The organism is Streptomyces sp. NPDC020731 (assembly GCF_044334705.1).
Taxonomy (GTDB): domain Bacteria; phylum Actinomycetota; class Actinomycetes; order Streptomycetales; family Streptomycetaceae; genus Streptomyces.
This window is the reverse complement of sequence record NZ_JBIRTN010000023.1, coordinates 57,672-114,335: the sequence shown is the minus strand read 5'-3', so window position 1 is coordinate 114,335 and position 56,664 is coordinate 57,672. Positions and strand designations below refer to the sequence as shown.

The window sequence follows — 56,664 nt, the reverse complement described above, 5'->3', positions numbered from 1 at the left end:
CACCGGCCGGGCGCGGCACCTCCGACGACCGGCCGCCCGCGGGTCCCGGCGACCGGCTCGCCCCCTCCCGCAACCGCGACGGCAAGGCGGGGCACCCGGTGCGCGAACAGCCCGCCAAGGTGGGCGACACCGCCACCGCCTCGGCCCTGAAACAGGTCGCCGGTGCCACCCGGCACCACGGCGCGCACCTCGACCCCCGCCCGGACCCGGACGCCGCACCCGGCCGGCCGCGCGACGCCCGGCACACCGGCTGAACCACGATCAACGGGACCCCGCAGATGCTCACACGCTTCGACATCGCCCCTCTCGCCGGGGCCGTGGCGGGAGCCGCCGCCGGCGCCGCCCGCGGCACCGCACAGGGCATGACGTCCGTCCACGACACGACGCGCCGCCTCGGCCACGTCGCCCGCAACGCCCTCGGCGGAGGCCGGCACTGGCGGGCCGGACACCGCGTCCACCTGGCCCTGCGGCATCCGGACGGCGCCGCCGCCCCGCTCGCCCGCAAGGTCGCCGCCGAACTGCTCGACCACCCCGACGTGCTGACGGCGTACTGGGACGAAGGACTGTCCCGGCTCGTGGTGACCGCCGTGACGGACGCGGCCGGCGACCGGGTGACCGAGCGTGCCGTCGTGCTCGCCGCCCGCCTCGGACTGACCGAGGACGCCGGCCCCGAGGACGAGGACGACACGGCCCACCCCGGCGACCCCCGCGAGGTGCGGGTCGCCGCCACCGCGCTGCTGCTGGACGCCGCCGGCGCGGCCGGCGCCCTGGTGGGCCGGTCGCTGCGCCTGCCGCCGAGCCCCAAGGCGGTCACCGCCGCCGTCACCCTGCTGCGCGAGAACCCCCGCTTCCGCGCCCTGCTCCGGCAGCGGTTCGGCCGCGGAGGCATGGAACTCCTCCTCGCCGCCGCCAACGCCGCCGCGCACGGCGCCGGACAGTCCCCCGTGGCCCTGGTGCTCGACGGACTGCTGCGCACCGGCCAGCTGACCGAGGCGACCGCCCGGGCCGCCGCCTTCGAGGCCCTGCACGACGACGTCTGCCTCGAACGGCGCACCAGCATCCCCTGTCCCCCCGGCACCCGCCCGCCCCTGCGGGTGACGCCCGCCCAGGCGTACGCGGCCCACGCCGGCACCGGCAGCGTCGCGGGCGCCGCCGCCACCCTCCTCGTCACCCACGACCTCGGGGAGGCGGCCGAAGCCGTCCTCGCCGGGTCCCCCAAGGCGGCGCGCTACGGCCCCGCCGCCTTCGACGCGGTCCTCGGCGTCCATCTCGCCCGGTCCGGCGTCCTGGTCCGCAGCGGGGGCCGGCTGCGGCAGCTGGAGATCGCCGACTCCCTGGTCCTGCACGCCGACGCCCTGCGCGGCCGGGCGCGGCCCGCCGACGGCGCGCCCGCGGTGTTCGAGGACCCCGTCGACCCCTGCGCCGAAGCGGTCCTCGACGCGGCCCGCCGGGCCGGGCTGCACGTCGTGGTCACCGGCGGTTCCGACCTGAAGGACATCACCCGCCTCGCCGACGAGGTCGCCCCCGCCGACCTGCCGTTCGGCGACGTCGTACGGGCGCTGCAGAACGACGGGCACATCGTGGTGAGCGTCGCCCGCGTGGCCGCGCACGGCGGCGGCGACGTGGCGGACGGACTGCCCGCCGGCGATGTGGCGATCGCCCTCACGGACGCGCGCTCGGCGCTCGCCTGGGGCGCCGACGCGCTCGCCCCGAACGGACTGGCCGACGTCTGGCGCCTGCTGACGGCCGTCCCGGCGGCCCGCCGGGTCGGCCGCCGCTCGCAGACGCTGGCCCGGGCCGGTGCCGCCCTGTCCGGGCTCATGGTGGCCCGCGGCGGCACACCCGGCGGCCGGCTGTGGCAGCGGCTCACCCGGCACGCCCCGGTGAACGTCGCGGCGGCGGGCGCCCTGCTCACCGGCTGGACGGAAGGCCTGCGCGTGGCCCGCGCCACGCCGCCCGAGCCCCGGCTGCACGTGCCCTGGCACGCCCTGGAACCGCACGAGGCACGCGGGCTGCTGCGCGACACCCGCACCGACGCCGAACCCGGCGGACTCGCCCTGCTCGCCGAACGCTCCCGGCGGCGGGCCGCGCGGCTCACCCGCACGCCCGCGGCCGCCCCCGCCCGCTGGACCTGGCAGGCGGCCGGCGCCGTCCGCCGCGAGCTCGACGACCCGCTCACCCCCGTCCTGGCCACCGGGGCGGTCGCCTCGGCGCTGCTCGGCTCGCTCGTCGACGCGCTGCTCGTCGTCGGGGCCATGGACATCAACGCGGTCGCGGGCGGCCTCCAGCGGCTGCGCGCCGAACGGGCGCTGGCCCGGCTCGCCGCCCACCAGCGGCCCAGGGCCCGCCGGCAGGTCACCCACGGCGGCACGGTCACCGTCGACGCCGCCCGGCTGCGGCCGGGGGACCGGATCAGCCTCGGCGCCGGCGACGTCGTACCGGCGGACGCACGGCTGCTGGAGGCGGACGGGCTGGAGGTCGACGAGTCGTCGCTCACCGGCGAGTCGCTGCCCGTGGCCAAGGCCCTGGACCCGACCCCGGGCGCGCCGGTCGCACAGCGGACCTGCATGGTCTTCGAGGGCACCACCGTCGTGGCCGGCCGCGCCGACGCGCTCGTCGTGGACACCGGCGAGCGCACCGAGGCGGGCCGCGCCGTCGCCCTGGCCGCCCGCACCCCGCCACCCGCCGGCGTCCAGGCGCGGCTGCAGGAACTGACCCGCAAGGCCCTCCCGGTGACCCTCACCGGCGGTGCGCTGGTGACCGGCCTGTCCCTGCTGCGCGGCAGCCCGCTGCGGCGTGCCGTCAGCGGCGGTGTCGCCGTGGCCGTCGCCGCCGTCCCCGAAGGGCTGCCGCTGGTCGCGACCGTCGCCCAGATGGCCGCCGCCCGCCGGCTCTCCCGGCGGGGCGTGCTGGTCCGCACCCCGCGCACCCTGGAGGCGCTCGGCCGGGTCGACACCGTCTGCTTCGACAAGACCGGAACCCTCACCGAGAACCGGCTCCGCCTGGTCCGGGTGGCCACCGCCGACGGCACCGTCCTCGCCCCGGACACCGCCGACGCCGTACCGGTCGTACGGCTCGCCGCGCGGGCCTGCCCGCAGGAGGAGACCGGCGAGGGGCGCCGGGTCACCCACGCCACCGACGAGGCCGTCCTGGACGTCGCCCCGCCCGACGCCGGCTGGACCGTCGACGGCGAGCTGGCCTTCGAGGCCAGTCGCGGCTACGCGGCGGCCGTCGGCCGGGACGGCGATACGGCACTCCTCGTCGTCAAGGGCGCCCCCGAGACGGTGTTCCCCGCCTGCCGGGACCTCCCCGAGGAGGCGGCCGGCACCGCCCACACCCTGGCGGGCCAGGGGCTGCGCGTCCTCGCCGTCGCCCGGCGCCCGTGCCGGGGGAGCGACGCGGACACCGAGCTCGACGCCGACCTCGCGGACCTGGAGTTCGCCGGACTGATCGCCCTCGCCGACGTGCCGCGCGACACCTCGCGGGAGCTGCTCACCGCGCTGCGCCGGACCGGCATCCTGCCCGTCATGCTCACCGGCGACCACCCGGAGACCGCCCGCGCCATCGCCCTGCAACTGGGCTGGCCCGAGGGGACGGAGGTGGTCACCGGGGACGACCTGGTCGCCATGGGCCGCTCGGACCGGGTGCGCGCGCTGCACGGCGCCGGAGTCGTCGCCCGGGTCGCCCCCGAACAGAAACTGCACGTCGTGGAGGCCCTGCAGCAGGCCGGCCGGGTGGTGGCGATGGCGGGCGACGGTGCCAACGACGCCGCCGCCATCCGCGCCGCCGACGTGGGCGTCGGCATCGAGGCCCGCGGCTCCGCCGCCGCCCGCAACGCCGCCGACCTGGTGCTCACCACCGGTGACCTGTCCGTCCTGGTGGACGCCGTCGGCGAGGGCCGCGCGCTGTGGCGCAGCGTCGCCGACGCGGTCAGCATCCTCATCGGCGGCAACGCGGGCGAGGTCGGCTTCAGCGTGCTGGGCACCCTGCTCGCCGGGTCCTCACCGCTGTCGACCCGTCAGCTGCTCCTGGTCAACCTGCTCACCGACATGTTCCCCGCCATGGCGGTGGCGGTGACACCGAGCGACGACCCGTCGACGGCGGCGCATGCCGCGAGCGGCCCGATGGGCCTCGACGTCCTGGGCGCCCCCCTGCTGCGCTCCATCCGGCGCCGGGGCGTCACCACCTGTCTCGGCGCGGTCACCGCCTATCTGATCGGCCGCCTCACCCCCGGCACCGAACGCCGCTCCACCACGATGGCCCTGTGCGGGGTGGTCGGCGCCCAGCTGGCGCAGACCCTCTCCGGGCGCCGCCACAGCCCCCTGGTGTGGGCGACGGCCCTGGGCTCCGCGGCCGTGCTCGCCGGTCTCGTCCAGACCCCGGGCGTCAGCCACTTCTTCGGCTGCGCCCCGCTCGGCCCCGTCGCCTGGGCGGGCGTCGCCCTGGCCATCACCCTGTCGGCCCTCGCCCCGCGCCTGGAACGCCTCCGAGCGGTACGCCACCTCTACGACCTCGCCTCCCGCCTGGCCCTGCGCCTCGGCGACTCCACGACCCGGACCCGCCACCTACTGGGCAGCGGCATCGCCCGACCGGTGGCCTGACCGGACAGGGGCGCGGGGAACCGTGCACGGGGACCCGGGGGCAGAGCCCTCAGGGGCGGGACGGGAAGGGGCGGCGGGGAACCGTGCACGGGGACCCGGGGGCAGAGCCCTCAGGGGCGGGACGGGAAGGGGCGGCGGGGGGGCGAGAGAAGACTCGGGCCCCCGCGCAACGCGGGGGCGCGGAAGCACGGGGGCGCCCCGCCGATGTGACAGGGGACCGTCCGGCCCGAGCGGATCCGGCGTCCTGCGCCCAGACTGGAAGTGCAGGGCGGTCCCGGAACCCACCCGGGGCCCCGCCGACGCGGGCGGGCGCGGGCGCGCCCGGCGCCGAAGCCCGCCGCAGAGCGAGAAGGGTGAGGATCGGCATGAAGGGCTACGTCTTCCACGGCCCCGGGCAGTCCGCCTGGGAGGAGGTCCCCGACCCGGCCGTCGAGGAACCCGGCGACGCCATCGTGCGCGTCGACGCCGTCACCATCTGCGGCACGGACCTGCACATCCTCAAGGGCGACGTGCCCGAGGTCCGTCCGGGCACCGTCCTGGGCCACGAGGCGGTCGGCGAGATCGTCGAGACCGGCGGCGACGTCCGCACCGTGCGCCCCGGGGACCGCGTCCTGGTCTCCTGCATCTCCGCCTGCGGGCGCTGCGGCTACTGCCGCGAGGGCGTGTACGGCCAGTGCCGGGGCGGCGGGGGATGGATCCTCGGCCACCTCGTCGACGGCACCCAGGCCGAATACGTCCGCGTCCCGTACGCCGACCTGTCGGTGCACCCACTGCCCGGCGCGGTCGCGAGCGAGGACGCCGTGCTGCTGGCCGACGTCTTCCCCACCGCCTACGAGGTGGGCGCGCTCAACGGGCGGGTGTGTCCCGGTGACACGGTCGTCGTGGTCGGCGCCGGGCCGGTCGGGCTCGCCGCGATCGCCACCGCCCGGCTGTTCGGTCCCGAGCGCGTCGTCGCCGTGGACGTGGCCGCCTCCCGGCTGCAGGCGGCGAAGGAGTTCGGTGCGGAGGCCGTCGCCGACGCGGGCGAGGGCCCCGAGCAGCTGATCGCGGACCTCACCGGCGGGCTCGGCGCGGACGTGGTCATCGAGGCGGTGGGTCTTCCCGGGACCTTCGAGCTGTGCGCCCGCGTGGTGCGGCCCGGCGGGCACCTGGCCAACGTCGGCGTGCACGGCGCGCCCGCCACGCTGCACCTCGAGGACCTGTGGGCCAAGAACGTCACCATCACCACCGGACTGGTCGACACCCGCTCCACCCCCACCCTGCTGCGGATGGCGGCCGCCGGCCGGCTGCCCACCCGCCGGCTGGTCACCCACACGTTCCCGCTCGACCACATGCAGGAGGCCTACGACGTCTTCGGCAACGCCGCCGAGACCGGGGCGCTCAAGGTCGTCCTCGGTGTTCCGCAGCACGAGGTGGTGCCCGCGCACCCGACGGTCTGACGGGCGCACCGGCGGATCGGGCCGTTCGGCCCATGCGGGAGCGGGGCGGCCGGGTCCACCCTGGAGTGAGGCGCCGTTCGTCACCCACGCGAGGAGGTGACCTCCGATGGCGAGGACGCAGGGTGCGAGGCCCCGAAGGGTGCGGCTGTGGCGGTGGCGGAGCAACCCGCTGCGCCGCCGCAGTGATCTGGCCGAGGCCTGGCTGGTGCTCGCCACACTCCTCCTCGCCCTGCTGCTCGGGGTGTTCTCCGGTCTGACGGCGGCCGCAGCCGTGGACGGGTCGCTCGCCGAGCGCCGGGAGCGGGCCACCCCCGTCCCGGCCGTACTGGCCGAGGACGCCGCCGGGCTGTCCGCGTCGGTGACGCAGGACGGGGACGGCGGCGTCTGGGCCAAGGTGCGGTGGACCGCCGCCGACGGCACCGGCCGCACGGGCCGGGCGGAGGTCGACCCGGGGAGCCCGGCGGGCACCGGGGTCACCGTGTGGACGGATCCCGCGGGCCGGCTGGTCCCCGCACCGCCCGACGGCGCGGAAGCCCGGTTCCAGAGCGTCATGGCCGGTGTCACGGTCGCGGTCGCCGCCGGGGGACTGGTCCTGCTCGGCGGATGGCTCGTCCGCGCCCGGCTGCAACTGCGGCGCATGGCCGAGTGGGAGGCCGAGTGGCGCCGGGTCGAGCCGTCGTGGCGCAAGCGGATGACGGGCTGAGACGGGGCGGCACGGCAAGCAGACACCTGTTGATCTGCTGAATTGCAAAATTTAGCAATTGGCTACATGCTGTTCTCGTCATGCAGTCACGCCGAAGTCGGGGAGCCGTGTCCGTACCGCTGCCGCAGGCCGGAGTCCGGTCCCGGATCACCTCGCTGCTGCCCACCCGCGCCGATGTGGACCAGGCGCGGCGCCATCCCCGCCGGGACCTGCTCGCCGGCCTGACCGTCGCGGTCGTCGCGCTGCCGCTCGCGCTCGGTTTCGGTGTCTCCTCCGGGCTCGGCGCCGAGGCGGGGCTGGCCACCGCCGTGGTCGGCGGGACCCTGGCGGCCGTGTTCGGCGGCTCCAGCCTCCAGGTGTCCGGGCCCACCGGGGCGATGACCGTGGTCCTGGTGCCCATCGTCGCCGACCACGGACCCGCGGGCGTGCTCACCGTCGGTCTGATGGCGGGCGTCGTCCTGGTCGCGCTGGCGCTGCTGCGAGCCGGGGGAAGCATGCGGTACGTGCCCGCGCCGGTGGTGGAGGGCTTCACCCTCGGCATCGCGTGCGTGATAGGGCTGCAGCAGATCCCGAACGCCCTCGGCGTACCCGTGCCCGAAGGGGAGCGGGTCCTGGTGGTGGCCTGGCGGGCGGGCCGGGAATTCGCCCGCGGACCCGACTGGACGGCCCCGGCGCTGGCGCTCGCCGTGGCGGCCGTGATGCTGCTCGGGGCGCGCTGGAAGCCGACCGTCCCCTTCTCCGTCCTGGCGGTGATCGCGGCCACCGTCGTGGCCCGGACGGCCGGCCTGGACGGGGCGCGTCCGATCGGCGACCTGCCCCCGGGCCTGCCCGCCCCCTCGCTCTCCTTCGTCGACACCGGCGCCCTGGGCAGCCTGCTCGCGCCCGCCCTGGCCGTGGCGGCGCTGGCCGCCCTGGAGTCGCTGCTGTCCGCCTCCGTCGCCGACGGCATGACCGTCGGACAGCGGCACGACCCCGACCGCGAACTGTTCGGCCAGGGCCTCGCCAACATCGCCGCCCCGCTGTTCGGCGGCGTCCCCGCGACCGGCGCCATCGCCCGCACCGCCGTCAACGTCCGCACCGGCGCGACCTCCCGGCTGGCCTCGCTCACGCACGCCGCCGTCCTCGCCGTGATCGTCCTCGCGGCCGCCCCGCTGGTGTCGCGGATCCCGCTCGCCGCCCTCGCCGGCGTGCTGCTGGCGACCGCCGTGCGCATGGTCGAGGTCGGCTCGCTGCGCGCGATGGCCCGGGCCACCCGCTCCGACGCGCTGATCCTCGTCCTGACCGCCGCCGCCACGCTCGTGCTCGACCTCGTCCAGGCGGTGATCATCGGCCTGGTCGTCGCCGGCGTTCTCGCGCTGGGCGCCGTCGCCCGGCAGGCCCGGCTCGCCCCGCTGCCGCTCGACCGGGGCGACCACACGGAGGAGGAGCACGAGCTGCTCGCCGAGCACATCGTCGCCTACCGCCTCGACGGCCCCCTGTTCTTCGCCGCCGCCCACCGCTTCCTGCTGGAGCTGACCGAACTCGCCGACGTACGCGTGGTCGTCCTGCGGATGTCCCATGTGAGCGTCGTCGACGCCACCGGGGCCCTGGTCCTCAAGGACGCGGTGACGAAACTGAGACGGCGCGGCATCGCCGTGCTGGCGTCCGGTGTCCGCCCGGAGCACCGCCGGGCCCTCACCTCCGTGGGTGTCCTGGAGCTGCTGCGGCACGAGGGCCGGGAGTACGCCACGACCCCCGAGGCGATCCGCGCCGCCCGCGACCACCTGGAACGCGACGGCGTCCTGCGGGCGGCGGGGCCCCCGGCCACGGTGCCCGCGCCCACCCGGGAGGCGCCGTGACGGCGTCCGCGCCGAACGCGCTGCCGTACCGCCATGTGCTCACCCTGCCCACCGGGCCCGGCGCCGTGCGCCTCGCCCGCGAAACGGCCGAGCAGGCCCTGGCGGAGTGGGGCATCGGCGGGCACCACCCGGCGGTGGGGCCGGCGCTGCTGATCCTGAGCGAACTGGTGACCAACAGCGTCCGGCACGCGGCCGAGGTCTCCCCGCAGACGACCGTGATCTACGCGGCGAGCGCCGAGTGCCTGGTGTTCGCCGTGCACGACAGCCACCCCCACCGGCCGCGGCTGTCCGGGCCGGACGGCGCCGGGACGGGCGGCCTGGCCACGGTCGTCGAACTGACCCACGGCCTGGGCGGCACCGCCGTGGTCCGGGGCGACGCCGACGGCCGGGGAAAGAGCGTCTGGATCACGCTCCCCCTGTGAGTTCACCGGCCCGCGGCCACCGGACGGCGGGGATGTACCGAGTTGCTAATGTCGGAAAGCGTCGAGGCGGACGCGGACGAACGGATGAGGCGATGGACGCGAGGACCGGCCGCCCGGGCCGTGCCGCCGCGCCGGGAACCGGAAAGGGGACGGCCCGATGACCACGCCGCTGTACCAGCTGAAGGCCGAGTTCTTCAAAACGCTGGGCCACCCCGCCCGCATCCGCGTGCTGGAACTGCTCAGCGAGCGCGAGCACGCGGTCGGGGAGATGCTTCCCGAGGTGGGCATCGAGCCGGCGCACCTCTCGCAGCAGCTGGCGGTGCTGCGACGGGCGAACCTGGTGGTCGGCCGCAAGGAGGGCTCGACCGTGTACTACTCGCTGACCAGCCCGCACGTGGCGGAGCTGCTGCGGGTGGCGCGCACCATCCTGTCCGGTGTGCTCGCGGGGCAGGCCGAACTGCTCGCCGACCTCCGGGCCGCCCAGGGTGGGCCGGAACCGCTGCCGTAGACGACCGCGGTCCCGGCCCGAAGGCCGGGACCGCGAGGGAAGTCGTACCAGGGAGGGAAGCCGTACCAGGACGGGACCGGTGCGGGGCACCGGCCGGACGGCGCCGCCCCGCCGCGGTCAGACCTCGCCGCGCCAGGCGCCCGTCTCCAGGCCGCGCCGCTCGATGAACTCCTTGAACCGCTTCAGGTCACCGCTGACCTGGCGCTTGACGAAGCCGAGCCTGTCACCCGCCTTCTCGGCCACCCCCTGCGGGTCGAAGTCCATCTGCAGCATCACCTTGGTGGTGGTGTCCCGCACCCGGTGGAAGGTGACGACGCCGGCCTGCCTCGCCTCGCCGTCGACCGTGGTCCAGGCGACGCGTTCGTCCGGGATCTGCTCGGTGATCTCGGCGTCGAACTCCCGTTCCACACCCCCGACCTTGGTCACCCAGTGGGTCAGTGTGTCGCCGCGCTGCTCGATGCGTTCGACGCCGCCCATGAACTCCGGGAAGCTCTCGAACTGGGTCCACTGGTTGTAGGCGGTACGGACGGGGACGTCGACCTCGATCGATTCCTCTACCTGCGACATGCTTCGGCTACCTCGCTTTCCGTCGGGGAACGGAAAGCGGGTACCTGATTCCGCGCCGGCCAGTCATGGTGATTCCGTCGCGCCGGCCGGCCGAGGGGTCACGCCTCCTCGCGGCGGCAGTGCAGGAAGAGCTGGGGTTCCGGCCGGGCGTCGGGATGGGTCGGGGTGAACATCACGCTCTCCTGCGCCTCCACCGTCAGGCCCGCCTCACGCACGAGGGCGACGACGTCCTCGGCCGCGAAACTGGTGACGCGCACGTCCTGCCCCATGAAGACGCCGTCGAACTCCTCGACGTCCAGCGGTACGGTGGCCAGCGCGAACAGGCCGCCCGGCCGCAGCGCCCGCGCCAGCCGGCGCACCAGCTCCGACTGCTCCGCCCGGGGCATCTGCAGCAGCGCGAAGTACACGCAGACCGCGTCGAACGAGCCGTCCTCCAGGGGCGTCCGGCGGATGTCGGCGCACCGGAACTCGGCCCCGGGCACCTGCCGGGAGGCGATCTCCACCATCACCGGGGACACGTCGACGCCCAGCACCCGGTGACCGGCACCGGCGAGTGCGGCGGCCGTGGGACGGCCCGTCCCGCTGCCCACGTCCAGCACCCTGCTGCCGGGCGCCAGCAGTCCGAGCAGCCGGTCCAGCGACGCCCGGTGCGCCGACGAGGAGGCGAACGCCTTCTCGTACTCACCGCCCAGGGCGTCGAACACCGCCGCAGCCGGTGACCCGTGATCCTCGTCGACCAAGACGCACCCCGTCTCCGCGTACCCGATGCGGGGCATCGTGCCATTTCCGTCCCGTCGTCACAACGGGACACCACCCGTGGCGGCTTGCGGGCACGCGGACCGGCACGGCAGGGTCGGGGTGTGCCGACTCTGCTGATCGTCCACCACACGCCCTCGCCCCACTGCCAGGCGATGTTCGAGGCCGTCCTCTCCGGTGCCGGCGCCGAGGAGATCGAGGGCGTCCGGGTGGTGCGGCGGGCGGCGCTGTCCGCCACCGCCGCCGATGTCCTGGACGCCGACGGCTACCTCCTCGGCACCCCGGCGAACCTCGGCTACATGTCGGGGGCGCTCAAGCACTTCTTCGACCAGGTCTACTACCCGTGCCTGGACACCACCCGGGGCCGGCCCTTCGGGTACTACGTGCACGGCGGGAACGACGTCACGGGCGCGGTGCGGGGCATCGAGTCGATCACGACGGGCCTCGGCTGGCGCCGCGCGGCCGACGGCGTGACCGTCACCGGCGAGCCGGACAGGGCCGCCGTCGAGCGGTGCTGGGAGCTGGGCGCCGCGGTCGCCGCGGGCCTGATGGACTGAGACCGGGCGGCCCGCGCCGTCAGGTCCCGTCGTCCATGCGCCGTCGGTCCTGCTCGTCCCAGGCGCGGGTGTCGCGCGGCTGCGTGTACGGCTCCGCCTCCGGCGGATGACCCCCGGCGATGGCCCGCTGCCGGGCGACCTCCGCGTCGAACTCCAGCCCCAGCAGAATGGCCAGATTGGTGATCCACAGCCAGATCAGGAACACGATGACGCCCGCCATCGTGCCGTACGTCTTGTTGTACGACCCGAAGTTGGCGACGTAGAGGGCGAACCCGGCGGAGGCGATCAGCCAGATCACCAGCGCCAGGAAACTGCCCGGAGTGATCCACCGGAACCCCCTGACCTTGGCGTTCGGAGCCGCCCAGTACAGCAGTGCGATCATGATGACGACCAGGACGACCAGCACCGGCCACTTGGCGATCGACCACGCGGTCAGCGCGGTGTCGCCCAGACCGAGCAGGTCACCCGCCTGACGGGCCAGCCCGCCGGTGAAGACCACGATCAGCGCACTGATCACGGCCATCACCATCAGCGCGACCGTCACCCCGAGCCGTACCGGCAGCACCTTCCACACCGGGCGCCCCTCGGGCATGTCGTAGACCGCGTTCGCCGAGCGCATGAACGCCGCCACGTAGCCCGACGCCGACCAGATGGCCAGCACCAGACCGGCGATCGCCACGATCGACCCGATGCCCGCGTTGCCCTGCAGCTGCTGTACCGCCCGGGTGATGATGTCGCGGGCCGCGCCGGGGGCGGTGAGCTCCTGGAGGTTCTCCAGCACCTTGTCGGTGGTGGACCTGCCGGTGAGGCCCAGGATCGACACCAGGGCCAGCAGCGCCGGGAACAGCGCCAGCACGCCGTAGTACGTCAGGGCGGCGGCCCGGTCGGTGAGTTCGTCGTCCTTGAACTCGCGCAGACTGCCCTTGAACGCCGCGCCCCACGCCCCCTTCGGCAGCTTGCCCGGCGTGTCCGGTGCCGCCCGCTCCACCTCGTCGCTGGGCCCGGGCTCGTCCGCCGCCGCGTCGTTTCCGTGACCCGGACGGGGCTCGTCCGTCACGTTCTCGTCGGCCTGCCGGCCGTTCCGCCCCGGGATATGCAGCTTCATGCTCTCCCGGGTAACCAGGGACCGGAGGACTAAGCCGGGGACCTCGGTCCCGACCTGGCCCGAAAGGGGTTGTGGGAGCGCTCCCAAGGATGCAGGATGCCAGGCGTGACCGAGTCCCCCAGGATCCGCCCGTACCGCCGCGAGGACCGGCCGGCCCTCGACGACATCTGTGTCCGCACCGCGCACAACGGCCAGGACAGCCGCCCCCACTACACCGATCCCGGTGTCTTCCCCGACACCTTCGCGGCGCCCTACGTCCATCTGGAGCCGGAACTGGCCTTCGTGCTGGACGACGGCCGGGGCCGGGCGGTCGGCTACATCGTCGGCACCGCCGACACCGCCCGCTTCGCCAGGGCCTTCCGCGCCGCGTGGCTGCCCCTGGTCGCCGACCGCCACCCCGAGCCGTCCGGACCGCCGGCCACCCCGGACGAGACGATCGCCCGGCTCCTGCACCACCCCGAGCGGATGATCGTCCCGGAGCTGGCCGCCTGGCCGGCCCACCTGCACATCGACCTGCTGCCCGACTGGCAGGGGCGCGGCTACGGCCGGCAGTTGACGCGGACCTTCCTCGAGGCTCTGCGGGACGGGGGAGTGCCGGCTGTCCACCTCGTCATGGCGACGGCCAACAAGCCCGCGCGGGCCTTCTACGACCGCATGGGCTTCGAGGAGATCGACGTGCCGATGGACGACTCGGTGGTCTGCCTCGGCCGTACGACGCACGGCCTCGACGGGCTCTGACGGGCCCGAGCCCGCCTCCGTCGAACGCGTCGAACGCGCCACGGCCGACGCGGAAGTGGCGCAAATGCGCATTGCCGCTCCGCTTCAAGGGGCGCAGCCTGTGCACTGGGAGCGCTCCCATGGTGGCCGTGGGGGCGTGTGCCCGCATCCCCACAACCCCCACAGCGGAAAGAAGGAACCCATGACTTGGCATGGTCATGATGCATTATCGTTCCGGTCCCGTCTGTCGCTCCTCCTGAGCGTCGTCACCGCCGCGCTGCTCTGTCTGATCCCCTGGAGCGGCACCGCCGTCGCCCACGGCTCGGTGGTCGACCCCGCGTCCCGCAACTACGGCTGCTGGCAGCGCTGGGGGAGCGACTTCCAGAACCCGGCGATGGCCCAGCAGGACCCGATGTGCTGGCAGGCGTGGCAGGACAACCCCAACGCCATGTGGAACTGGAACGGCCTCTACCGCAACGGCTCCGCCGGCAACTTCCAGGCCGTCGTCCCCGACGGTCAGCTGTGCAGCGGCGGGCACACCGAGGGCGGACGCTACAACTCCCTGGACACGGTGGGCGCCTGGAAGACGACGGACGTCGACGACAACTTCACCGTCCAGCTGCACGACCAGGCCAGCCACGGCGCGGACTACTTCCTCGTCTACGTCACCCGGCAGGGCTTCGACCCCGCCACCCAGCAGCTGGGCTGGGACGACCTCCAGCTGGTGGCCCGCACCGGCGCGTACGCGCCCAGCCAGAACTACTCGATCCCGGTGAGCACCTCCGGCCTCGGTGGCCGCCACGTCGTCTACACGATCTGGCAGGCCTCGCACATGGACCAGACGTACTTCCTGTGCAGTGACGTGAACTTCGGCTGAGACACCGGCACCTCGCCACTCCCGTCCCCGAGTCCCCGCCGTACCGCGTGAGTCCGGTGGGGACCCGGTGCGTGGGGGACCGGAGTTCTCTGAGATTCCGCGAAGAAACCGTGAGTCCTTTGAACACGCTGTGGCCCGCCTACGTATGGGGCGTGGGAATCCCCCGCCCACCCCCGCAACGGAAGCGTAGGAGTACCGTCTTGGCACGCAACACACGCAGACGCCCCAAACAGCGCGCGACGCTCGCCGCCTTCGCCCTGATCCTGGGCGGAGGCGGGATGATGGCGGCCAACGTCTACGCTTCCGCGACGGAGGAGGGCGCGCCGGGCGACGGCCAGGTCCTCTCGGGCGCCACGATCGACTGCCCGGACGTGGCCACCGAGCTGACCGCGGTGCCGCAGGAGGCGCGGGCGGAGGTCGACAAGGAACTCGCCTCGCTGGACGCGCAGATCGCCGATGCCTACAAGCGGCTCGGGGAGTCGGCCGAGGCTCTCCGCCAGGACCCGGCCTTCGCGGACAACGCGATCGCCAAGCCGCTCGAGGAGAAGCGTTCCGCGACCCTCGCTCGCATCGGGACCGCCATCGACCGGGTCGGCGACCGGCCCGAGGGCCTCGAGGAACTCGCCGCCTGTGCCGTGCGCGAGTCCGGCAACGCCGCGCAGCCGGACACCGGGCAGCCGGACGCCGGGCAGGAGGGTGCCGGCAACGAGGGTGCCGGCAACGAAGGCGGGCAGCCGGGCGACGGAGGCGACGGCCAGGACCAGCAGGGTCAGGACCAGGGCGGAAACGGCGGCCAGGCCGGCAACGGGCCCGTCGCCGGCGACTACGTCGACATCGAGAGCGTCCAGCCCAACGTCACCGAACCGAAGCAGACGGGGAACGCCTCCCGCGGCACCTTCGTCAGCGAGTGCGGCGTCAACGAGAACGGCCTGTTCAACTCGGACAACGTGATCGCCGCCCCGGGTGTCGGCAACGGCGCCCACCACTTCCACGACTACATCGGCAACCAGGCCACCAACGCCTTCTCCAGCGACGAGGAACTGGCGCAGGCGGACACCAGCTGCGCGGACCAGGGCGACAAGTCGTCGTACTACTGGCCCGTGCTGCGGCTGCAGAACGGGACCCAGGAGCAGGACGCCGCATCCCCGGGCGGCGGCATCGAGGGCAACGCCGGTGAGATCGTCACGCCCAAGGAGGTCACGCTGACCTTCGAGGGCAATCCGCAGGGCGAGGTCACCGCGATGCCGCGGCTGCTGCGCATCATCACCGGTGATGCCAAGTCGTTCGTCAACGGCCCCGCCAACGCCAACGCCTCCTGGAGCTGCACCGGTTTCGAGGACCGGCAGCTGACGGACAAGTACCCGCTGTGCCCGCAGGGCAGTGACGTGGTGCGCAGCTTCGACTTCCAGAGCTGCTGGGACGGCCGCAACATCGACAGCGCCAACCACCGTACGCACATGGCGTTCGCGGACGAGGCCGGCAACTGCCCGTCCGGCTTCAAGCCGGTGCCGCAGCTGGTGCAGCGCATCGTGTACGACGTCGACGCGCCGAGCCTCGACGACGGTGGCAGGACGACACCGCTGTTCGCGGTGGACTCCTTCCCGGAGCAGCTGCACAAGCCGATCACGGACCACGGCGACTTCATCAACGTCTTCGACGAGGACCTGATGAACGAGGTCGTCGACTGCATCAACGAGGGCCGTACCTGCGGTGCCGGCGGCGACGGCGGCGGCAACGGCGGTGGTGACCCGAGCGAGGAGCCCCAGCAGCCGGAGGAGCCCCAGCAGCCGGAGGAGCCCACGGCCACGCCCGACGACCCGGGCCAGGGCGGCGACGGCAACGGCGGCGGCAACCAGGACAACGGCGGCGGCAAGCCCGGGGACGACGGAAACCAGGGCGACGACGGACAGGAGCAGCCGTCGGAGACCCCGGCCGCCGAGGAGCCCGCGGAGGGCGACGGCACCGCCCGGCCCGAGCAGCCCGATGTCAAGGCTTCCCTCCCGGCCGAGGACACCGCCGCCGGGAACCAGAACGGCGACAAGGGCGGCAAGGACGACGGCGGCCAGGCGGCCCAGGCCGCCGAGGTGCCCGGCAGCCTCCCCGAACTCGGGAGCGAGGACGGGACCGAGGCACAGGCCGAGACCGGCAGCCTCGCCGAGACCGGGACCCAGCTCTGGCCCGCCGCGCTGGGCGGAGTGCTGGTGGTCTTCGGATTCTTCGTCCTGCGGAGCGTGCGGCGCGGGGCCTGACCCCACGCGGCACGTGAACGGCGGCAGGACCCGTCACGGGTCCTGCCGCCTCGCGTCTTTCTCCCCTCCGCGTCGACGTGCGGCATGACCCCGTCCAGCCGTCGCGGTGTCCACCAGGCGTGCCGCCCCAGCAGGGTCGTCACGGCCGGCACCAGCAGCAGCCGTACGACCTGGAGGTCGTGCCGCTGGAGGACCTCGATCCCCTTCTGCGACCGGGAGTCGCAGAGCGTGAAGTCGTCCGAGTAGGTCCCGCCGACGGCACGGCTGACGATCTGCAGCGCCACCAGGGCGACGAGCCGGGCGACGATCACGATCACGAAGTGCCGTGCGCACCACTCGCCCAGCCGCCGCAGCACACCCGCCCCGGGTTTCCTCCCCACCCCCGCCGTGCCGCGTCCGGAAGGCATGGGCGTGCTCTCCTCTGCCCGGCCGGGTGGTTCCCGGCTCTTCCTCCCACTGGAGACTTCGGTGATCATCCCGGCATCCCGGCCCGGGGCCGGCTCACCGGTTCGGGGTCTCGGCGAGGACGTCCGTTCCGCCGCCCGGGGAGGTACCGGCCCGCTCGGGCAGGACACGGGACCGGCGCAGGCGTACGGGCACACCCAGCGCGCTGGATCCCAGGGCGACCCCGGCGCCGACCAGGGCACTGCCCACCGCCTGGGCCGCACCGTAGGAACCGGTGCCGACGAGCGGCGCGGTGCACGCGGCGGCCACCGGGATCAGCCCGGAGAACAGGGTGGCCCGCTCGGCGCCGATCCGCTGCATGCCCATGTACCAGCACACGAAGCCGATGACGGTGACCACCGCCGCCTGCCACAGCAGCGCCGCCGCCTCGACCCCGTCGGGGCGGCGCAGCCAGCCGGACCCGTCGAGCAGCAGCCCGGCCGCCGCCGACTCGACCGCGGCGACGCCGCACACCGTGGCGGACAGCAGACGGGGGCCCAGGGGCCGCAGCACGGGCACGGCCAGTACGGCGAACCCGACCTCCCCGACCAGCGCGCACAGCGAGAAGGCGAGGCCCGCCCCGTCCGTACGCCCCCAGCCCTGCACGGTGAAGGCGCCGACGGCCACCGCCGACGCCCCGTACAGCACCGCCCGTTGCGGCCGGCGGCCGTCCAGCAGGGGGACGAGGACACCGACCACCACGGGCGCGCAGCCCACGAAGACGCCGGGCACCGCCGGTTCCGCGGTCCGCTCCGCGGCCAGGACGGCCAGGTTGAACCCGACCATGCCGACCGCGGCGAGGAGCGCGAGACGGGCCCACGGACGGGGTGGGAGCGACCGCAGCTTCGCGGCGGCGCCCCGGCCGGCCAGGGGGATCAGCAGCAGACAGGCCAGGGCGTACCGCAGGAACTGACCACCCGCGTACGGGTAGTCGCCGAGGACGCTGTTGGCGGTGAAGGAGCCTCCGACGAGGACACAGGCGAGCGCGGCGAGCAGGGCCCCGCGCGTGGTGACGGCGTTCATGGCACCGACGCTAGAAAGGACGGCGGCCCGCCAAGAGGTCCACTTCCACCCCGTCATCGGGGACCAATCCGGCCGGCGGGCCACTCCTGCGGGGAAGCTGTTCCTCTCCTTCTCCGGGGACCGCCGCCCGGCTTCCCCGCTGTCCCGAGGTCGAGTCCGGGGACGACCGGCACCGGGTCCGCGCCGGACTTCGCCCGTACCCGCACAGGGGGGACGCCGGCCGCCGCGCGGGGCCGGCCCGGGCACCCTCGCCCGGCTTCGGCACGAGTGGCGGGGCCGGACCGTCCGCCCCGTGCCGCCGGCGAGGACGCCGGCGGGGGAGAGGGAGCTGCTGCGCGTGCGAGGAGCCGGTCGGTACCGGCCGAGGTCGGCCGCGACGGAAACCATGCTTCCGGTCACCGGTGTGTGACACTTGGCGCCAAGGCCGTGAGAGGGGAGTCACCGTGGACAAGGGGACGGTTCGCACGCACGAGGACACGGGCACGGACGCGGCGGCGACCGCGCGTCACGCCCGCTTCGGACACCTCCCGGAGCCGGTCCGGGCGGAGGACATGGTCGAGGAACGCCCGGCCGTCGCGCCGGACCCGGCCCGCAACGCCTACGACCCGGACGAGTGGCTGGTGCGCTACTGCCTGTGAGACCGCCGCGGAGGCGTGCGGGTCCGCCGCCACGTCCTCGTGCGGGGGAATGTGCCCACGGCGCGCGTCAGGCGTGGTGTGCGGGGTAGGAGCGCCGTACGCCTCCGCCGGTACGGGAGGCGTGCACGTACCCCTGGCGGGCGGCCGGCCCTCCCGTCACCGGACCGGAGGACACCATGTCCGGGATCGACGAGCCGCTCCTGAGCCGCGGATCGCTGGACGACGCCCTGGGGGCGGCGCTGGCCGACACGGTGCGCGGCACCGGTGCCTCGGTCGGGGCGCTCTACCTGTCCGAGGGGGCGTCCGGTTTCCTGCGCCTGGTGTGGCTGTGCGGCCTGCCGGCCGAGTTCTTCGCGCCGTGGCAGCGGCTGGCCCCGACCAGTCCGCTGCCCGTCGCCGACGCCGTCCGCGGCGACCGGCTCGTCTGGATCGGCGGCCACGACGAGATGGCCCGCCACTATCCGCGCGCCGCCGCCGTCCTGCCCTACCCGTTCGCCCTGGCCGCGCTGCCGGTGACCGGGATGCGGCGTCCCTGGGGCGGCCTGGTGCTGATGTGGCCCGCCGACCGGCCGGGACGGCTCACGGTCCGCGAGCGGCACAACCTCGTCACCGGCGCCCGCCGCTTCGCGCGGATCCTGGACGACTCCGACCAGCCTCCCACCCTGTCCGACCGGACGCGGATCGTCCCGCCGAACGCCGTGACCCGGCCCGCGCAGACCGACCTGGCCGCCTCCGACTACGTGGAACGCCTGCCCGAGGGCGCCGTCTCCCTCGACCTGGAGGGACGGATCACCTTCCTCAGCACCGCCGCCGCCCGGCTGCTCGGCCGGGGCGCGGAACGGCTCCTCGGCACCCGCCCGTGGGAGGCCCTGCGCTGGCTGGACGACCCGGTCTACGAGGACCACTACCGCACCGCCCTGGTCAGCCGCTCGCCCGTCGCCTTCACCGCCTGCCGCCCGCCCGGCCAGTGGCTGGTCTTCGAGCTCTACCCCGACACCAGCGGCATCAGCGTCCGGGTCGCCCCGCGCGCCGGGCACCCCGCGGACGACCCGGCACCCGTCACCGCGCGGCGCCCCGCACCGGCACCCACCGGACGCCTCTACCAACTGGTCCACCTGGCCGCCGCGCTCACCGAGACGGTCACCGTGCGGGACCTCGTCGACCTGATCGTCCACCAGATCCTGCCCGCCTTCCAGGCCCAGGGACTGGTGCTGTCCGCCGCCGACGCCGGCCGGCTGACGATCACCGGCCACCACGGCTACGACCCCGACGTCGTGGAACGCCTGGACGCCCTGAGCCTGGACACCGATCTCACCCCCGCCGGTGACGCCCTGGCCGCCGGCACCCCCGCCTTCTTCGCCGACCGGGCCGAGATCGCCGTCCGCTACCCCAAGGCGCCCCTGCTCAGCGACAAGGCGGCCTGGGCCTTCCTGCCGCTGGTCATCTCCGGCCGGCCGGTGGGCTGCTGCGTCCTGTCGTACGACCGTCCGCACACCTTCTCCGCCGACGAGCGCGCCGTTCTGACCTCCCTGGCCGGACTGATCGCCCAGGCCCTGGACCGCGCCCGCCTGTACGACACCCAGCACCGCCTGGTCGACGAACTGCAGCGGGCCCTGCTGCCCCGCGCGCTGCCCGCCCTTCCCGGCCTCGACGTCGCCGCCCGCTATCTGCCCGCCGGACACGGCCTCGAGGTCGGCGGCGACTTCTACGACGTCCTGCGCCTCGACGACACGACCGCCGCCGCCGTCATCGGGGACGTCGAGGGTCACAGCGTCACCGCCGCCGCGTTCACGGGCCGGGTCCGCACCGCCCTCCACGCCCACGCCACCGCCGGAGCGGCGCCCGACGAGGTGCTCGCCTGCACCAACCGCCTGCTGTCGGACCTGGACTCCGAACTGCTGGTGTCCTGCCTCTACGCCCACATCGACCTGGCCCGCCACCGGGTGAGCCTGTCCAGCGCGGGCCATGTGCCGCCGCTGCTGCGGCACGCGCCCGGCCGGGCCGAGGTGCTGGACGTCGAGCCGGGACCGCTGCTCGGCATCGACCTCGGCGCCCGCTACCCGGTCACCACCGTCGCCCTGCCCCCCGGCGCCGTCCTCGCCCTCTACACGGACGGCCTGGTGGAGGCCCCCGGCACCGACGCCACCCGGACCACCCGGGGCCTCGCCGCGTACCTGGCCGACGCCCACGACACCGACCCGCACCACCTCGCCGACCGCCTGCTGCACCCGGCCCGCCGTCAGGTGCAGCAGGCCGACGACATCACCGTCCTGCTGTTGCGCGCCACCCGCACACCGCCCGTCTGACGACCGGCGGCCGGGCGGCGGTCAGCGGGCGGGGCGCCAGTCGTACGCCGTCAGCAGCAGCGCCACGTCGTCCGGGCGGTCCTCGGTCCGGCGGGCCGTCCTGATCAGCCGGTCGGCGAGTTCCTCGACCGAGTCGGTGCGGCTGCGGGACAGACAGCGGCGGACCGCCTCGATCCCCGTCCCGATGTCACCGCCGGGCGTTTCGACGAGCCCGTCCGTGTACAGCGCGAGGACACTGCCGGGGGCCAGGGTGAGTGCCGTGACCGGGTAGACGGCCTCCGGCTGCACCCCGAGCAGCACGCCCCCGGGCAGGTCCAGGCTCTCCGTGTGCCCGTCGGCGTGGCGCAGCAGGGGCGGGGGATGACCCGCCCGGACGGCCAGGGCGCGGCCGGTGGCCGGATCGAGCTCGACGTAGCAGCAGGTGGCGAAGAGGTCCGTCTCCAGATCGGCCAGCAGCCGGTTGGTGTGGGTGATGACCTCCTGGGGCGGCCGGCCGCTGGCGGCGAAGGCGTGCACCGCGCTGCGCAGCTGCCCCATGACGGCGGCGGCCCCGACGCTGTGCCCCTCGACGTCGCCGATGACCAGCGCCACCCCCCGCTCGGTCCTGATCACGTCGTACCAGTCGCCCCCGATGGCCATGCCCTGGGTGCCGGGCAGGTAGCGGCCGGTGGTGAGCATCCGGTCGATGGCGGGCAGCCGGTGCGGCAGCAGTCCCTCCTGCAGCCCCCGCGCGACGGCGGACTCCGCGTCGTAGAGCCGGGCCCGCTCCATCGCCTGCGCGGTCAGACCGCCCAGCGCGGTCAGCGCGGTGCGCTCCTCGGGGGTGAACCGGTGCGGTGCGGTCCAGCCGAGGATGCAGGAGCCGATCGGATGTCCGGAGGCGATCAGCGGCAGGAACGCCCAGGCGCCCATCGAGTCCAGGAGGAGCTGGGGATAGGCGTTGACCAGCGCTTCCGGCGACTCGAAGAACAGCGGGAGCCGGGTGGTGAGGGCGTGCACACCGGGCAGGTTCGCGTTGAGCGGGACACCTTCGAAACTGTCGAGGAAATGCTCCGGATAACCGGACTCCCACAGCAGGTACATCCGGTTGTCACGGATCGTGTACAGGGCGATCTCCTGCGCGCCGAACGCGGGCAGCAACTGCTCGGCGACGGCCAGGCAGACGTCCTTCACGGTGACGGCCTCGGTCAGCACACTGGCCATCTGCACGACGTGGTAGAGGGCTCCCGCGCGGGCCGTCGCGACCAGCTCCGGCGCCGCCGGGGCCTCCCCGCCGGCCGGGGCCAGGGGCTGTCCCGGCTCGGCTCCGGCGGGAGCGCCGGTGCGGAACACGCGGCCGGTCAGCCCGTGCACCCCGGGATAGAGCACGAACCCCAGCCAGACGCCGTCCGGGTCGTGCACCAGGTACGACACCGGCTCCTGCGACAGCATCGCCGCCCGGTAGCGGTCCTCGTAGGCCGGGTCGTGCAGCCAGGTGAGCACGTCCCAGGGGTAGTGGCCGAGCAGGTGTTCCAGGTCGTAGCCCAGCAGGTCCTGGCAGCGGTGGTTGGCGTAGACGATCCGGCCGTCCTGGTCCAGGGAGAACAGCCCGTCGGGCAGCCGCTCGGCGGCCTCCGCCGCGGTGACCCCGCCGGCCGTGTCGACGAGGGCGCCCACCAGGAGTCGGGCGTCTCCCTCCGTCCGTACGACGTGCCCCCACAGTTCGACCGGCCGGTAGCGGATCCGCTCGCCGTCCTCGGCCTCGTCCAGCACTCTGAAGTACCGGCCCCTGACCTGTCCGGTGTCCGTCGCCTCCCGTCGGCCCGCCCGTAGTTCGTACAGGTCGTCGGGGCTCACCCGGTCCTCGACCTCCGCCATGGTGCCGCCGAACTCCCCCCGGGCGACACCCAGCAGGGACAGCGCGTCGTCGTCCCCGGACCACCGGTCGCTGTCCAGGTCCCACTCGACCATGCCGACCGACACGGCCCGGACGGGCGGTGTCGGCAGCCGCACGCTGACCGGCTGGTCGTCGTAGTCGATGCCGTACGCCACGGCCTCCGCGCCCTCCCTGCCGGGTACCTGGCGGGTGAACCCGGTGAGGCGCTCCTCCATGTCCCGGCCCGCGTCGTGCAGCGCCGCCCGCACCGTCTGCTCGTCCATCGGCTCCCGGGCGGCCGACCGGAGTACGCACAGGACGCCCACGGGCTCGCCGCCGACGTGCACCGGGTGGAAGGCGGAGCCGAACGAGTACGGCAGTGCGGCGGTGAACTGCGGGAAGCGCAGCATCATGGCCCGCTCGTCCGGCAGCCACAGGCTCTCGCTCCTGCGGTACGCCTCGGACATGGGCAGCGCGCCGCCCACGGGCACCCGCCACCAGAGCATCAGCAGCGACCGCGGGACGCCGGCCACCACGCACAGCACCAGTGAACGCCGGTCCCGCGAGCGCAGGTACACCAGCCCGCCGTATCCGCCGATGTCCTGGACCGCCGCCACCACGGGCTCCGCGAGCGCGTCCTCGATCCGGGCCGCCGGATGCACGGTCCGGAGTTCTTCCGCGCCCGGGTCCTCCCCGGTGCCGGGGCCGGCCACGCCCGCGGGCCGCTGCCCGCGCGGTGCGGCGGCTGCATCATCCATGTCGCGCCCTCCTGGTGCGGACGCACGGGACATTCGTTCGCTCCCCATCAGCATGTGCCATGCCGGACGGTCCGGCGCGGCGGAGCCGCAACCTTCGGGGCATCCCGGTCGTCTCACCCGATACCAGAAGGATGCGAGCCCAGGGGGCTGAAAATGCTTCGAAAGAGAACAATCTGCGCGACTCTCGTGCTGGTGGGCGCCACGCTGACCACAGCGGCCGTCCCGGCCGTCGCCACCCCGGCGACGGTGGCCCGGGCCACGGCCTGCCCGACCGGCTGGGGCAGCCTGCCCAAGTCCGGCCCGGACAGCACGACCACACCGGTACGGGACATCAGGACCGGGCGGCACACCTGCTACGACCGTATGGTCGTCGACCTGCCCGGCGCCGCGCACAGCGGCCTCGGCTACTCCGTCCAGTACGTCGACCGCCTCCACCAGGACGGATCGGGCCGGCCCGTCCCCGTCTCCGGCGGCGCCGTCCTCGAGGTGCGGGTGGCCGCGCCCTCGTACGCCCCCGAGACCGGCGAGCCCACCTATCCCGCGCGCGCCGGGCACACCCTGCCGGGCGTGGACCTCACCGGGTACCGCACGTTCAGGGACGCGCGGTTCGCCGGCAGCTTCGAGGGCGAGACCCAGATCGGCCTCGGTGTACGGGCGCGGCTGCCGTTCCGGGTACTGCGGCTCGACGGCCACCTCGTGATCGACGTCGCCCACGACTGGACCGGCGGCCGCTGAGCGACCGCCGCCGGGCGGTCACTGCTTCAGGACACCCGTCTCGCAGACCTGGCGCGCCACCTCGCGCAGTTTGGTGTTGGTGCGCTGGGACCGGGTGCGCAGGATGTCGAAGGCCTGGTCCTCCGTCACCTGGTGGCGGCCCATCAGGATGCCCATCGCCTCGCCGATCAGATGCCGCGTGGCGATGGCGTCCTGCAGCTGGGCGTCGGTCTTGGCGGTGGAGAAGGCGACCGCCGCGTGGGAGGCCAGCAGCCAGCCGGCCGTCTCGCTGTCCTCGGTGAACATGCCCGGCTTGTGGGAGTACATGTTGAGGGCCCCCAGTTCCTCCTCCCGGGTGTACAGCAGGAAGCCCATCATGCTGCCCACCCCGAGCTCCCGGCAGCGCGGCACGAAGGACGTCCAGCGTTCGGGGTCCGCGGTGAAGTCGGGGATGCGGAAGACGCGTTCGGCCCGGTCGGGCCGGGCGGCGTCGAAGCAGGGCCCTTCGCGCAGGCGTCCCTGGAGACGGTCGCTGTCGATCACGAGCTGCGTGGTCGGTGCCAGCGAACTCACCCGGTCGCCCCGCAGGACGAGGATCCCGGAGGCGTCGCAGCCGTCGACGAGTTCCACCGCTTTGCGCGTGATCTGCTCCAGGGTCGAGTCGAGGGTGTGCTCGGCCAGGAGATCACGCGCCATGGAGGCCAGCTGCTGAGCGAAGTACCGCCAGTCCACCGTCCGCCTCCCTGGTTGCCGCAGTCAGCACACACCGCCTCTACCCCGCGCCGATGTGCGGCACGCCGGTGAACGGCCCGATCCGGGGCAGACGGCGTAAGTGATCTTCGGGAGCCCCGTGGGCCCCGGGCGCACGTCCTGCCGGCCGCGAGAGAGGAACCACCAGGGTGACCATGCCCCAGCGCCGTACGCGTCCGAGGTACCGCGGGCGGCGCTTCGACCTGCGGGCGACGGCCATGTTCTTCGGCCTGCTCGCCACGGCCCTGATCGTCGCCGGCTTCGCGGTGCGCGCGCTGGCCGGAGTCGCGCAGCGGCGCCCGGTGTGGATCGTCGTCCTGCTGTGTGTGGTCGTCGCGATCCTGCTGGCCCACGGACGCGGACGGCGGCGGCCGTCCGCGGCGAGGATCGCCCGCCGGGCGGGTGAGGCCCTGGAAGAGGCCACGTCGACGGCGCTCGACGCCCTGGACGACCCCGCCCCGCCCCCGCTCCGGCCCGTGATCCCCGCACCGGCCGGATCGTACGACGACGTCCTCCCCACGGTCGTCGCGCCCGTCGCCCCGGGCATCGACCACGACGCCCTGAGCCCCGAGGAGTTCGAGGCGGCGATAGCGGACCTGTGCGTGCGGGACGGCTGTGCGCGGGTGGAGGTCGTCGGGGGAGCGGGGGACCTGGGCGCCGACGTGACGGCCCTGACCCCCGACGGCCGCCGCCTCGTCGTCCAGTGCAAGCGCTACGGCGACGACAACAAGGTGGGCTCGCAGGACCTCCAGCGCTTCGGCGGCACCTGCTTCACCGTCCACGAGGCGGATGTCGCCCTCGTCGTCACCACCAGTGACTTCACCGCGCCGGCCGTCGAGTACGCCGAGCAGTGCGGCATCGTGTGCGTGAACCGCGACGCCCTGCTCGCCTGGAGCGAGGGACGGGCACCGGAACCCTGGGCGGTGGGCGCGGACGAGGTGTAGGCCCGGTTGTCAGTGCCGGATGCCATCCTGCCGGTATGGACGAACTGGAGTTCATGCGCGGCAGGGTCTACGGGGCGGACCACGACGATCCGGGCCCGCGTGACGGGCGGTCGTACGTGGAGCTGGCCGGCGGCCCGCTGGACGGTCTGCTGCTGGACGTCACCGGCCGCAGCGAGACGGAACTGAGGCACGGTGTCGGCCTGCCCACCGAGCTGGGCCGCTACGGCGCGGGCGGCCGCGCGGTGTACGTGCCCCGTGACACCGGTGCCCGGGTGTACGACTGGCGCGGCGACGTTCCCTAGCCGTCCGGCCGGGTACGGGGTCTTCGGGGGCGTGAGGAGAGGGAGCGAGCCATGGGACTGCTGACGGAAGGCAACTCGGTGCTGCGCGACCGGATCGGTCACGCGATCTTCTCCCGGGTCGCCGGCCCGGACGGCCCGGACAACCGCGCACGCATCCACGGCACGCCCGGCCCACGCTGGTTCGGCCCCGACCGGCCGGTCAGGAGGGTGCACGGGGACGCGTCGATGTTCATCGGCGGACTGTCGGCCCTGCTGCTGCAGTCGCTCCACCCGCTGGCCATGGCCGCCGTCGCCGGGCACTCCGGGTTCCGCGGCGACCCCTGGGGGCGCCTGCAGCGGACCAGCACGTTCCTCGCCGTCACCACGTACGGCACCGCCGACAGCGCCCGGCAGGCCGTCGACCGGGTCCGGGCCGTCCACGAGACGGTGCGGGGCACCACCGCCGACGGCGAGGAGTACCGGGCGTCCGACCCCCGTCTGCTCTGCTGGGTGCACATCGCCGAGGTGGACATGTTCCTGCGCGCCCACCAGCGTTACGGCGCCCGTCCCCTGGACGGCGAGGGCTGCGACGCGTACGTCGCCGACATGGCGCGCATCGCCACCGCGCTCGGCGTGCTTGACCCGCCGGCCGACCGCGCCGGACTCGCCGAGCGGCTGGCCGCCTACCGCGCCGAGCTGCGGGCCACCCCCGAGGCACGCGGTACCGCCCGCTTCCTGCTGCTCAACCCGCCCGTCCCGCTGCTCGCCCGGCTGCCGTACGGCGTCCTCGCCGCCAACGCCGTCTCCCTGCTGCCCGGCTGGGCCTCCCGCGCCCTGTGGCTGCCCCGCATACCCCCGGCCGAGGACGTGTGCGTACGCCCCCTCGGCACCGCCGTCACCACGGCCATCCGCTGGGCCCTGGCACCCACCCGCGACACGACGGCCTGACACCGTACCGGCCGCGGGCAGCCGTACCGCCGGGGCGGCACGGGCGGGCCGGGGGCATCCCCTCCGGAGGAGGCGCCCCGCAAGCGCCGGACCCTCGCCGGTTGACCCCGGTCAGAAGGGGCACTCAGTGCTGACTGACGTCACGCGCGGACACGGGAGGTCGAAGTGGCGGTTCGCCATCATCTGATCAGGACGAGCCCGCAGTCCGTCTGGGCCGTCCTGGAGGACGGCACCCGGTACGCGGATTGGGTGGTGGGCACCTCCTCGTCGAAACCGGTGCGCGGACACTGGCCGCAGCTCGGCTCGGCGATCGGCTTCGAGGTGCGCCTCGGACCCCTGAGCCTGTCCAACGAGACCGTCGTCCGGCGCTGTGTGCCGGGCGAGGCGCTGGAGCTCGAGGCCAAGGCCGGCCCCCTCGGCACCGCCCGCATCGCCGTCGAACTGCGGCCCTGGGGCGACCACTGCCTGGTCATCGTGGACGAGCACCCCCTGCGGGGGGTGGGCGGCACGATGCACAACGTGGCCGTGGAGGCCCTGATCCAGATCCGTCACCGCGCCATGCTCGCCAGGCTGGCCAGGATCTGTGAGGCCGACGCGGCCGAGGCGGAGCGGCACCGTTCCCTCGGCCAGGTGGTGCCGCCGAACCCCGACGGGGGAGACGCCCGTGCCTGACGCCGTGGTGATCGGGGCCGGCCCCAACGGACTGGTCGCGGCCAACCTGCTCGCCGACGCCGGCTGGAGCGTCGAGGTGCTGGAGGAGCAGCCGGAGCCCGGCGGAGCCGTGCGCCACGACCGGGGCGCCGATCCCGAGTTCGTCAGCGACCTCTGCAGCTCCTTCTACCCGCTCGCCGCCGCCTCCCCGATCGTCTCCGGACTGGGCCTGGAGCGTCACGGACTGCGCTGGAGCCACGCCCCGCACGTGGTCGCGCATCCCCTGGGCGACGGCCGGTGCGCGGTTCTCGACCGCAGTGTCGACGTCACCGCCGACTCGCTGGAGGCCTTCGCGCCGGGCGACGGGGCCGCCTGGCGCCGCCTGCACGACATGTGGGAGCGCCTCCGGCCGGATCTCCTGGACGCCTTGTTCACTCCCTTCCCGCCCGTCCGTTCCGGGATCCGGCTGGCCGTCAAGCTGCGCGGCACGGGCGGGCTGCGCATGGCGCGCACCCTGGTCCTGCCGGTGCGCCGGATGGCGGAGGAGGAGTTCCGGGGCGAGGGCGGAGGGCTGCTGCTGGCCGGGAACGCGCTCCACGCCGACCTGGCACCGGAGGCCGCGGGCAGCGGCGGCTTCGGCTGGCTGATGTCGATGCTCGGACAGACGTACGGCTTTCCCGTGCCGGCCGGCGGCGCCGGAGCCCTCACCGAGGCACTGACGCGTCGGCTTCGGGCGCGCGGCGGGATGCTGCGCTGCGGCAGGCGTGTCGACCGGATCCTCGTACGCGACGGCCGGGCGACCGGGGTGCGCACGGCCGACGGCGAGACGTTCGCGGCCGGCCGTGCCGTCCTCGCGGACGTGGCGGTACCCGCCCTTTACCGCGAACTCCTCGGCCCCGAGGACGTTCCCGCCCAGCTGCTGTCCGACCTGCGGCGCTTCCAGTGGGACTTCGCCACCTTCAAGGTCGACTGGGCGCTGGACGGCCCGGTGCCCTGGAGTTGCGAACAGGCCGCGGGCGCCGGCACCGTCCACCTCGCGGACGGCATCGACGAGCTCACCCGCTTCGCCGCCCAGCTCGCCACCGGCAGCGTCCCGGACCGCCCCTTCTGTCTGTTCGGCCAGATGACGACCGCCGACCCCTCCCGCTCCCCGCAGGGCACCGAGTCCGCGTGGGCCTACACCCATGTGCCCCACGACGTCGCCGGCGACGCGGGCGGGGACTCGCTCACCGGTGCCTGGGACGCCAGGGAACAGGAACTCATGGCCGACCGCGTGGAGCGCCAGGTGGAACGCTTCGCGCCCGGCTTCCGGGCCACGATCCGGGCTCGGCGCGTCCTCGCCCCGCCCACCCTCCAGTCCCTCGACCGGAACCTGCACGGCGGCGCCATCAACGGCGGTACCGCGGCCATGCACCAGCAGCTGGTCTTCCGCCCGGCCCCCGGCACCGGACGGCCCGAGACCCCCGTCAAGGGCCTCTACCTGGCGTCCGCCGGCGCCCATCCGGGCGGCGGCGTGCACGGCGCGCCGGGCGCCAACGCGGCACGCGCCGCGCTGCGGCGGTCCTTCGCGGCGGGCCTGACCGGGGCGCAGCGGCTGCTGGCCCGACGCGACCGCACCGGCCGCCGGCAACCCGACAGGGGCGGGAACGGCGGTGGATGACCGGTGCGCACGACCCCATCGACCACGACCGACGGAGGCGGGACGATGACCCGACACGACGAAGGCCCCGACCTCGCCCACCGGCGCCCCGAAGGCGTCGGCGACGAGACGGTGGAGGCGCTCGGCTCGCTGTCGAAGGCGCTGGAGACGACCGAACGGGCCCGGGGCCACCTCTACAGCTTCCACCAGCTCACCGGCACCGCCGACCTCGAACTCGACCGGGCGGTCGAACTGCTGCACAAGGCCGGGCACCCGGACTGGGCGGAGACGGTGCGGACCCAGGTGCTGGGCCGCAACGTGATCCCCGGGCACTGGACGTTCCAGGTCGTCGAGGCCTACGACACCACCTACTACCAGGCGTTCAAGGAGATCGAACAGGCCGCCGTCGAGGAACTGGCCGAGGGCCGGGACCACCTCTACGAGGCCGAGATGAAGGAAGCCCGCCGGACCGCCGGCCACCCCGACCACACCGCCCGCCCCGACGCAGGCCGGCCGCCCGGCGAAGGGGACGGCCGATGAGCGCCGGCCCGCTGCGTGGCCGTACCGTCGTGGTCACGGGCGCCGCACGCGGGGTCGGCGCCGCCCTGGCCCGCGACCTCGCCCGGCGCGGCGCCGGCGTCGCACTGCTCGGTCACGAGAAGGCCGGGCTGGAAGCGGTGGCGGAGAGCCTGCCCACGCGGGCATGGGTGGGCGAGCTCGACGTCACCGACGAGGCCGCGCTGGAGCGGGCCGCCGAACGGGTCAGGACACACCTCGGCGCCCCCTCCGCCGTGGTGGCCAACGCCGGTGTCGCGGAGGGCGGCCCGTTCGTCACCTCGGACCCGGCCCTGTGGCGCCGCGTGATCGACGTCAACCTGACGGGCAGCGCGGCCACGGCCCGCGCCTTCCTGCCGGATCTGCTGGCGACGAAGGGCTACTACCTCCAGGTCGCCTCGCTGGCCTCGATCGGCGCCGCCCCGATGATGAGCGCCTACTGCGCCTCCAAGGCGGGCGTGGAGGCCTTCGCCCACTCCCTGCGCGCCGAAGTGGCGCACCACGGTGTCGCCGTCGGCATCGGCTACCTGAACTGGACCGACACCGACATGATCCGTGACGCGGACCGCCATCCCGTGTTGCGGGAGCTGCGCGGCCACATGCCGCCGCCGGCCCGGCGCCTGTACCCGGCGGACCAGGTCGCCGCCCGGCTCGCAGCGGCGGTGGAGCACCGCAGCACGGCCGTCTACGTGCCAGGCTGGCTGCGTCTGGCACAGGCGACGCGTGCCGCACTGCCCCCGGTCGTGCTGCGGGTGGCCCGCCGGGAACTGGCCCGGCTGGAGGCCGAGGACCCCTTGCGGCACACCGGGCTCCTCGGCGCCGGCGGCGAGGCCGACCGGGCCGCGTCCCGCACGCGTCCCTGACCGGGCCGGCCGCTCAGCCCGGGAGACGCCCCGTGGAACGCAACGACCAGCGACGCTCCGCGTAGGCCAGGTCGTCGCGCCACAGCCGCCCGGCGGCGGCCCGTACGAGCGGACGCAGCAGCGGTGCCGCACCGCGCGCCAGGGCGAAACCCGGACGGCCGGACGCCGCCACCACCGCCTCGACGACCGCCGTACGAGGCCGCCCCCGGTCATCGGGCCCCAGGGGGGTGGCGTGCGACTCGACGACGGAACCCGCTCCCTCGCCCCCGGTGATGCGCATGAGGACCGTGCGCGGCTCGGGCGCGGTGAACACCGCCCGCACCGGCACCACCAGCCGTCCCGCCACCTTGAAGGACACGTCCACGGTGAAGCCGTCCTCGTTCCCGTCCGGCGCGCCGACCACGGTGAGGTCGACGAACGAGTAGGGATGGAACCAGGCCCCGTGCCAGGGGTCCAGACGGTTGGCCACGACGTCCTCGGGTTCGCAGACCCCCACGCCGGTGTACACCGCCGTCAGGGCGCGCGCCGGGGACGGCCGCCGCGGCACCACCGGCGTGTCCAGCGGCGGTTCGCCGCCCACCGCGTCCAGCCGGACCCACAGCAGGACACCGTCGTCGTACGCCGGGAACGGCTCCCAGCCCGCGAAGGACCCGCCGTCCAGGGCGAGTCCGTGCCAGTGGCACACCAGCGTGCCGCAGTGCACGGGACTGTCCCGCAGCGGAGCGCCCAGATGCGGGCAGATCCCGGGCCCGGCGACCGGACGGCCGGCCGTGTCCCGCCACAGCACCACCTCCTGCCCCGCCACGGTCCGCGCCAGCGGACGGTCACCGCCCACGTCGCGGGAGGCGCCGACGACGTACCAGTTGCCGGACGGACGCGCCTGCGCCCGCTTCAGCGCCCCGGCGATGACGGCGGGCCGGGCCTCGCGCCAGGTGGGACGCTGCCGTTCCCACGGCACCGCGCGCCGGCGCAGGGACAGCGGCAGGCGCCGGCGCCCGCTCCCGGATCCGGTGCTCATGCGACCTCCTCGGGAACCGGCGGGCACGGGACGAGCGGACGGACGTGCGGGTGCCGGCCGCCGCCGCGGGCCCGCAGCCGGGCGGCGGTCACCCGGGCGAGCCCGTCGGCGGCGACCACGGCACGCTGCCGACGGGGGACCACCGCCCGCCGGTGCAGCACCGACCAGCCGTCCCGCGCCACGGCGTCCAGGATCCCGCCGTACAGCACGAACGCCGCACGGACGCACGGCCGGGACACCGGTTCCAGCATCGCGAGCCCCGGTGCGGCCTCCCGGTACACGCCCCGGGCCAGCGCCTCGAACTCCCTCAGCGCGGCAGTGACACGCCGGTCGCGGCGGCCGGTGTCCCGGCTCCACCGCAGCAGCGCCCGGTGGGCGCCGTGCGCGGTGAGCAGGTCCGCGGGCAGGTACACCCGCCCCCGGTCGAGGTCCTCGCCCACGTCCCGCAGGAAGTTGGTCAGCTGGAAAGCGATCCCGAGGGCCGCGGCGTGCGGCGCGGCAGCCTCGCGCGAGGTGACCGTGCCGAGCACCGGAAGCATCTGCAGCCCGATGACCGCCGCCGAGCCGTGCATGTACCGGCGCAGGGCCGCGTAGTCGGCGTAGTCGGTGACCACCAGGTCGGCACGCATGGCGGTCATGAAGTCGGCGAAGTGCCCGTGGTCGATGCCGTACCGGCGTGCGGCGTCGGCGACCGCCCGCACCACGGGTTCGGTGCTGTCGCCGTCCCGCAGGCCCTTGTCCAGTTGCCGCTGGAGCGCGGACAGTTCGGCGTCACGGCGTGCGGTGCCCGCTCCGGTGCCGAGCGCGTCGACGATGTCGTCGGCCCAGCGGGCGAAGCCGTACAGGGCGTGCACGGCGGGGCGCCGTTCGACGGGCAGCAGCCGGGTGGCGAGGAAGTACGTCCTGCCGTGCCGGGCGTTGAGCCCCCGGCAGTGGTGGTAGGCCTCGCGCAGCGCCGGATCGGTGACGCCGGCCGCGTCGAGTTCACGGTCGGTCATACGGAGGCCTCCTGCGTGGGGGTGAAGGGGAGACGCGGCCGTCACGGACCGCCGGTGGTCCCTGCCGCGGCCGGCCTCCCGGACAGCGGCACGGCCGGCACGCCGCTGCCGGGGTGGCGCCACAGCCGGCCGGTACGGCGTTCCCGGAGCCGCCGACCGGGTCGCGCGGCCGGAACGGCCCCGTCCGGGCGAAGGCGTGGGCCGTGGCGAACGGCGTACCGGCCGCGTGCCCCCGCGCGTGCCGGTCGACTGACGTGACCACGCGCTCCGTCTCGACGGCGGACCCCGGCCCGGCCGGTCCGCGCCGCTCCGGCTCCCGCGACGGCGCGTCCCGGTGGCCCTGCGCCGGGTCCGTCCGGGCGGCGGCGCCCGGCCCGGTGCCGGTGTCGGTGCACGGAGCGAGGACGTGGTGCGGATGGCGTCCGGCGGGGCCCACGACGGCATGATCCGTACGGCCCGGCACGGTGCGGATCACCGGTCGGCCTCCTGGCCACCGGCCGCCCGTGCGGGTTCCGGACGGGGGCCGCGGCGGTGGGTGTCCCGCGGAGGCCCCTCACCCGCCGCGGAGGCCAGCAGCAGCCGCAGCCGCTCCCCGCCGCGCGGATCGAGGAGGGCGCCGTCGACGTGCCGCAGCCCCCGGGTCACCAGCCGGCTGATCATCGCCTCGACCGTGCTCCGTGCCCCGGTGCCCGTCAGAACCCCCCGCACCTCCTCCAGGCCCTCCTCGGTGAGCGCGCCGTGGCCGAGCGAGCGGTCCAGCACGTCCAGAGCCCGGCGGTCGCCGGCTGCCTCGGCCCGTGCGTGGGCGACCGCCACCAGGCAGGTCGGCTTCCCCTCGCCGATGTCTCCGCCCGTCGGCTTGCCGGTGCGCCGCGGATCACCGAAGACGTCGTCGAGATCGTCGCGGAGCTGGAACGCGGTGCCCACACAGCGCCCGGCCGCGCACAGGGCCGCCGTGGTGTCGTCGTCCGCGCCCGCGAGCGCGGCACCGAGGGCGATCGGCCGTTCGACCGAGTACAGGGCGCTCTTGATACGGGCGGCGCGCAGCGCGCGCGGCAGGGACCGCGACCCCGTCGCCTGGCCGTGCAGGTCCAGGTACTGGCCGGCCACCATCTCCGTGCGCATGTCGCTCCAGAGCCGGCGCACCGTCCGCCCGCCGTCCCCTTCGAGCGGCGTCTCGGCCAGGAGATCGTCGGCCCACACGAGCGCCAGATCGCCGGCGAGGATCGCGGTCCCGCCGCCGAGGCGCCCGGCACGCCCGGCCGGTGCCGCGTCCGCGTACTGGGCGGCGACATCGACATGGAGCGTGGGCCGTGCACGGCGCAGCGCGGAGCCGTCCATCACGTCGTCGTGGACGAGCGCACAGGTCTGCAGGAGCTCGAGCGCCGCACCGATCCGCAGGGCCGCCGCGACCGGGGCGGCGCCCTCGCCACCACAGGCGCGCAGCGCCCACCACAGGAAACGGGAGCGGGTGCGCTTGCCGCCCGTACGGGTGAAGTGCGCGACACGTCCGGCCACGTCGCCGCCGAACAGCGGGTCCACGTCGCGCGCGCGGGCCACCCGGTCGGCCAGCACGTGGTCGAGCACGCGGCCGACCGCGCCGGACACGTCCCGGTCCACGGCGGACGCGTCCGGCGCCTCCGGCGGGAGCACCGTGTGCCGCGCGTCGTACGGCACACCGGGGGACGCGGCGGCGGGCCCGGTGCGCGCCGGCCCCGACGCCCGGTGCCCGACGAGCCGCGGCCCCGTCGTGTCGTGATCCTCCGCCTGTGTGCGGCCCATCCCGGTTCCTCTCGTCCTGAACACCGAGCATTCCGTCGCCCACGTCTTTCCGCTCGCGCACCGCACGCGGATGCGGCACGAGCGGGAACGGTCCGGCGGATGCCGTCGCATGCCTTCCCCCTGTGCCCCCTCGTCTCACCGGCAGTGGTCCGTCACACGTCCGAGTGACCTGGATCGGATCGGGCACACAGGCAGGAATGCTGGCCAGGTGCGTGTGTGCCGAGGAGCGGGAGGAGCGTGCCGTCGTGCTGGACGCCGACGTGGCGGTTGTCGGGGCGGGAGCCGCCGGACTGTCCCTGGCCCACCGCCTGTCACGGACCGTGCCGGGAACCCGGGCACCGTCGGTCGTCCTGGTGGACGCCCCGCCCGGCCCGCTGCGTCCCCCGCGCCGTACCTGGTGCTTCTGGGAAGCGGGCGCGGGCCGTTTCGACGCCGCCGTCACGGCGACCTGGCGGCACCTGCGGGTGCGTCCCCCGTCCGGCCGGACGGTCGAGGGGGACATCACGCCGCTGCGTTACAAGATGATCCGGTCCGACGACTTCGAGCACCTGGTCGGCCACGAGCTGGCCGACAGCCCGCTCGTCCGCCGGCTGGAGGCCACCGTCGAAACCGTGGAGGACGTGCCCGGGGGAGCCCTGGTCCAGCTGAGGGACACCGACGGCCGCGCCCGCTTCCTGAGGGTCCGCTGGGTGTTCGACTCTCGTCCCCCGGGCAGCCTGCCGGCCGCCCGCACCACACTGCTGCAGCACTTCCATGGCTGGTTCGTCCGCACCGCCCGCCCGGCCTTCGACCCACGGACCGCCGACCTGATGGACTTCCGCACCCCCCAGCCCGCCGGCGGACTGTCCTTCGGCTACGTCCTGCCCGTCGGCCGCCGCGAGGCGCTGGTGGAGTACACCGAGTTCTCCCGGCGTCCCCTCACCGCCGACGGCTACGAGTCGGCGGTACGGCAGTACACCGAGGATGTACTCCGACTGGGGGAACTGCGGATCCTGTCCACCGAGACGGGAATCATCCCGATGACCGACGCCGCGATCCCCCGTCAGGTCGGTGCCTCCGTCTTCCGCATCGGTGCCGCGGGCGGCGCCACCCGCCCCTCGACCGGCTACACCTTCGCCGGGATCCAACGGCAGACGAGGGCTGTCGCCGCCGCCCTCCGCCAGGGCCGTGATCCTGTGCCGCCCCCTGCCCATTCGGCCCGCTCCCGGGCCATGGACGCCGTCCTGCTGCGCGCCCTGGACAGCGGCCGGACCGACGGACCCGCGCTGTTCTCCCACCTCTTCACCCGCGTGCCCATGCGGCGCCTGCTGCGCTTCCTGGACGGCCGCACCCGCCTCCACGAGGACCTCGCCGTCGGTCTGCACGCCCCGATCGGACCCATGCTCCGCTCGGCGATGGAACTGCCCACCCTGCCCCGCCGCCCCTTCGACGGCCCCTGACCCGGGCCGACCGCACCCGCCCCGACCCTTCTTCCCGGGAGACCGCATGACCCTGTTGCGCGACGAGGATCTCGCCGCCGCGTTCGACCACGCCGCCCGTGGCTACGACGCCCTGGTGGCCGCCAACCCCGGCTACCACTCCCACCTCCGCCGCTCGGCACGCCGCCTGGGACTGCCGCGGCGGGGCGAGGGACTGCGTGTCCTGGACCTGGGCTGCGGCACCGGCGCGTCGACCGCCGCACTGGCCACCGTGCTGCCGGGCGCGCGGATCACCGGCGTGGACGCCTCCGCCGGCATGCTCGAACGGGCCGCCGCCAAAGCCTGGCCGGACGGGGTGACGTTCGTACGGGCACCGGCGGAAGGGCTGTCGGAGGCCGGGGTGAAGGGGCCGTTCGACGCGGTGTTCGCGGCCTACCTCTTCCGCAACGTCTCCGATTCCGGCGCCGTACTCACCACCGTGCGCGATCTGCTGGCCCCCGGCGGGAGACTGGGCGTGCACGAGTACACGCTCGGCGGACGCCACGTGGACCGCCTGGTGTGGACCCTGGTGTGCCGCGGCATCGTCCAGCCGGCGGCCGGCGTGCTCGGGGACGCCGAACTGTACCGCCACCTCCGGCGCAGCGTCGTGGAGTTCGACACCGCAGGCCGGTTCGCCGGCCGTCTGCGCGCGACCGGCTTCGAAGCGGTGCGCGTCCTGCCCCTGCCGGGATGGCAGACGGGCATCACCCACACCTTCGTCGGCCGACGGCCCCGCACGGAGAGCGAGGACGAGGAATGAACCCCTCCCGGCACCCGGACGCCACCCGCCACGGCCGGGACCGCCGCGCCCGTGTGCTCGCGGCCCCGCCCGGGGTCCGCCGGATCGAGGGCGCCCGCCCGACGACCGCCGTCGTCGGCGGCGGCATCGCCGGCCTGGCCGCGGCGACCGCGCTGGCCGAGCGCGGAGTGGCCGTGACGCTCTACGAGCGCGAACCCTTCCTGGGCGGACGGGTCGGCGGCTGGCCGACCGGCCTGGCGGACGGCACCCCGGCGACCATGAACCGGGGCTTCCACGCCTTCTTCCGCCAGTACTACAACCTGCGCGGTCTGTTGCGCCGCACCGATCCCGGTCTGGAGCGGCTCACCGGCCTGCCGGACTACCCGCTGCGGCACAGCGACGGACTGCGGGACGGCTTCCGCCACGTCCCGCGCACCCCGCCGTGGAGCGCGCTCGGCTTCGTCGCCCTCAGCCCGTCCTTCCGCGTGCGCGACCTGCGCCGCATGAGACCGCTCGCGGCCCTCCCGCTGCTCGACGTGCGCGTGCCCGAGGTGTACGAACGCCTGGACGGCATCAGCGCCCACGACTTCCTCGACGCCGTACGCTTCCCGCACAACGCCCGCCACCTGGCCTTCGAGGTGTTCTCCCGCAGCTTCTTCGCCGACCCCCGGCGGCTGTCGGCCGCCGAGATGGTCCTGATGTTCCACATCTACTTCCTCGGTTCCGCCGAAGGGCTGCTGTTCGACGTGCCCGACGCGCCCTTCCCCGCCGCCCTGTGGGAACCACTGGCCGGCTATCTGCGCCGGCACGGCGCCCGGATCCGCACCGCCACGGCCGTCGAGCACATCGCCCCCACCGGGGACGGCGGCTACGAGGTCGCCACCACCGGGGAGGAGAGCCGGCACGGGACCGTCGTCCTCGCCCTCGACGCCGCGGGACTGCGCCGGCTGGTCGCCCGCTCCGACCGGCTGGGCGACGGCCCGTGGCGGGAACGGATCGCACGCCTGCGCAACGCCCCGCCGTTCCTGGTCACCCGCCTGTGGCTGGACCGGCCCGTCGCACCCGACCGGCCGGGCTTCCTCGGCACGAGCGGGTACGGCGCCCTCGACAACATCAGCGTGCCGGAGCGGTACGAGGACGAAGCGGCCCGGTGGGCGGCCCGCACCGGGGGCTCCGTGGTCGAACTCCACGCGTACGCGGTGCACCCCCGGGACCCCCGCGAGACCGTGCAGAAGGCGCTGATCGACCAGTTGCACCGCGTCTACCCGGAGACGGACGGTGCCGGGATCGTCGACGCCCGCCATCTGTGGCGGTCCGACTGCCCGCTGTTCCCCGTCGGGGGGTACACGGACCGGCCCACGGTGCGCACACCGGACCCCGGCCTTGTGGTGGCCGGCGACCTGGTGCGCACCGGCCTGCCGGTGGCGCTCATGGAACGCGCCGCGACGACCGGCTTCCTCGCCGCCAACGCCCTGCTGGAGCGCTGGGGAGTGCGCGGACAGACCCTGTGGACGGTGCCCGACCGGGGACGCGGCGCCCTGCTGCGGTCCTTGGCGGGACTGGGCCGGCGGCCGACGGGATGACGGGGAAGCGGCGGCCGGCCCGGGTCCGGCCGCCGGGCCCGGACCGCTCGGCTCCCGCCCCCGCCGCGGTGAGATGTTCGAGGACGCTGGTCTGCCGCAGGAGGCGGTCGAGGACACGGGGCCGGTTGTCCAGGCGCAGGTCGGCGCGTCCGCCAGCCAGGCCGGCACCACGTCCCGCGGACCGACCCCGTCGTGACGGTCCGTCAGCACCAGCCGGGCGGGCGGGTTCAGGTCCACGAGCGCGCCCTTCGCGTCGAGGACCACGACCGGGTAGGGGGCGTCCTTCCACGTCGGACCGGTACGGACGTCCGTGTCGCTCGGGTGGGCGGGTAAACCGGGGGAAGGAATCCCAAGCGCAGGCACGCGTCGTGCGCACCCCACCACCTCTCTGCCGGGAAAACCGGATTCGTTGCCACGGTCTCCCATCCGTATCCGCGAAATCAACCCGACCGGGTGACGACGTGCCGGCCGGGCGGCTGCGCACCCCGGGGCGGAATCTTCACTCCTCGCTCGCCCCGGTTCCTCGCGCGCTCCCTCAGCCGCGCGTGCCGCCCGCAGGGTCCGGGACCGGTCCGCGCCGGGTGGCGGAAGCGCTCAGACCGCCGTCACGGCCTCGCGCACGGCGCGGTGGACGGCGCGCGCCAGTCGTGCTCCCCACAGGGAACGGGGACCGGCGAAGGCGTGCTCCTCCTCGTCCGGGCCCGGCGTACGGGCGGCGACGCACACCGCGTCGGTGGGCGTGCCCGAACAGTCGAGGCCCGCCTCCAGGAGGGCCTGCACCTTCGCCTCCGTGGCCGTGGTCACCGCGTTGACCAGGGCGGCGTCGCTCAGCGGCACGGGCACGGCGGCGACGATGTTGATCGTGCCGGGCTCCTGGGGTCCGCCCGTGCCCTCCCCGGACAGGGCGGCCCAGCCGCGCACGTCGATGCCCGCCGTGACATAGGCCTCCGCACCGGCGTCCTCCGCGTGCGCGTACGCCGAGACGTCCGCCGCCGTCATCAGCCCCACCCCCGGGCCCCGTACGCCCGCGGCGGCGGCGAGGCCGGCGAGGTGCCGGTCGGGGTCGGTGCGCCGGTAGCCGTGGGAGACCTGGGCGTTGAGGACCCAGGTCCGCTCGCCGATGCCTCCCCCCAGCACCGCGCTGCTGATCATCCGCCGGCCGGGTCCCGCGGTCCACAGCAGCGCGTGCAGCCGCTCGCCGTTCTCGGCGCGGGTCAGGCACCGCGGGGACGGCAGAGCGGGGGTGGTGCGGGGCTGGGGGAGGACGGCGGTCACCGGGCGGAGCTCCTTGTGGGGGGCGGACCGACCGATCCTAGGCCGGACCGGCCGACCGCCGCGCACGGGGCCGGTCAGGGCCGCGTGCCCTCCGGCGCCCGGAAGCAGGCGGTGACGGTCTTGCCGTGGGGACACGGACGGGCCTCCCACGTGTCGGCCAGGGCGTCGACCAGGAACATGCCGCGTCCGCCGACGCGTTCGGCGCTCGGTTCCCGGGGCGCCGGCAGGGTGGTGGACCTGTCGTGCACCGAGATGTGCAGACAGCGGTTGTCCCACGACATGATCAGCTGTGCGGCACTGCGGGCGTGGACGTGCGCGTTGGTGACGAGTTCCGAGACGGTCAGCAGCACGGCGTCCATCGTCTCGGGAGCGGTCTTGTCCCAGCCCAGTGCGGAGAGGTGCTCGCGTGCCCAGCCGCGGGCCTCCCGCACCCCACGGTCCATCGGCAGTGAGCGTGCCCAGCCCACCGTCCGGACCGACGATTCGTTCATGGGGGTCCTTCCCGGTCGTCGCCACGCGGCCCGGACGGGTGGGTGCCGGACCGCGTGGAAGCAGGGGCGGAGAGGGTCAACGGTGGCCGCCGCGGAGCCGGCCCAGCAGACGCTGGGCCTGGGCCCGGCGCCGGGGGTCGGCCGCCGCCCGGCGCACCTGCTCGGTCGTACGCCGGCCCTGCGGGCTCCTGGCGAACTGCTTGATGCGCTCGACCATGCTCGGCATGGGTGCTCCCTTTCGTGGGTTCCGTTCGTCCTTGCTGTCCTTCGGCTACCCCCTGCGGGGGGAGTCAGCCCTGCGGGGCGGCCGGGCGGGGGCTCGCGTCCCCTTCGGCGGCTCGTACACCTCCGCACCCGGGCCGAACGTCCCCGCCACCCCCTCCCGGGCCGTCCGGGGTGTCGGCGGCACACGGGGCCGGTACGTGCGGTGGGTGCCGTCCGGTCCGGGCGCGGAGTCGAGGACCTCGGCCGTGCCGACCGGTTCGTCGTCGGCCGGCCCGGCGCGCCGGAACGTGCCCGTGCCGTGACACCGACCCGAGCCACGGCATCGACGGCCGGACGGGACACACCCGGCCGCGCTCCCCGGACGCCGTTCCCGCCCGGCGCCCCGAGGAGCCCTGCCCACCCCCACCACACACGCTCCCTCGCCACCACCCGCGACTGCCGCATCGGCCACGTCCACCTCGAAACGCCGCCGTCGTACGACGTGTTCGCGGGCGGTGTGCCGGAACGGACACCGGCCACGGCGGGGTGGCGGCCCGCGCGGCGGGGCGTGTTTGCCGGGGGAGTCAGCGGCAAGTCGGTGTCCATGAGCGAACAGAACAAGAACTCGAATCAGAAGACCACGTCCCCCCGGTCCGCCGCGGCCAAGGCACGGGAGACCGCGGACAAGGCGACCGCCCCCGCCGCCGGCAAGGCGAGTGACGCGGCGTCAGCGGCCGCGTCGGGCGGCGAGCGCGCGGCCCGGGCGGCGAGCGGAGCCGCGCAGACCGCGGCCAAGGGTGTCGAGGCGGGCCGCCGCGCGGTCGTCGCCACCTCGGGTCAGGTCGCCGCCGGAGCCAAGACCGCCTGGACCGTCATCGCCAACCGCAGGCTCGTCGCCGCCGGTGCCGCGGCCGGTCTGACCGCGTTGACCGCCGCCTCCTACGCGGTGGGGCGGCGCGCCGAACGCCACACCCACGGTCCCCTCACCCGGATGACCGGCGGCCGGATCTGACACCCGGGCGGCGGGCCGGGGCGGCGCGAAGCCGGGCCCCACTCGCGCGGTGCGGCCCCGAAGAGGAAAGATGTCTCCGCAAACGAAGAATCAACCCATGCGGAGGAGTGGGCACATGCAGCACGAGCGAGCGGGCGGCCCGGCCGGCCCCGAGGATCTCGTCGACGTCGCTCGGCTGGTCACGGCGTACTACGCACTGCACCCCGACCCCGAGGACCCGGGGCAGCGCGTCGCCTTCGGGACGTCGGGGCACCGCGGTTCGTCCCTGAAGGCCGCGTTCAACGAGGACCACATCGCCGCGACCAGCCAGGCCATCTGCGAGTACCGTGCCGGTCAGGGCACCGACGGGCCCCTCTTCCTCGGCGCCGACACCCACGCGCTGTCCGAACCCGCGCGGGTCACCGCCCTGGAGGTGTTCGCGGCCAACGGGGTCACGGTGCTCGTGGACAGCGCCGACGGCTACACCCCGACCCCGGCGGTCTCGCACGCGATCCTCACCCACAACCGGGGCCGCACCACGGGTTTCGCGGACGGCGTCGTCGTCACCCCGTCCCACAACCCGCCCGCCGACGGCGGGTTCAAGTACAACCCGCCCAGCGGCGGCCCCGCGGGTTCGGACGCCACCGGCTGGATCCAGGACCGGGCCAACGACATCATCCGGGACGGCCTCAAGGACGTCCGCCGCGTCCCGTACGCCCGCGCCCTCGCCGCCCCCGGAACCGGCCGTCACGACTTCCTCGGCACCTACGTCGCGGACCTGCCGAACGTGCTGGACCTGGACGCGATCCGGGCGGCCGGCGTACGGATCGGCGCCGACCCGCTGGGCGGGGCGTCCGTCGCGTACTGGGGGCGGATCGCCGAGGAGTACCGCCTCGACCTCACGGTGGTCAACCCGCTCACCGACCCCACCTGGCGGTTCATGACGCTGGACTGGGACGGCAGGATCCGGATGGACTGCTCCTCGCCGCACGCCATGGCGTCCCTCATCCGGCAGCGCGACCGCTTCGACATCGCCACCGGCAACGACGCCGACGCCGACCGGCACGGCATCGTCACCCCGGACGCCGGGCTGATGAACCCCAACCACTACCTCGCCACGGCGATCGGCTACCTCTACGCGCACCGCGCGCAGTGGCCGTCCGCGGCCGGTGTCGGCAAGACCCTGGTGTCCTCCGCGATGATCGACCGGGTCGCCGCCGACCTGAAGCGCGAACTCGTCGAGGTGCCCGTCGGATTCAAGTGGTTCGTGGACGGACTGGCCGGCGGCACGCTCGGCTTCGGTGGTGAGGAGTCGGCCGGCGCCTCCTTCCTGCGCCGGGACGGCTCGGTGTGGACCACCGACAAGGACGGCATCATCCTGGCGCTGCTCGCGTCCGAGATCACGGCCGTCACCGGCAGGACGCCGTCCGCGCACTACACCGAGCTCACCTCCCGGTTCGGTGAGCCCGCCTACGAGCGGATCGACGCCCCGGCGACCCGTGAGGAGAAGGCCCGCCTGGCGAAGCTGTCTCCCGCCCAGGTCACCGCGGACACCCTGGCCGGGGAGGCGGTCACCGCGGTGCTCACCGAGGCACCGGGCAACGGCGCGTCCATCGGGGGCATCAAGGTGACCACGGACAGTGCCTGGTTCGCCGCCCGGCCCTCCGGCACCGAGGACGTCTACAAGATCTACGCCGAGTCGTTCCAGGGCCCCGACCACCTCCGCCGGGTCCAGGAGGAGGCCAAGGCCGTGGTCCTCGCGGCACTGAGCGACTGAGCCGCACCCCGAACGGGCACACCCCGGTCACCCGCCACGGCGGCCGGGGCGCGTCAGCCGGCCCGGACGCCGGGGGCGGACGGGGGCGGGGAGGTGAGTTCCGGTGGCAGGGACGTCGCCGTGGGCAGCTCCGCCGGCGCCTCCTCCGACTGCTGCAGAACGGTGTCGCCGGGCCCCTCGTCCGGTGTGCCCGCACCGGTGGACAGCTGCGACCAGGCGCCCAGCGCCAGGGCGATCGCGGCGGCCGTGCCCACCACGCGGCCGACGCGGCGCAGCCTGGCGCGCCCGTCCATCTCCCGCCAGGACGGGCCGCCCCACGGATCGTCCGGATGCCACAGATCGCCGACCGCCTCGACGCCGGCGTCCTCCGCCGGCGCACCGCCGCCGGCGCGCGGCCGCGTCCGCTGCAGCGCGGAGGGCTCCCTGGGGGCGGTGGCCCGGATGGCGCGCTCGCTGTCGGTGAGAAACCGCTGCCAGACGTCCTCGGGCAGCGACGGCGTACCGTCCCGTCCCTCCGGCGTTCCGCCGTCGTCCGGTCTCTGCGCGGTCACGTCCGTTCATTCCCTTCGAGGATCCCGCCAGGATCATTGCACAGCGCAAAATCGAATGAACAGCGGTCCGCACAACCGAACATACGGCTGAGACGGTGCGGCCCGGGTGCGGACCCGACCGGACAAAGGTCCGCTCGGAGGAGCGTGGAGCGGTCGGCCTTCGCATGGTCCGAAGGCGGGGTGGGACCGCCCGGCGACGACGCCGCGATGCTCCTCCTGCGCCACCACCGCCACCACGACGCGGAGTCCGCGCCCACCGGGTGAGCGGGCGGCGATCACCGCGAGGTACAAAGGACACATGCCTCGGGACGAGCCCTCCGGCGGGGCCGGGGACGACGTCGAGGCGGTCACCCGTGCGGTGCTGACCGCCTCGCGGCTGCTGGTGGCGGTGTCCGCGCGCTCCCTCGCCGTGGTCGAGGACCGGGTGACGCCGCCGCAGTTCCGGATGCCGGTGGCGTTCTCCACCCGCGGCGCCACCAAGCTGGTCACGCTCGCCGACCTGCTCCACGTCGCCCCGTCCACCGCGATGCGCATGGCCGGCCGGCTGATCGCGGCCGGCCTCGCCGACCGGCGGACCAACCCCGCCAACCGCCGGGAGACCCTGCTGCGGCTCACCGACGAGGGCCGGCGCACGATCGAGGGCGTCACCGCACGGCGCCGCGCCGAGATCGCCGCGATCGTCGGCCGGCCGGCCCCACGGCAGCGGGCGGCGCCGGTCGGCGCCCTCACCGCGCTCAACGAGGCCGGCGGCGAGCCCCCCCGCCGCCGAACCGCAGTCGTACCCGCTCGGGTGGGCGATGGACGGCGGACCGTGACCGGCGCCGCCCAAATCTGCATGCTAGGTTCGCATTTGAAAGGCGACCGCGGACGGCCGACGCGTCCACGCACCCGGGACGGTGACATCTCATGACGTCAGAAAGCGGCGACACCCCCGGCGAGGACGTCCCGCTCCCGCGGGTCCTCTGCGACACGGCTGCCCTGGCCGCCCTCGACGACGCGTCCGCCGGCGCCCTGTGGCGGCTCGCCGAGCCGGGCCGCCAACTCGACGCCAACGTCGTATGCATCCCGCCCGGACAGCGGGTCGACACCCACCGCGAGCCCGACCTCGACGTCCTTCTCCTCGTCCTCGCCGGCCACGGCACCCTCACAGCCTCCGACGGCCCCCACCCCCTCGCCGCGGGCGCCCTGACCTGGCTCCCGCACGGCTCCACCCGAAGCCTCACCGCCGGCCCCGAGGGCCTGACGTACCTCACCGTCCACCGCCGCCGGCCCGGCATGCGTATCCAGCGCGGGAATCCGGCGGTTCGACAACAGTGATCATCACGGCCACAAACTGATAACAGCGGACAACTCCTGAACGCCTTATGCGGTCTGGACCGCTATGAAGATCTCTTTCCTGATCCACAACGCCTACGGGATCGGAGGCACGATCACCACCACGTTCAACCTGGCGGCCGCGCTGGCCGAACGGCACGACGTGGAGATCGTCTCGGTGTTACGGCACCGGGAGCATCCCAACCTCACTCCGCACCCCGGAGTACGGCTGCGGGCGCTGGTGGATCTGCGGCGGGAGAAGGACCACCCGCTGCACGGCAGACCCGCCGAGGTGTTCCCCGCCGCCGAGTACCGCCACCACCAGTACAGCGAGCTGACGGACGAGCGGATCGCCGAGTGCCTGGCGGACATCGACGCCGACGCCGTCATCGGCACACGGCCGGGGCTCAACGTGCACCTCGCCCTCCAGGCCCCGGAACACGTCGTACGCGTCGGCCAGGAACACCTCACCCTCGACAACCATCCGCCCGCGCTGCGCACCGTGCTGCGTCGCGCCTACCGCCGGCTCGACGTGCTCACCACCGTCACGGAGGCGGACGCCGACTCCTACCGGCGCAAGATGCGGCTGCCCGGGGTGCGGGTGGAGGCTCTCCCCAACAGCGTCCCCGACCCCGTGCTGCCCGCCGCCGACGGCACGGCCAAGGTCGTGATCGCGGCCGGCCGGCTGGTCCCGGTGAAGCGGTACGACCTGATCATCGAGGCGTTCGCCCGAGTGGCCGCCGAGTATCCCGACTGGCAGCTGCGCATCTACGGCAAGGGCGAGGAACACGACCGGCTGCGCGCCCTGATCGAGACGCTCGGCCTGTGGAACAACGTCTTCCTCATGGGCGCGGCGACCCCCATGGAAGCCGAGTGGGTCAAGGGCTCGATCGGCGCGGCGGCGTCCAACTTCGAGCCGTTCGGCATGACCCTCGTCGAGGCGATGCGCTGCGGACTGCCCGTGGTGAGCACCGACTGCCCCTACGGGCCCGGCGAGATCATCAAGGACGGCGAGGACGGCCGGCTGGTGCCGGTCGGGGACGGCGCGGCCTTCGGCGCGGCCCTCCTCGACCTGGTGCGTGACGACGAGCGCCGCCGCCGCATGGGCGAGGCGGCCGTGGCCAACGCGCACCGGTTCGCCCCCGGCCCGGTCGTCGCCCACGCCGAACGCCTGCTCCGGGAGGCGATCGAGGCCAGGAACGGCGGACAGCACGGCACCCCGGAGGACGGCGGGACGCGCCACACCCTCGTCAGCCGGGGCCACGCCGCCCGCGACCTCGCCCGCGCCGCCGCCTCGAACGCGCTGCGCACCGTACGGAAGGGACGCCGATGAGCACGGCCCCGCGCACCCACTGTTCCCTCGACGCCGACGGCCGGACCACCTTCCGGCTGCGGCCGCCGACGGCCACGCACCCCCGGCTGCTGCTGGTACTGCGCCCCAGGAAGGGCCGGCCCGAGGAGAGCACCCACACCCTCGACCTCGAACCCCACGGCGACGACGGCGAGTTCCGCGCCGTACTGGAGCCGCTGCCCCGGCTCGCGGAGGGCCGCTGGGACACGTATCTGCTGAGCGGCCCGGACGCCGGACGGGAGCGGCTGCGCCCCGGCCTGCGGGAGCTGCGGGCGCTCGTCGACGGCGGCCCGCCCGACCGGCCGTCACCGGTGGCCGTCCGGGTGCCGTACGCCACCAAGGACGGCTTCCTCGCGATACGGACCTGGCTGCGCACCGCCCACGCGGAGGCGGGCCCCGTCGACGTCACCGACGGGACGATGACGGTCCGCGCCCGCCTGCACGGCGCCGAACTCTCCCCGGGAGCAGAGGCGGTGCTGCGGCTGCGGGGCACCAAGGACACGCTGCACGGCGTCCCGGTACGGCCCGCTCAGGACGGCGGCTTCGCCTTCACCGTCGACTACGAGGACCTCACGGCTTTCGGCAGCCGGGTCTGGGACGTGTTCCTCCGGCCCGCCGCCGACGCGCCGCTGACCCGGGTCGGCCGTCTCCTCGACGACGTGGCGGACCGCAAGGGAGTGTTCGTGTATCCGCGGGTCACCACGGGCGGGTCCGCGGTGCGCCCCTACTACACCGTCGACAACGACCTCGCCGTCGAGGTGACCGCCCTCGGCTGAACGGCCGGGGCATCGCCGTCAAGGGCTTCCCGGCCTGGCTGATGCACCGGGGTTACCACGTGCCGGCGGTGCCCACCTGGGAACGGAGGATCCGGGTTCTCACGGTCTGGCTCACCGCCGCCCTCTTCGGCCGGGACCTCGTGTCCCTGGCGTCGGTGCAGCACCCGCGTGAGGCCTTCCTCGCCGGAGCCGCCCCGCGGGGCGGGCAGGAGACCCCGGTCACCGGCCGCGCGGCGTGACCGCTGTCGCCGGCCGGCGACACGGCCGGTTCGGCGGTCGGGTCCCGCAACCGCAGACGATCGTTATGATGCCCATATCGTTCAAACGAACATCCAGGTGCGGGGGGCCTCATGCGGGAGCCGGTCGGGCTCAGGAGGCAGCGGATCCTGGCGGCCGTCGAGTCCCGGGGCTCGGCGCGGGTGAGCGACCTCGCCGCCGAACTCCAGGTGTCGGCGGTGACCGTACGGCGGGACGTGGAGGAGCTGGCCCGCGAGGGCCGGCTGCGGCGCGGCCACGGAGTCGTGCGCTCCGCCCTCGCCGCCCAGGACCTGCCGGCGGCCCCGGCACCGGGCGGCGAGGCGGTGGCCCTCGTCGTCCCGGAGCGGCACGCCTACCTGTACGAGTCGCTGTACGGCGCCCGCTCGGTGCTCGAAGCGGCCGGCAAGCGGATCGCGCTGCACATCGTGCCGCAGGTGGCCGGCGCCGAGCGGCCGCTGGTCGAGCGGGCCCTCGCGGACGGCGCCGCGGGCCTGCTGCTGGCCCCGCGCTGGCGCACCCGGGCCGACGAGGAGAACGACCACGGCTGGCTCGCCGCGCTGGACGTGCCCGCGGTGCTGATGGAGCGGCGGCCCCGGTCGGGCAGCGTGCTGCACGCGATGGACTCGGTCTGCTCCGACCACGCCTACGGCGTCCATCTCGCCGTGCGGCACCTGGTGGGGCTCGGCCACCGGCGGATCGTGTTCGCCACCCGGGACGACAGCCCCACCGCACGCACCCTGCGCTCGGCGTGCGCCCGGATCGCCGGCGCGCATCCGCTGGTGGAGGAGTGGGCGTGGACGCTGTGCGCCCCGGAGGCCGGTCACGACGGGCCGTACACGGCGCAGGAGACGGCGGAGCTGTCCGCGCTGCTGCGCGAGGTGGGGGCCACGGCGGCGGTGCTGCACGGGGACGTGGACGCGCTGATGCTCGTACAGCGGCTGGCGGACAACGGCGTACGCGTGCCGGAGGACTGCTCGGTCGTGGCGTACGACGACGTGGTGGCCGGGCTCGGGACCACGCCGCTGACGGCCGTCGCCCCGCCCAAGGCCGATGTCGGCCGGGCCGCGGCGGAGCTGCTGCTCCAGCGGCTCGACGCACCGCGCGGCAGCGGGGGGCCGGTGCGGCGGACCGAACTGCTGCCGACGCTGAGCGTGCGCGGATCGACCCGGGCGCGGGCGGGCGCCGCCGGACAGCACGAATGAGCGTTTGAACGTTTTACCGACCGCTGGTCGATCTATTGACCGTTCGCCGGTCGAGCGTTGAGGATTCCCGTGTCCCGAACAGTCGTGTCCCCGGACACGCAGGAGCCGCGGGAGGTGCCGTGCCCGGTCGACGCCCCCGTCGATCCATGTGTGTCCCTCCGGACGCCTGCCCGCCGGGGCCGAGGTGCCGGAGGCCGCGCGCATCGACGGAACGGGGGAGCCGCGGATGCCCGGCCCCGGCCTGACTACCGTCCTCCTCCAGCCGGCCGCGATCCGGAACAACTTCTTCCTGCCCATGGTGACGCTGTCCGACCAGGACCTTCGCCCCCGTCGGCCTCCGCCGGTACCGGCGGAACAGCTCCGCGTCGGTCCCGCCGGAGTGCTGCCCCGTGGTCATCATGGGGTCACTGCTCGCCGTGCCGCCGCTCGTCCTCGCCTCCCCCTGCTCCAGCGCTTCCGGCGCAGCGGTCCGACCGCCGGCGCCGTCAAGCGACCCTGCTCGCACGAGGAGTTCCACCGCCGCCATGACCGAGTCCACGCCCGGCCCCCGCCCCCGTGCCGCACTGGCCATGTCCCCGGACGCCGCCTCGGCGGTCCTCGACACCGAGTCGCTCGCGGCCCTCGCCGCGCTGTGCGACCTCGTACCGCTCCCGGTCCTGGACGATCTGACCGCGCCCCGCGCCCGCACCGTGCTCGCCGACGTCGACCTGCTGGTCACCGGCTGGGGCTGCCCGCCCCTGGACGCGGACGTGCTGCGGACGGCACCCCGGCTGCGGGCCCTCGTGCACACCGCGGGCAGCGTACGCGGCCATGTCACCGACGCCTGCTGGGAGCGCGGCATCGAGGTGTCCTCCGCCGCCGCGGCCAACGCCGTCCCGGTCGCCGAGTACACCCTCGCCATGATCCTGCTCACCGGCAAGCGGGCCCTGGAGAGCGCGCGGGACTACCGCGCCTCGCGCACCCGGCCGGACTGGCTGCGCACCTCCCGCTCGGTCGGCAACCACCGCCGTACCGTCGGTGTCCTGTCGGCCTCCCTCATCGGCCGCCGGGTCATCGACCTGCTGCGCCCGCACGACGTCGACGTGCTGCTGTACGACCCGTTCGTCGACGAGGCCGGGGCGAGGGAACTCGGCGTCGAGCGCGTCGGTCTGGCGGAGCTGTTCCGGCGCGGTGACACCGTCAGCGTGCACACCCCGCTGCTGCCCGGGACCCGCCGGCTGGTCGGCCGTGAACTGATCGACTCCATGCGCCCCGACGCCGTACTGATCAACACCGCGCGCGGTGCGGTCGTCGACCAGGACGCGCTCACCGACGCGGCGCTGGCCGGCCGCATCCGCGCCGTGCTCGACGTGACCGATCCCGAAGTCCTGCCGCCCGAGCACCCGCTGTGGGAGTGCGACAACGTTCTCCTCACCCCCCACCTCGCCGGTTCCCAGGGCAACGAGTGGCGCCGGCTGGCCGATCTCGCCCTCTCCGAGATCGCGCGCTGGGCTGCCGGCGAGGGCTTCCTCCACCCCGTACGACGCGAAAGGCTGGCCTTCCTGGCATGAGCGCCCCCTTCGAACTGCCCGCCGACGACCACGGCATCAGCCCCCGCACCGGTTACACCCGCGCCCACTGGGAAGCCGTCGCGGACGGGCTCCTCACGGCGGCCTGGCGCTGGAGCACTCCCGGCCACGCGCTGCTGGACCTGCCGGGACGCCCCTCCCGCTCGGGAGTGCGCTCCGACGGACTCGAAGGCTATGCCAGGACGTTCCTCGCCGCCGCCTTCCGCGTCGCGGGCGCGGGCGGCGACGACCCCCACGGACTGCTGGAGCGGTACGCGAGCGGGCTCGCCGCCGGCACCCGCACCCCGGGCCGCGACGACACCGAGTCCTGGCCGCTGATCCTCGACCACGACGTACAGGGCCAGCCCATGGTCGAGTCGGCGTCGGTCGCGCTCGGCCTGCGGCTCACCGCACCCTGGCTGTGGAAGCAACTCGACCCCGGTGTGCAGGACCGCGCGGAGGAGTGGCTGCGGGGCTCGCTGCGGCACACCCCGGCACCCAACAACTGGTACCTCTTCCCGTACACGGTCGCCGGGTTCCTGGAGTCCGTCGGGCGCGGCGACGCCGAGACGGCGGCGGCCCGGCAGCGGGCGATGGAACTGCTGGAGAGCTGGTACCGGGGAGACGGCTGGTACGCCGACGGGGACGGACGCGCCTTCGACCACTACAACGGCTGGGCCCTGCACCTGTACCCGGTCCTCGACGCCCGTCTGGCGGGCGACAAGGAGGCCCTGGCCCACCACGGCGAACGGCTCCGCACCCACCTGGAGGGCTTCGCCCTGATGTTCGGCGCGGACGGGGCGCCGCTGCACTTCGGCCGGTCGCTGACGTACCGCTTCGCCGCCTCGGCGGCCGTCGCGCTGGGCGCGGTGACCGGCCACACCCCGCTGACCCCGGGCGCCTCGCGCCGCATCGCGAGCGGCAGCCTGCGCCACTTCCTCGACCGGGGCGCGCTGACCGCCGACGGCCTGCTGGGCTGCGGCTGGTACGGCCCCCACGAGGCCGGTCTGCAGAGCTATTCCGGACCGGCGTCACCGTACTGGGCGTCGAAGGCCTTCGTCGCGCTGCTCGCCCCCGCCGGCCACGCGTTCTGGACGGCCCGCGAGGAGCCGTCACCGGTGGAGGAGTCCGACCGTGTGCTGGCGCTGCCGGCGCCGGGACTGCTCGTCCAGGCGACGCGGGCCGACGGGATCGTACGACTGCACAACCACGGCAGCGACCACGTGCGCCCGCACGAGGGCGAGACGGCGGCCGAGGACGACCCGCACTACGGGCGTCAGGCCTACTCCACCCGCACCGGCCCCACCGCACCCGGGAACGTCGCCGACAACCACCTGTCGGTGGAGACCGGTGGCCGGCACAGTGTGCGCCGCCGCATCCACCCCCTGGGCGCGGGACACGGCGACGGCTGGGGCTGGGCGGCATCGTGGCACCGGCCCGTGTTCGCCGGCGGACCGCCGATGGTTCCGGGTCTGCGGGTGGAGAGCGTGACGGTGGCCCGCGGCCGCCACGAGCTGCGCGTGCACCGGATCGTGGGGGCGCCGGAGGGATCCCGTCTCACCCACACCGGCTGGGCCACCGGACCCGAGGAGTCGCTGACCTCCGCCCTGTACGGACTGCACGGCTGGGACGACCCCTCCGCCGGCCTGGTCCGCGCCCCCCAGGGCACGGCCTGGACCCGCTGGGCCCACGTCCCGCGCCTCACCGGCAGCTGTGCGGGCACCTCCGTGCACGTCAGTCTGGCCTCTCTCACGGCGGACGCGGACGCCGCGCCCCTGCCGGAGGCCGTCGAAGAGGTCCGGGTGGACGACGGGGCGGTCGAGGTCGCCTGGGCCGAAGGCACGGCCCGTACCCGGATCACCTTCGAGCCGGTGGAGGTGCGTCACACGGAACGGTGAGCGGCGGGGACGACGTCAGGACCGCGCGTCGTCTCCGGTCTTCGGGGCCTGCTCGGTGCTGTCGGGCGTGGTGTAGAAGACCGACGAACCCTGCTTGGTGCGCTGGGCCTGGTTGCGGGCGACGAGGCCCTCCAGGGTGCTGCGCACGACCGTGGTCTTGATGCCGCGCTCGGGGTGGGCCTGCTCGAGCGCGCCGGTGACCTCCGCCGCCGAGCGGGGCTCGCTCTGCTCGCGCAGGTGCCGGCGGACGAGCTCGACCAGCTTGGGCCCGTCCGCCTTCGCGGCGGGCGGCTTGCGCGTGGACTTCTCCGACGTGGCGGACTTCCCGGACGCGGTGCGCGCGGCCGTCTTCCTCGCCCGCTTCGGCTTCTCCGCGCCCGGCTCGTCCCCGCCCGACCTGGCCCCCGACTTGGCACCGCCCCTCCTGCGCGGCGCCGGCACGGTCGCGCCGCCCGGCACCGTGTCGGCCTCCGGCGCCTCCACGGCCTCCGGTGTGCCCGCCGGTTGCGGCGTGCCCACGGCCTCGGCGGGTGCCGAGACGAGGCCCAGCGCCTGCTGCATGTTCACCAGAAGGGTGTGGTCGTGCTGAAGCACGGTCAACTGCTCCTGCAGCGAGGCGATCTCCGCGGTGACCCGCTCCTGCTCCTTGACGTTGCGCTCCAGATCACCCGCGACCTGAGCGGAGTACTGAGACGTGAGGTCGGTGGCCGCGGTCGAGTTCTCGGACATGGCGGTGCCCCTTTCTGCCTGTTGGTTCCCCCGATGGCCAGCCATGGTACGGCCGAGCGCGGTTGACCGTTTCTTCTGAGCGGTCACCGGTTGACGTCCTCACGCGGCGCGAGGGACGGCACGGCCCCCAGGGACGTTGTGTGCATGCCATTGACAAGAGGGGCGCGAACCGGAAACTTCAATCCAGAAGTCGCAAGAAATGAACGGTCCGACGCAAAAGCTGTACTTGGTCATGGCAATCCATGGCAGAAGCATCGACTGCCTGGTTGGCCATCCGCCCCAGCACCCGCCGTGGAACGAGGACTTCATGAGACGGAAGCGTTTCGGCCTACGGACGATCACCGGCCTGCTCCTGGCCGGCCTGGTCGCCGTCGGCCTCCAACCCGCTACGGCCACCGCCGCGTCGAAAGCGGTCCGTGGCCCCAACCTGGCGCTCGGCAAGAGCGTCACGGCCGGCGGCTCCCACGCCGGCTATCCCGCGGCCCACGTGACCGACGGCAGCCAACTGAGCTACTGGGAGGGCCCGGCAGGGGCCTTCCCGCAGTGGATCCGCGTCGACCTCGGCGGCACCGTCGAGGCCGAGCGGGTCGTCCTGAAGCTGCCCACCGGCTGGGAGGCCCGCACCCAGACCCTCTCCGTCGAGGGCAGCACCGACGGCTCCGCCTTCACCACGCTGTCCGGTTCCGCCGCCCACCGCTTCGACCCCGACGGCGGCAACACGGTCACCCTCGACTTCCCCGCCCGCGACGTGCGCCACATCCGCGTCCGGGTGAGCGCCAACACCGGCTGGAACGCGGCCCAGTTGTCGGAGATCGAGGTCTACGGCGTTGACGACGGCGGCAATCCGGAGGAACCGCCGGTCGACGGCACCAACCTGTCGCTCGGCAAACCGATCGAAGCCTCCTCCACAATTCACTCGTTCGTGGCGACCAACGCCAACGACGGGCAGCCGGGCACCTACTGGGAGTCCAACGGCCACCCCGCCACCCTCACGGTCGCACTGGGCGCCAACGCGGACCTCGGCGCAGTCGTCGTCAGGCTCGCCCCCGACGCCGCCTGGGCGAAGCGGACACAGAGCATCGAGGTCCTCGGCCGCGAGCAGGCGTCGGGCACCTTCACCCCGCTGAAGGCACGCGCCGACTACACCTTCGACCCCGGCGCGGGCGACAACACCGTCACCATCCCGGTCACCGGCCGCTACGCCGACGTGCGACTGAGGTTCACGCACAACTCCAGCGGATACGGCGCCCAGGTCGCCGAGTTGCAGGTCATGGGAACCGCCGCGCCCAATCCGGACCTGGTCGTCTCCGACCTCACCTGGACGCCCGAGTCCCCCACCGAGACGGACGCCGTCACCGTCCGCGCGACCGTGCGCAACGCCGGGACGGCCGCGTCCGCCGCCGTCACCGTCGACGTCAGCCTGGAGGGCACCGTCGCGGGCAGCGCCCCCGTCGGAGCGCTCGCCGCGGGAGCCTCCACGACCGTCTCCGTGAACGTCGGCAAGCACGCCCGGGGCAGTTACACCGTGTCCGCCGTCGTCGACCCCACCGACACCGTCCCCGAACAGGACGACACCAACAACAGCCGCACCGCCACCGGTGAACTGACCGTCGCCCAGAGCCCGGGCCCCGATCTGGAGGTCCGGAGCATCAGGACCGACCCGGCGAGTCCCGCCACGGGTGCGTCGGTGTCCTTCACAGTCTCCGTGCACAACCGGGGCACCTCGGCGGCCCCCGCCGGCTCCGTGACCCGTCTCGCCGTCGGCGGCAGAACCCTCGACGCGGCCACCGGGACGATCGCCGCGGGCGCCTCCGCCGAGGTCGCCATCGGCGGCACCTGGACCGCCACCGGCGGCGCGAGCCTCCTCACCGCGACCGCGGACGCCACGGACACCGTCGACGAGACCGACGAGAACAACAACATCCTCACCCGCTCGATCGTGGTCGGCCGCGGCGCCGCCGTGCCGTACACCGAGTACGAGACGGAGGACGGCACGTACCGGGGCACGCTCCTCACCGCCGACGCCAAGCGGACCTTCGGCCACACCGACTTCGCCACCGAGTCCTCCGGACGCGAGTCGGTCCGCCTCGACTCCACCGGCCAGTACGTCCAGTTCACCTCCACCGGCCCGACCAACTCGATCGTCGTACGCAACTCCATCCCGGACGCCCCGGGCGGGGGCGGCACCGAGGCCACCCTCAGCCTCTACGCGGACGGCGAGTTCGTGCAGAAGCTCGGCCTCAGCTCCAAGCACAGCTGGCTGTACGGCAACACCGACGCCCCCGAGGGGCTCACCAACACCCCGCAGGCGGACGCCCGCAGGCTGTTCGACGAGTCCCACGCGCTGCTCGGCGCGACCTACCCGGCGGGCACCGTCTTCCGGCTCCAGCGCGACACCGACGACACCGCCGCCTTCTACGTCGTCGACCTGGTCGACCTGGAGCAGGTGGCACCGGCCGCCGACAAGCCGGCCGGATGCGTCTCCATCACCGAGTACGGGGCCGTGCCCAACGACGGCATCGACGACACCGACGCCCTCCAGCGCGCCGTGACCGCCGACCAGAACGGGCGGATCGACTGCGTGTGGATCCCGCCGGGCCAGTGGCGCCAGGAGCAGAAGATCCTCACCGACGACCCGCAGAACCGAGGCCAGTACAACCAGGTCGGCATCCGCGACGTCACCGTCCGGGGCGCCGGCATGTGGCACTCCCAGCTCCACACGCTGACGCCGCCGCACCAGGCGGGCGGCATCAACCACCCGCACGAGGGCAACTTCGGCTTCGACATCGACGACAACACCAGGATCTCGGACCTCGCCATCTTCGGCTCGGGCACCATCCGGGGCGGCGACGGGGGAGCCGAGGGCGGGGTCGGCCTCAACGGCCGGTTCGGCAAGGACACGAAGATCAGTAATGTGTGGATCGAGCACGCCAACGTCGGTGTCTGGGTGGGCCGCGACCACAGCAACATCCCCGAGCTGTGGGGCCCGGCCGACGGACTGCGATTCAGCGGCATGCGGATCCGCGACACCTACGCGGACGGCATCAACCTCGCCAACGGAACACGTAACTCCGAGGTGGAGAACTCGTCGTTCCGCAACACCGGCGACGACGCGCTCGCGGTGTGGGCGAGCAAGTACGTCAAGGACCCGTCGGTCGACATCGGCCATGACAACCACTTCCGCAACAACACCGTTCAACTGCCCTGGCGCGCCAACGGCATCGCCGTCTACGGCGGCTACGGCAACACCATCGAGAACAACCTCATCCACGACACGATGAACTACCCGGGCATCATGCTGGCGACCGACCACGACCCGCTGCCCTTCTCCGGGCAGACCCTCATCGCCGGCAACGGCCTCCACCGCACCGGCGGCGCCTTCTGGAACGAGGACCAGGAGTTCGGGGCGATCACCCTGTTCGCCCAGGGGCTGGACATCCCGGGCGTGGTCATCCGCGACACCGACATCCACGACTCCACCTACGACGGCATCCAGTTCAAGTCGGGCGGGGGAGCGGTGCCGGACGCCCGGATCACGGACGTCACCATCGACAGGTCCAACAACGGGTCCGGCATCCTCGCCATGGGCGGCGCCCGCGGCAGTGCCACGCTCACGAACGTCACCATCACCGATTCGGCCGAGGGGGACGTACTGATCGAACCCGGCTCGCAGTTCGTGATCAACCGGTAGCGCCGCCCCCGCGCGGTGCTCCGTCCGGCGGGCCCGTACTCCACTCGGGGTGCGGGCCCGCCGGACGGTCCTCCTGCCGCGCTCATCGCGGGCAGCGCAGACGGGGGACTTCGGCGGACTCGCGCGGGGAGCTGACGCGTTTCCGGGAAGTCGAAGTCAGGCTGAGGACATGGCTTCATCGATCGACCGCCCGCCCCGTCCGCGTCACCGTGCCCCGTACCGTGCCGGGCGGCGGGCCGGTGCCTCCGTCCGGGTGCGTGGCCGGAGGGTGCCGGCGGCCGTCGCCCTCGTCGTGCTGGCGACCCTGAGCGGATGCGGGGCGGG

At 74.4% G+C, this 56,664-nt stretch carries 50 protein-coding genes and 3 pseudogenes (2 of these 53 running past the window's edge); 37 read left to right on the top strand and 16 right to left on the bottom strand.

Translation table 11 applies throughout. The features are described from left to right. The 7 genes from ACH4VX_RS30485 to ACH4VX_RS30455 all read left to right on the top strand — a co-directional run. On the top strand, positions 1-254 hold the 3' end of the coding sequence (locus ACH4VX_RS30485) for a hypothetical protein (RefSeq protein ID WP_398371889.1). 349 nt of this gene lie to the left of the window's left edge; 254 of the gene's 603 nt are visible here — the last part of the coding sequence; its start codon lies beyond the left edge, outside the window; it ends in the stop codon at positions 252-254. Positions 255-278: 24 nt separating this feature from the next. Then, positions 279-4,601: an HAD-IC family P-type ATPase gene (locus ACH4VX_RS30480; RefSeq protein WP_398371887.1), complete on the top strand. Its 4,323-nt coding sequence runs from the start codon at positions 279-281 to the stop codon at positions 4,599-4,601. Positions 4,602-4,966: 365 nt separating this feature from the next. Then, positions 4,967-6,040: an alcohol dehydrogenase catalytic domain-containing protein gene (locus ACH4VX_RS30475; protein WP_398371886.1), complete on the top strand. Its 1,074-nt coding sequence runs from the start codon at positions 4,967-4,969 to the stop codon at positions 6,038-6,040. Between the two features lie 106 nt (positions 6,041-6,146). After that, a complete protein-coding gene (locus ACH4VX_RS30470) occupies positions 6,147-6,743 on the top strand; it encodes a hypothetical protein (protein ID WP_398371884.1) in 597 nt (198 codons plus the stop codon). Between the two features lie 80 nt (positions 6,744-6,823). Continuing rightward, positions 6,824-8,581, top strand: a complete 1,758-nt coding sequence (locus ACH4VX_RS30465) for a SulP family inorganic anion transporter (RefSeq protein ID WP_398371883.1) — start codon at positions 6,824-6,826, stop codon at positions 8,579-8,581. After that, positions 8,578-9,003 (top strand): ATP-binding protein, encoded by a 426-nt coding sequence (locus ACH4VX_RS30460; protein WP_398371882.1) that lies wholly within the window; start codon positions 8,578-8,580, stop codon positions 9,001-9,003. The genes ACH4VX_RS30465 and ACH4VX_RS30460 overlap by 4 nt, the downstream gene beginning before the upstream one ends. Before the next feature lie 157 nt (positions 9,004-9,160). Then, positions 9,161-9,511, top strand: a complete 351-nt coding sequence (locus ACH4VX_RS30455; RefSeq protein WP_398371880.1) for an ArsR/SmtB family transcription factor — start codon at positions 9,161-9,163, stop codon at positions 9,509-9,511. A 117-nt stretch (positions 9,512-9,628) separates the two neighbouring features. On the opposite strand, the gene ACH4VX_RS30450 is transcribed toward ACH4VX_RS30455, so the two are convergent. Then, on the bottom strand, positions 9,629-10,078 hold the full coding sequence (locus ACH4VX_RS30450) for an SRPBCC family protein (RefSeq protein WP_398371878.1): 450 nt from the start codon (positions 10,076-10,078) through the stop codon (positions 9,629-9,631). A 98-nt stretch (positions 10,079-10,176) separates the two neighbouring features. Continuing rightward, entirely contained in the window at positions 10,177-10,854 is a 678-nt protein-coding gene (locus ACH4VX_RS30445; protein WP_398371876.1) for a class I SAM-dependent methyltransferase, read from the bottom strand. Between the two features lie 84 nt (positions 10,855-10,938). Here ACH4VX_RS30445 and ACH4VX_RS30440 point away from each other — a divergent pair, with 84 nt between their 5' ends. Further along, entirely contained in the window at positions 10,939-11,391 is a 453-nt protein-coding gene (locus ACH4VX_RS30440; protein ID WP_398371874.1) for a flavodoxin family protein, read from the top strand. A gap of 19 nt (positions 11,392-11,410) precedes the next feature. Here the strand turns inward: ACH4VX_RS30440 and ACH4VX_RS30435 are convergent, their stop codons facing one another. After that, positions 11,411-12,496: a YihY/virulence factor BrkB family protein gene (locus tag ACH4VX_RS30435; RefSeq protein WP_398371873.1), complete on the bottom strand. Its 1,086-nt coding sequence runs from the start codon at positions 12,494-12,496 to the stop codon at positions 11,411-11,413. Between the two features lie 105 nt (positions 12,497-12,601). On the opposite strand from ACH4VX_RS30435, the gene ACH4VX_RS30430 reads away from it, so the two are divergent. The 3 genes from ACH4VX_RS30430 to ACH4VX_RS30420 all read left to right on the top strand — a co-directional run bounded on the left by ACH4VX_RS30430 (position 12,602) and on the right by ACH4VX_RS30420 (position 16,339). Further along, a complete protein-coding gene (locus ACH4VX_RS30430) occupies positions 12,602-13,234 on the top strand; it encodes a GNAT family N-acetyltransferase (protein ID WP_398371872.1) in 633 nt (210 codons plus the stop codon). A gap of 181 nt (positions 13,235-13,415) precedes the next feature. Next, positions 13,416-14,090 carry a lytic polysaccharide monooxygenase gene (locus ACH4VX_RS30425; protein ID WP_398371871.1) on the top strand — a complete coding sequence of 225 codons (675 nt, stop codon included), beginning with the start codon at positions 13,416-13,418 and terminating at the stop codon, positions 14,088-14,090. A 278-nt stretch (positions 14,091-14,368) separates the two neighbouring features. Further along, positions 14,369-16,339, top strand: a complete 1,971-nt coding sequence (locus ACH4VX_RS30420; RefSeq protein ID WP_398371955.1) for a DUF1996 domain-containing protein — start codon at positions 14,369-14,371, stop codon at positions 16,337-16,339. Between the two features lie 170 nt (positions 16,340-16,509). Here the strand turns inward: ACH4VX_RS30420 and ACH4VX_RS30415 are convergent. Continuing rightward, positions 16,510-16,746 (bottom strand): annotated as a pseudogene (locus ACH4VX_RS30415) (MMPL family transporter); the annotation flags it as partial. Between the two features lie 94 nt (positions 16,747-16,840). Beyond that, the gene (locus tag ACH4VX_RS30410; protein ID WP_398371870.1) at positions 16,841-17,806 is read right to left on the bottom strand and encodes a DMT family transporter; all 966 of its coding nucleotides are present in this window, start codon (positions 17,804-17,806) and stop codon (positions 16,841-16,843) included. Positions 17,807-18,249: 443 nt separating this feature from the next. Here ACH4VX_RS30410 and ACH4VX_RS30405 point away from each other — a divergent pair, with 443 nt between their 5' ends. Both ACH4VX_RS30405 and ACH4VX_RS30400 read left to right on the top strand, forming a co-directional pair. Further along, positions 18,250-18,444, top strand: coding sequence for a hypothetical protein (locus ACH4VX_RS30405; RefSeq protein ID WP_398371869.1), 195 nt, complete (start codon positions 18,250-18,252; stop codon positions 18,442-18,444). A gap of 176 nt (positions 18,445-18,620) precedes the next feature. Beyond that, positions 18,621-20,750 carry a SpoIIE family protein phosphatase gene (locus ACH4VX_RS30400; protein WP_398371868.1) on the top strand — a complete coding sequence of 710 codons (2,130 nt, stop codon included), beginning with the start codon at positions 18,621-18,623 and terminating at the stop codon, positions 20,748-20,750. A 21-nt stretch (positions 20,751-20,771) separates the two neighbouring features. Here the strand turns inward: ACH4VX_RS30400 and ACH4VX_RS30395 are convergent, their stop codons facing one another. Next, positions 20,772-23,363 (bottom strand): SpoIIE family protein phosphatase, encoded by a 2,592-nt coding sequence (locus ACH4VX_RS30395; protein WP_398371867.1) that lies wholly within the window; start codon positions 23,361-23,363, stop codon positions 20,772-20,774. Positions 23,364-23,516: 153 nt separating this feature from the next. On the opposite strand from ACH4VX_RS30395, the gene ACH4VX_RS30390 reads away from it, so the two are divergent. Then, positions 23,517-24,098 carry a hypothetical protein gene (locus ACH4VX_RS30390; RefSeq protein ID WP_398371866.1) on the top strand — a complete coding sequence of 194 codons (582 nt, stop codon included), beginning with the start codon at positions 23,517-23,519 and terminating at the stop codon, positions 24,096-24,098. Positions 24,099-24,116: 18 nt separating this feature from the next. Here ACH4VX_RS30390 and ACH4VX_RS30385 read toward each other — a convergent pair whose 3' ends face one another. Further along, positions 24,117-24,809: a GAF and ANTAR domain-containing protein gene (locus tag ACH4VX_RS30385; protein ID WP_398371865.1), complete on the bottom strand. Its 693-nt coding sequence runs from the start codon at positions 24,807-24,809 to the stop codon at positions 24,117-24,119. Positions 24,810-24,976: 167 nt separating this feature from the next. Here ACH4VX_RS30385 and ACH4VX_RS30380 point away from each other — a divergent pair, with 167 nt between their 5' ends. The 7 genes from ACH4VX_RS30380 (at position 24,977) to ACH4VX_RS30350 (ending at position 30,708) form a co-directional block, all read left to right on the top strand. After that, positions 24,977-25,771, top strand: coding sequence for a restriction endonuclease (locus ACH4VX_RS30380; RefSeq protein WP_398371864.1), 795 nt, complete (start codon positions 24,977-24,979; stop codon positions 25,769-25,771). 35 nt (positions 25,772-25,806) lie between these two features. Next, a complete protein-coding gene (locus tag ACH4VX_RS30375) occupies positions 25,807-26,073 on the top strand; it encodes a hypothetical protein (RefSeq protein ID WP_398371863.1) in 267 nt (88 codons plus the stop codon). 51 nt (positions 26,074-26,124) lie between these two features. Further along, positions 26,125-27,000: an oxygenase MpaB family protein gene (locus ACH4VX_RS30370; protein ID WP_398371862.1), complete on the top strand. Its 876-nt coding sequence runs from the start codon at positions 26,125-26,127 to the stop codon at positions 26,998-27,000. Between the two features lie 165 nt (positions 27,001-27,165). Beyond that, entirely contained in the window at positions 27,166-27,672 is a 507-nt protein-coding gene (locus ACH4VX_RS30365; protein ID WP_398371861.1) for an SRPBCC family protein, read from the top strand. Beyond that, positions 27,665-29,311 carry a phytoene desaturase family protein gene (locus ACH4VX_RS30360; RefSeq protein WP_398371860.1) on the top strand — a complete coding sequence of 549 codons (1,647 nt, stop codon included), beginning with the start codon at positions 27,665-27,667 and terminating at the stop codon, positions 29,309-29,311. The genes ACH4VX_RS30365 and ACH4VX_RS30360 overlap by 8 nt, the downstream gene beginning before the upstream one ends. A 45-nt stretch (positions 29,312-29,356) precedes the next feature. After that, complete coding sequence (locus ACH4VX_RS30355; protein ID WP_398371859.1) at positions 29,357-29,830, top strand: hypothetical protein; 474 nt, start codon at positions 29,357-29,359, stop codon at positions 29,828-29,830. Further along, a complete protein-coding gene (locus tag ACH4VX_RS30350; protein WP_398371857.1) occupies positions 29,827-30,708 on the top strand; it encodes an SDR family oxidoreductase in 882 nt (293 codons plus the stop codon). The genes ACH4VX_RS30355 and ACH4VX_RS30350 overlap by 4 nt, the downstream gene beginning before the upstream one ends. A 13-nt stretch (positions 30,709-30,721) precedes the next feature. On the opposite strand, the gene ACH4VX_RS30345 is transcribed toward ACH4VX_RS30350, so the two are convergent. The 3 genes from ACH4VX_RS30345 to ACH4VX_RS30335 all read right to left on the bottom strand — a co-directional run bounded on the left by ACH4VX_RS30345 (position 30,722) and on the right by ACH4VX_RS30335 (position 34,506). After that, on the bottom strand, positions 30,722-31,726 hold the full coding sequence (locus ACH4VX_RS30345) for a DUF5914 domain-containing protein (RefSeq protein ID WP_398371855.1): 1,005 nt from the start codon (positions 31,724-31,726) through the stop codon (positions 30,722-30,724). Further along, positions 31,723-32,724 carry a phytoene/squalene synthase family protein gene (locus ACH4VX_RS30340; protein ID WP_398371853.1) on the bottom strand — a complete coding sequence of 334 codons (1,002 nt, stop codon included), beginning with the start codon at positions 32,722-32,724 and terminating at the stop codon, positions 31,723-31,725. The genes ACH4VX_RS30345 and ACH4VX_RS30340 overlap by 4 nt, the downstream gene beginning before the upstream one ends. Before the next feature lie 471 nt (positions 32,725-33,195). Beyond that, positions 33,196-34,506: a polyprenyl synthetase family protein gene (locus tag ACH4VX_RS30335; protein WP_398371851.1), complete on the bottom strand. Its 1,311-nt coding sequence runs from the start codon at positions 34,504-34,506 to the stop codon at positions 33,196-33,198. A 197-nt stretch (positions 34,507-34,703) separates the two neighbouring features. Between ACH4VX_RS30335 and ACH4VX_RS30330 the strand changes: the two genes are divergently transcribed. Genes ACH4VX_RS30330 through ACH4VX_RS30320 form a run of 3 tightly spaced genes read left to right on the top strand, consistent with a single transcriptional unit; the run spans position 34,704 to position 38,285 of the window. After that, entirely contained in the window at positions 34,704-35,945 is a 1,242-nt protein-coding gene (locus ACH4VX_RS30330) for a lycopene cyclase family protein (protein ID WP_398371850.1), read from the top strand. A 46-nt stretch (positions 35,946-35,991) separates the two neighbouring features. Next, positions 35,992-36,723: a class I SAM-dependent methyltransferase gene (locus ACH4VX_RS30325; protein ID WP_398371848.1), complete on the top strand. Its 732-nt coding sequence runs from the start codon at positions 35,992-35,994 to the stop codon at positions 36,721-36,723. Continuing rightward, a complete protein-coding gene (locus tag ACH4VX_RS30320; protein WP_398371846.1) occupies positions 36,720-38,285 on the top strand; it encodes an FAD-dependent oxidoreductase in 1,566 nt (521 codons plus the stop codon). Before ACH4VX_RS30325 ends, ACH4VX_RS30320 begins: the two co-directional genes overlap by 4 nt. A 594-nt stretch (positions 38,286-38,879) precedes the next feature. Here ACH4VX_RS30320 and ACH4VX_RS30315 read toward each other — a convergent pair. The 4 genes from ACH4VX_RS30315 to ACH4VX_RS30300 all read right to left on the bottom strand — a co-directional run bounded on the left by ACH4VX_RS30315 (position 38,880) and on the right by ACH4VX_RS30300 (position 40,676). After that, the gene (locus ACH4VX_RS30315) at positions 38,880-39,560 is read right to left on the bottom strand and encodes an adenosylcobinamide amidohydrolase (RefSeq protein WP_398371844.1); all 681 of its coding nucleotides are present in this window, start codon (positions 39,558-39,560) and stop codon (positions 38,880-38,882) included. Positions 39,561-39,634: 74 nt separating this feature from the next. After that, positions 39,635-40,051, bottom strand: a complete 417-nt coding sequence (locus tag ACH4VX_RS30310; protein WP_398371843.1) for an ATP-binding protein — start codon at positions 40,049-40,051, stop codon at positions 39,635-39,637. 76 nt (positions 40,052-40,127) lie between these two features. Beyond that, a complete protein-coding gene (locus ACH4VX_RS30305) occupies positions 40,128-40,277 on the bottom strand; it encodes a hypothetical protein (protein WP_398371841.1) in 150 nt (49 codons plus the stop codon). Positions 40,278-40,322: 45 nt separating this feature from the next. Next, on the bottom strand, positions 40,323-40,676 hold the full coding sequence (locus ACH4VX_RS30300; RefSeq protein ID WP_398371953.1) for a DUF6745 domain-containing protein: 354 nt from the start codon (positions 40,674-40,676) through the stop codon (positions 40,323-40,325). 183 nt (positions 40,677-40,859) lie between these two features. On the opposite strand from ACH4VX_RS30300, the gene ACH4VX_RS30295 reads away from it, so the two are divergent. Continuing rightward, positions 40,860-41,267, top strand: coding sequence for a hypothetical protein (locus tag ACH4VX_RS30295; RefSeq protein WP_398371839.1), 408 nt, complete (start codon positions 40,860-40,862; stop codon positions 41,265-41,267). Between the two features lie 115 nt (positions 41,268-41,382). Beyond that, on the top strand, positions 41,383-43,023 hold the full coding sequence (gene pgm / locus ACH4VX_RS30290; RefSeq protein WP_398371838.1) for a phosphoglucomutase (alpha-D-glucose-1,6-bisphosphate-dependent): 1,641 nt from the start codon (positions 41,383-41,385) through the stop codon (positions 43,021-43,023). Positions 43,024-43,076: 53 nt separating this feature from the next. Here the strand turns inward: pgm and ACH4VX_RS30285 are convergent, their stop codons facing one another. Continuing rightward, entirely contained in the window at positions 43,077-43,574 is a 498-nt protein-coding gene (locus ACH4VX_RS30285; RefSeq protein ID WP_398371836.1) for a hypothetical protein, read from the bottom strand. Positions 43,575-43,872: 298 nt separating this feature from the next. Between ACH4VX_RS30285 and ACH4VX_RS30280 the strand changes: the two genes are divergently transcribed. The 9 genes and pseudogenes from ACH4VX_RS30280 to ACH4VX_RS30240 all read left to right on the top strand — a co-directional run bounded on the left by ACH4VX_RS30280 (position 43,873) and on the right by ACH4VX_RS30240 (position 51,920). Then, positions 43,873-44,484, top strand: a complete 612-nt coding sequence (locus tag ACH4VX_RS30280; RefSeq protein ID WP_398371834.1) for a MarR family winged helix-turn-helix transcriptional regulator — start codon at positions 43,873-43,875, stop codon at positions 44,482-44,484. Further along, complete coding sequence (locus ACH4VX_RS30275; protein ID WP_398371833.1) at positions 44,481-44,891, top strand: hypothetical protein; 411 nt, start codon at positions 44,481-44,483, stop codon at positions 44,889-44,891. Before ACH4VX_RS30280 ends, ACH4VX_RS30275 begins: the two co-directional genes overlap by 4 nt. Positions 44,892-44,955: 64 nt before the next feature. Then, positions 44,956-46,221, top strand: a complete 1,266-nt coding sequence (locus ACH4VX_RS30270) for a glycosyltransferase family 4 protein (RefSeq protein WP_398371832.1) — start codon at positions 44,956-44,958, stop codon at positions 46,219-46,221. After that, on the top strand, positions 46,218-47,015 hold the full coding sequence (locus ACH4VX_RS30265) for a transferase (protein ID WP_398371830.1): 798 nt from the start codon (positions 46,218-46,220) through the stop codon (positions 47,013-47,015). Before ACH4VX_RS30270 ends, ACH4VX_RS30265 begins: the two co-directional genes overlap by 4 nt. A 5-nt stretch (positions 47,016-47,020) precedes the next feature. Next, positions 47,021-47,254: pseudogene (locus ACH4VX_RS30260) on the top strand (NAD(P)/FAD-dependent oxidoreductase); the annotation flags it as partial. A 111-nt stretch (positions 47,255-47,365) separates the two neighbouring features. Continuing rightward, positions 47,366-48,475 carry a substrate-binding domain-containing protein gene (locus ACH4VX_RS30255; protein WP_398371829.1) on the top strand — a complete coding sequence of 370 codons (1,110 nt, stop codon included), beginning with the start codon at positions 47,366-47,368 and terminating at the stop codon, positions 48,473-48,475. A gap of 181 nt (positions 48,476-48,656) precedes the next feature. After that, positions 48,657-48,965: pseudogene (locus ACH4VX_RS30250) on the top strand (carbohydrate ABC transporter permease); the annotation flags it as partial. A 34-nt stretch (positions 48,966-48,999) separates the two neighbouring features. Then, complete coding sequence (locus ACH4VX_RS30245; RefSeq protein WP_398371827.1) at positions 49,000-50,025, top strand: hydroxyacid dehydrogenase; 1,026 nt, start codon at positions 49,000-49,002, stop codon at positions 50,023-50,025. After that, positions 50,022-51,920, top strand: a complete 1,899-nt coding sequence (locus ACH4VX_RS30240) for a DUF2264 domain-containing protein (protein ID WP_398371825.1) — start codon at positions 50,022-50,024, stop codon at positions 51,918-51,920. The genes ACH4VX_RS30245 and ACH4VX_RS30240 overlap by 4 nt, the downstream gene beginning before the upstream one ends. 15 nt (positions 51,921-51,935) lie before the next feature. Here the strand turns inward: ACH4VX_RS30240 and ACH4VX_RS30235 are convergent, their stop codons facing one another. Continuing rightward, positions 51,936-52,649, bottom strand: a complete 714-nt coding sequence (locus ACH4VX_RS30235; protein WP_398371823.1) for a hypothetical protein — start codon at positions 52,647-52,649, stop codon at positions 51,936-51,938. A 307-nt stretch (positions 52,650-52,956) separates the two neighbouring features. On the opposite strand from ACH4VX_RS30235, the gene ACH4VX_RS30230 reads away from it, so the two are divergent. After that, positions 52,957-56,340, top strand: a complete 3,384-nt coding sequence (locus ACH4VX_RS30230) for a CARDB domain-containing protein (protein ID WP_398371821.1) — start codon at positions 52,957-52,959, stop codon at positions 56,338-56,340. A 169-nt stretch (positions 56,341-56,509) separates the two neighbouring features. After that, positions 56,510-56,664 carry the 5' end (the start) of a L,D-transpeptidase family protein gene (locus ACH4VX_RS30225; RefSeq protein ID WP_398371820.1) on the top strand. Its footprint extends 727 nt past the window's final position, so the window shows 155 of its 882 coding nt (coding positions 1-155); it begins with the start codon at positions 56,510-56,512; its stop codon lies beyond the right edge, outside the window.

Coding starts and splice junctions, on each gene's coding strand:
- ACH4VX_RS30480 (WP_398371887.1), top strand. CDS start 279: ATGCTCACACGCTTCGACATCGCCCCTCTCGCCGGGGCCGTGGCGGGA.
- ACH4VX_RS30475 (WP_398371886.1), top strand. CDS start 4,967: ATGAAGGGCTACGTCTTCCACGGCCCCGGGCAGTCCGCCTGGGAGGAG.
- ACH4VX_RS30470 (WP_398371884.1), top strand. CDS start 6,147: ATGGCGAGGACGCAGGGTGCGAGGCCCCGAAGGGTGCGGCTGTGGCGG.
- ACH4VX_RS30465 (WP_398371883.1), top strand. CDS start 6,824: ATGCAGTCACGCCGAAGTCGGGGAGCCGTGTCCGTACCGCTGCCGCAG.
- ACH4VX_RS30455 (WP_398371880.1), top strand. CDS start 9,161: ATGACCACGCCGCTGTACCAGCTGAAGGCCGAGTTCTTCAAAACGCTG.
- ACH4VX_RS30450 (WP_398371878.1), bottom strand. CDS start 10,078: ATGTCGCAGGTAGAGGAATCGATCGAGGTCGACGTCCCCGTCCGTACC.
- ACH4VX_RS30445 (WP_398371876.1), bottom strand. CDS start 10,854: ATGCCCCGCATCGGGTACGCGGAGACGGGGTGCGTCTTGGTCGACGAG.
- ACH4VX_RS30435 (WP_398371873.1), bottom strand. CDS start 12,496: ATGAAGCTGCATATCCCGGGGCGGAACGGCCGGCAGGCCGACGAGAAC.
- ACH4VX_RS30425 (WP_398371871.1), top strand. CDS start 13,416: ATGACTTGGCATGGTCATGATGCATTATCGTTCCGGTCCCGTCTGTCG.
- ACH4VX_RS30420 (WP_398371955.1), top strand. CDS start 14,369: ATGATGGCGGCCAACGTCTACGCTTCCGCGACGGAGGAGGGCGCGCCG.
- ACH4VX_RS30410 (WP_398371870.1), bottom strand. CDS start 17,806: ATGAACGCCGTCACCACGCGCGGGGCCCTGCTCGCCGCGCTCGCCTGT.
- ACH4VX_RS30400 (WP_398371868.1), top strand. CDS start 18,621: ATGTCCGGGATCGACGAGCCGCTCCTGAGCCGCGGATCGCTGGACGAC.
- ACH4VX_RS30395 (WP_398371867.1), bottom strand. CDS start 23,363: ATGGATGATGCAGCCGCCGCACCGCGCGGGCAGCGGCCCGCGGGCGTG.
- ACH4VX_RS30390 (WP_398371866.1), top strand. CDS start 23,517: ATGCTTCGAAAGAGAACAATCTGCGCGACTCTCGTGCTGGTGGGCGCC.
- ACH4VX_RS30375 (WP_398371863.1), top strand. CDS start 25,807: ATGGACGAACTGGAGTTCATGCGCGGCAGGGTCTACGGGGCGGACCAC.
- ACH4VX_RS30370 (WP_398371862.1), top strand. CDS start 26,125: ATGGGACTGCTGACGGAAGGCAACTCGGTGCTGCGCGACCGGATCGGT.
- ACH4VX_RS30355 (WP_398371859.1), top strand. CDS start 29,357: ATGACCCGACACGACGAAGGCCCCGACCTCGCCCACCGGCGCCCCGAA.
- ACH4VX_RS30350 (WP_398371857.1), top strand. CDS start 29,827: ATGAGCGCCGGCCCGCTGCGTGGCCGTACCGTCGTGGTCACGGGCGCC.
- ACH4VX_RS30345 (WP_398371855.1), bottom strand. CDS start 31,726: ATGAGCACCGGATCCGGGAGCGGGCGCCGGCGCCTGCCGCTGTCCCTG.
- ACH4VX_RS30340 (WP_398371853.1), bottom strand. CDS start 32,724: ATGACCGACCGTGAACTCGACGCGGCCGGCGTCACCGATCCGGCGCTG.
- ACH4VX_RS30335 (WP_398371851.1), bottom strand. CDS start 34,506: ATGGGCCGCACACAGGCGGAGGATCACGACACGACGGGGCCGCGGCTC.
- ACH4VX_RS30330 (WP_398371850.1), top strand. CDS start 34,704: ATGCTGGCCAGGTGCGTGTGTGCCGAGGAGCGGGAGGAGCGTGCCGTC.
- ACH4VX_RS30325 (WP_398371848.1), top strand. CDS start 35,992: ATGACCCTGTTGCGCGACGAGGATCTCGCCGCCGCGTTCGACCACGCC.
- ACH4VX_RS30320 (WP_398371846.1), top strand. CDS start 36,720: ATGAACCCCTCCCGGCACCCGGACGCCACCCGCCACGGCCGGGACCGC.
- ACH4VX_RS30310 (WP_398371843.1), bottom strand. CDS start 40,051: ATGAACGAATCGTCGGTCCGGACGGTGGGCTGGGCACGCTCACTGCCG.
- ACH4VX_RS30305 (WP_398371841.1), bottom strand. CDS start 40,277: ATGCCGAGCATGGTCGAGCGCATCAAGCAGTTCGCCAGGAGCCCGCAG.
- ACH4VX_RS30295 (WP_398371839.1), top strand. CDS start 40,860: ATGAGCGAACAGAACAAGAACTCGAATCAGAAGACCACGTCCCCCCGG.
- pgm (WP_398371838.1), top strand. CDS start 41,383: ATGCAGCACGAGCGAGCGGGCGGCCCGGCCGGCCCCGAGGATCTCGTC.
- ACH4VX_RS30280 (WP_398371834.1), top strand. CDS start 43,873: ATGCCTCGGGACGAGCCCTCCGGCGGGGCCGGGGACGACGTCGAGGCG.
- ACH4VX_RS30275 (WP_398371833.1), top strand. CDS start 44,481: ATGACGTCAGAAAGCGGCGACACCCCCGGCGAGGACGTCCCGCTCCCG.
- ACH4VX_RS30270 (WP_398371832.1), top strand. CDS start 44,956: ATGAAGATCTCTTTCCTGATCCACAACGCCTACGGGATCGGAGGCACG.
- ACH4VX_RS30265 (WP_398371830.1), top strand. CDS start 46,218: ATGAGCACGGCCCCGCGCACCCACTGTTCCCTCGACGCCGACGGCCGG.
- ACH4VX_RS30255 (WP_398371829.1), top strand. CDS start 47,366: ATGCGGGAGCCGGTCGGGCTCAGGAGGCAGCGGATCCTGGCGGCCGTC.
- ACH4VX_RS30245 (WP_398371827.1), top strand. CDS start 49,000: ATGACCGAGTCCACGCCCGGCCCCCGCCCCCGTGCCGCACTGGCCATG.
- ACH4VX_RS30240 (WP_398371825.1), top strand. CDS start 50,022: ATGAGCGCCCCCTTCGAACTGCCCGCCGACGACCACGGCATCAGCCCC.
- ACH4VX_RS30235 (WP_398371823.1), bottom strand. CDS start 52,649: ATGTCCGAGAACTCGACCGCGGCCACCGACCTCACGTCTCAGTACTCC.
- ACH4VX_RS30230 (WP_398371821.1), top strand. CDS start 52,957: ATGAGACGGAAGCGTTTCGGCCTACGGACGATCACCGGCCTGCTCCTG.